The following is a 54460-nucleotide window of genomic DNA, read 5'->3' as shown; positions in this document are numbered from 1 at the left end:
GATCAACCGCGTCGCCAAGCAGCTGAAGAACAAGGACATGGCGATCGAGCTGACCGACCAGGCCAAGAGCCTGCTCGCCAAGCGCGGTTTCGACCCGGTCCTGGGTGCGCGTCCGCTGCGTCGCACGATCCAGCGCGAGATCGAGGACCAGCTGTCGGAGAAGATCCTCTTCGGCGAGATCGGCGCGGGCCAGACCATCGTGGTCGACGTCGAGGGCTGGAACGGCGAGGGCCAGGGCGAGGACGCCAAGTTCACCTTCGCCGGCAAGGCGAAGCTGACCAAGGCTCCCGCGGGCGACGACAAGCCCGAGGTCGTCCTGACCGGCGCTGCCGAGGGCACCGCGCCCGAGGCCGCCGCCTCCGGCGAGTAACCAGCTGAACCGAACGAAGCCCGCTCCTGGATTTCCAGGGGCGGGCTTCGTCGTTCGATCGGTCAGCCGAAATGCTGGAGGAAGCCGGACCCGCGCTCGGCGGCGTATCGGAACACGTGCTCGAGGCCGTCGTAGTGGTGGCGCAGGTAGTGCAGTCCGCTCTCGCCGTCGCGGACCCAGATGTTCGGGTACACCTCCGCCGCGTCCATCGCCGCAGGATCGAAGAACAGGGCCAGCTCGTCGAACGGGTAGCGGCCGAGGACCTTCGCCGTGGCGGACACGTCGTCCGGGTGCCAGGCGAAATAGTTGTCATCGGCCAGCGGACGGCCGGTCTCGATCAGATCGATCCCGATATTCGCCTGGGCCAGCAGGTATTCCAAGCCGGCCCACGCCTTGTCGAGGTAGCCGCTCGGTCCGCCGTCCTGGACCCGCAGGCCGTCGAGAAAATCGTCCGGCCACTCGGTCGTCGTGGCCAGCCGCTCCAGCTCCACGGCACTCACCCTGGTGAACGACATGATCACCCCCATGGAGAACTCCTTTTCCGCCCGGTGATGTCCGCCGAAGCTAGCAGTGGTCACCGACACCGCGCGCACGGTATCGAATCCGGCTGGGCGCCGCGATCTTTCGCTCGGGCCGATTGCTAGGTTCGTCGATGTGTTCGGGTGGGTAAAGGCGCGTGGCGCCGCAGTGATCGTGCGAGCGCGCCGACGCAAGCCGGGTGCTGCGCGCCGCGGCGCCGACGCTGCGCGCCCAGCCGTTCGAGGCGCCCTTCTTCACCTACACCGCCAACAGCCAGCAGTACCTGAACGGCGACGGCATGAAGCTCGACCTGTCCAAGGCGACCGTCACGGTGACCGACGATCCGCAGAATCCGCGCTACATCGTCGGTCTCGTCGTCGAGGCCTACTGGAGCGCCATCTACTGACGCCCGAGCGCGAGGTCGAGGATCGGCGCGAACGCCTCGGCCAGTTCACCGGGGACGATCAGTTCGTCGATTCCGTAGCGCGCGCTGCGGGATTCGAGGATGTCCACAGCCGCCTGGGGATCACTGGGGAGAAGTCCGGCCGCACCCGCGTCGCGGAGCTTGTCCGCGGTGTAGCCGAGGCGGGCGCTGAGCCAGTGCGGCAATCGCTCACCGACACCGACCAATTGGAGGGTGCACCGCACGTCGCGGTCGGTGTGTTCGGCGATCGCGGCGACCATGTCGGCCAGGTCGTCCTCGGTGGCATCCGGGGCGGCGGCCAGCAGAATCCGGTCGGCGTGAGCGGCCGCGGTGGCGAGCATGCGCGGGCCGTTCGCGGCGATCACGAGCGGCGGGGCCGGGTCGACCTGCGCCCGTATCGCGGTCGCGGTGTCGATCAGATGCTGTCGTCGTTCGCTCGCCGAACCCCAGGGCATGCCGAGCCTTTCGGCCTCGCCGCGGGCGTCGGGGCGGCCGGTGCCGAGGCCCAGCTCGAATCGGCCGTCCGAAAGCAGTTGTAGCGCGGTGACTTCCCGCACGGTCGCTCCGATGGTGCGCAAGGGCGCCGCGAGGACGTTGGGCCGCAGTCGCAGCTGCGTCGTCACCGCGGCCGCGGCGGCCAGCGCGGGCAGTGGTGAGGGGGTGTAGAGCGTGTCCGGCAGCAGGACGGTGGCATAGCCCCGCTGCTCGGCGTCGACCACCGCGCGCGTCCACTGGGCCCCGGACCGGGGCGTCAGCACGATCCCGAATCGCATCGCGATCTCCTACTTCTGCTCGCGAGGGCGAGGTTCGCTGAGCACGGCGAGCCTGCTGCGGTACTCGGACTCGCTGATCTCGCCCCGGGCGAACCCGGTGCGTAGCGCCCCGATCCCGCCGCCGCGCCCCGCGCACCGCCTGCGTGCGAAGAACAGCACGGCGATCACGGTGATCCAGAACAGCAGCGGGAAGATCCAGAAGAAGGGCCAGGGATGCCAGCCCCCGGCGTAGTGGTCGGCCAGGAGGGTCAGCGTCGTCGCGCTGTCGAAGGTGTTCATGACTTCAGCCTGCTCGCGACGGCCGCCGCGGGCATCGGCCGCGCGACCCGATCCCGGCTACGTCCACGGGCGTAGTGCCGGGCGCTGTTTCGCGGCCGCACCGGCTCCGAGCTGCCTTGGTACCGTGAATCCGTCGGAGATCCCCCCGGAGGATGTGCACGGTGACGCTGATCGAATCTGGTGCGAGCGGCCTCGACAATGTGCTCGCCGGCCTGCAATGGCGCTTCGCGGGCCGGGACGAATTCGCGCTCACCGCGGGCGGTGGGGAGTTCATCGCCGGTGAGCCGAGCGCGCTCGTGGTGACGGAGGGCCTGGTCCGGGTCGAAGGTCTGGGCACGGCAGAGGATCTGGCCTGCGGTGACTTCCTGTTCGTTCCGCGTGCGGACCGCTTCGCGATCACCGCCCTGTCGGAGGGCACCGTGCTGCGGGTGCGGCTCGCATCGGCCGCGACCAGTGGCGCGATGGACGCGCTGCCGCAGCGGGTGCTGCTCACCGAGTTCGTGCGACACGCGCCACTGGCCGCGACCATGTTCGAGCATCTGGTGCGCGAATGCCCAGATCCGTTCGGTGTGCAGGGCGACCGGGTCGCGACCCTGATCGCGTCGATGGCGATCGAGTCCTGGCATGCGCGCGGGTGCGCGCCCAAGCGCTGGTTGTTGCGGGTGAACGAGCCGGGAGTGGCACGCGCGGTGGCCGCCATGCACGCCGATCCCGGGCAGGAGTGGACGGTCGAGGCGTTGGCGCGGGTCGCGCTGGCCTCGCGGTCCGGGTTCGCGGCGCGGTTCCAGGCGGCCACCGGGCTCACGCCGGGGCGGTATCTGACGAAGCTGCGGGTCGAGCGGGCCCAGGTGTACCTGGCCGAGCACAACGTGTCGGTCGGCGCGGTGGCGCGGCGGCTGGGTTACCGCTCCGAGACCGCGTTCGGCCGGGCCTTCCGCAGGCATACGGGCCACACGCCGTCGCAGTGGCGGCGCGTGGCCCGCTCGGCCTGAGCTAGGACCGCGCGGCGCGGCTGAGCGAGACCCGCACCAGCACGCCGCCGAGCACCGCCGCCAGCGCCGCGAGCCCGTAGGTCGCCGCCAGGCCGATGCTGTCGACCCCGCGTCCGCCGACCGCGGAACCGAGGATGATCGCCAGCTGGAAACCGCCGACCACCAGCCCGCTGCCCGCCTCCATCCGCTCGGGCAGCACCCGCGACACCCACACCTGCACCAGGTTGAGGATGCCGCCGAACGCGCCGCCCCACACCACCACCGCGACATAGCCGAGCACCGGCACCGCGCCGGAGACGACGATCGCCAGCAGCGACAGCCCGATCGCCGTCGGCACCGCGACCAGCAGGACACCGAGCTTGCGGTCGGCCAGCGAGCCGAGCAGGAAATTCCCGAGCAGGCCGCCGACACCGAACAGCGCGAGCAACACCGGAATCGCCGACGGTCCCGCCTCGAGCAATTCGGCCAGCGCGGGCCGGATGTAGGTGAACCCGGCGAAATGCCCGCCGATCACCGCGACCACGCTGACCAGCCCCAACGCGACCCCCGGCGCCCGCAGCGCCGCGCCCATCGCCGCGAACCCGATGCCCTTGCTCGGCGCGATCGGCGGCAACATCACCCGCACCGCCACCGCGGCCACGACGGTCAGTCCCGCCGTCACGACGAACACGGTCCGCCAGCCCGCGTACGTGCTCAGCAGCACGCCCAGCGGCACCCCGGCCACGGTCGCCACGGTGGTGCCCGAGTTCACGATCATCATCGCCTTGCCCAGACGGTGGGCCGGCACCAACTGCGCGGCGATCACCAGCGCCATCGACCAGTACCCGCCGACGGCCACGCCGAGCAGCAGCCGCGCGAGCAGCAGCAGCGCGATATTCGGCGCCACCGCCACCAGCACGTTCGACACCGCGGCGCCGATGGTGAGCACCAGCAGCAGCGTGCGCCGGTCGGCCTTCGGAAACAGCGAGCCCAAACCCAGCGCGGCGAGCAGCGCGGTGAGCGCGGTCGCGCTCACCGAGAGCCCGACCACCCCCTCCGGTACCCGCAGGTCCTCGGCCAGCGCGGTCAGTACTCCCGGTGGCAGGAACTCCGCGGTCACCAGCGTGAAGCTGCCCAGGAACATGGTGAGCAGCGCGGGCCATGCGCGGCGGCCGGTCTCCGGCGCCGCCTCGATGGTCGAAGTCGTCGTCATGCCCGGTGCAACAACGTTTCTCGCCCCCGCTCGCGACCCAAACGCCACGGGAAGCGACTCGAACGCCAGGCTTCACGCGAAGCTCCGCTGTAGCCCTTCGCCTCGCTGTCCAGCGGGCGCCCGGTGAAGAACAGATCGACACCGGCGGGGACCGTCCGCCGTGCCCGCTTCCCGGCCTCCGGCCTGGCACGTAGTGGGGAGGACCCGGGCTATTGCCAGCCCGGGCGGACCAAACCGGATTCGTAGGCGAGGACGACCAGTTGGGTGCGGTCTCGGGCGTCGAGTTTGGTGAGGATGCGGCTGACGTGGGTGCGGGCGGTGGCGGGGCTGAGATAGAGGCGGGCGCCGATCTCGGCGTTGGTGAGGCCCTCGGCGACCAGGGTCATCACCTCGCGTTCGCGGTCGGTGAGGTCGGCGAGGGCGGCGGGCGGGGGTTGTTTGGCGTGGGTGGAGAACTCGGCGAGCAGGCGACGGGTGACGCCGGGGGAGAGCAGGGCGTCGCCCTCGGCGACCACCCGGACCGCGCGCAGCAAGTCGGCGGGTTCGGTGTGTTTGACCAGGAACCCGGCCGCGCCCGCCCGGATCGCCTCGAAGACGTATTCGTCGAGTTCGAAGGTGGTGAGCACGACGACGCGGACCTCGGCGAGCTTGGCGTCGTCGGCGATCATCCTGGTGGCGGCCAGGCCGTCGAGGATGGGCATGCGGATGTCCATGAGCACCACGTCCGGGACGAGCGCGCGGGTCATCCGCACGGCCTGCTCGCCGTTCTCGGCCTCGCCGACGACCTCGATGTCGTCCTGCGCGTCGAGCAGCGCGACGAACCCGCCGCGCACCAGCGCCTGATCGTCGGCGACGAGCACCCGCGTCTTGGCCGCGCCGGACTGTTCACTCATGCGCTCGCCTCCGTGCCGCCGGACGCGGATCCCGCCTGCGCCGACACCGGCCGGGCGGGCAACCTGGCCGCCACCCGGAACCCACCGGACGGCCGCGGCCCGGCGGTCAGCGCGCCGCCGAGCGCGTGCGCCCGTTCCCGCATCCCGATGATCCCGTTCCCGCCTGCCCCGGTGCGCACGGCCGTACCGGTGGGCCGGGTGTTGTCGACGGTGATGTCCACCGATTCGGGCGTGTAGCGCAGGGTGATCAGCGCGGCGGCGCCCGGCGCGTGCCGCACCACATTGGTCAGCGATTCCTGGATGATCCTGGCCGCCGCCACATCGATCACGCTGGGCAGCTTCTTGGGCGGGCCGATGATCTTGGTATCGACGGCGAGACCGGTCGCGCGGGTGCGTTCCAGCAGGGTGTCGAGGTCGTCGAGCGACGGCACCGGCGCGCGCGGGGCCGGCCGCGGCGGCGGGACGGGTGCGACCGGCGGCGGCGAATCGGCCACGGCGGCACCGGTATCGACGGGTTCGGTCACCACAGGCGCGACCGGGGCACCGCTACGAATGGCGTGCAGCAGGGTGTGCACCTCGGCCAGCGCCTCCTTGGAGGTGGTCTTGATGGTGGCCAGCGCCGCCGCGGCCTGCTGCGGTTTGCGGTCGAAGAGTTCCAGCGCCACCGAGGACTGCACATTGATCAGCGAAAGACTGTGCGCGAGGACATCGTGCAGTTCCCTGGCGATGGCCAGCCGCTCCTCGCTGGCGGCCCTGGCCCGCTGCGCCTCGTCGTCGCGGCGCGCTGCCTCGGCCCGCTGCCTGCGCGCGACCACGACGGCGCGCCGCTGCCGCACGCCCTCGGCGATCGCGACCAGGATCCCCATCCAGGCCAGCAGCCCGAAGACCTGCCAGGCGCCGGTCTCGCGCCCGAGCAGCGCGGGTACCGGCCAGACCATCGTCAGGTAGCCGACCACGACCAGAGGATAGGTACGCCAGCGTGATCCGTTGACCGCCGCGCTCACGAACGCGATCACCAACGACAGGAAGATCGGCCCGTACCCGTAGTCGCGCAGCACATACGCCACCGCCGCCAGCAGCGCGACCAGCAGCACCGGCTCGGGCAGCAACCGTCGGAAGCCGAGCGCGATCGGACCGGCGAGCAGCAACAGATACGCGAACGCGTCGAGCGAACGCACGCCGGTCTGATGCGCGTTCGCCCCGGAACTGCCGGCCAGCTGGATCAGCGCGACCACACCAGCCAGGCCCCAGTCCTGAACGACCGAGCCACGCTCCCACTTCGCAGACGCTCCCACCTCTGTCACCCTATTGCGTAGTCGCGCCGCTCGCGTCGGCCTGCGCCCGTAATTCCGGCGCGAACCCCGTCACCACGCCGGATCGGCCGCTCGGGCGCCCGCCGAGGCGAATATTCAGCGGCGCGGACGCCGAGGGTAGGCCGCGCGGCGTAGCGCGGGAGACGCTGCGCGACGGATGCCCGAGGACCCCCGTCGCGCGGATTCTGATTCCCATGAACGATTCGATCGTGGTCACCGACGGGCTGACCAAACGCTATGGCGCCCACCTCGCGGTGGACGCGGTGAGTATGCGGGTCGCCGCGGGGGAGATCTACGGCTTCCTCGGCCCCAACGGCGCGGGCAAGACCACCACCCTGCGCATGCTGGCGGGCCTGATCCGGCCCAGCTCGGGCACCGCCCTGGTGCGCGGCCTGGCCCCGGGCGACCCGGCGGTGCTGCGCCGCATCGGAGTCCTCATCGAGGGCCCCGGCTTCTACCCTTACCTCTCGGGCCGCGACAACCTGCGCGTGCTCGCCCGCTACCGGGGCCATCGCGCCGCCGACGTCGAGCGGGCGCTGGTCCGGGTGGGCCTGGCCGACCGCGCCGACGACCGTTTCCGCACCTACTCGCTCGGCATGAAGCAGCGCCTCGGCGTCGGCGCGGCCCTGCTCGGCGACCCCGATCTGCTGATCCTGGACGAGCCGACCAACGGCCTCGACCCCGCCGGACTGGCCGAAATGCGCACGCTCATCGTCGATCTGGCCGCCGACGGGCACACCGTGCTGCTGTCGAGCCATCAGCTCGCCGAGGTGCAGGAGATCTGCCATCGGGTCGGCGTGATCTCCGGCGGCCGGCTGCTCGCGGAGTCGACCGTGGCCGAATTGCGGGGCAGCGCAACGCTGATCGTGCGCGCCGAACCCGCCGACAGCGCGCTCACGGCGATCCGCGCCGTCGCACCCGCCCGGGCGAGCGTCGACGGGATCAGGGTCGAGACGACGGCCGCGACGGCGCCCGCGGTGGCGCGCGCGGTGGTGGCGGCGGGCGCCGATCTGCTGGAACTGCGGGTCGACGAGAAATCCCTGGAAGAAGTGTTCTTCGAGATGACGGCTGTGGAGGTCGCGAAATGACCGGTGTGACAAGGGATCTGTGGGCGAGCATGCGCGCGGAGGCGGTGCGGCTGGGTCGCTGGCCCGCCTTCTGGATCGTCCTGGGCGTCTGGCTCCTGCTGAACCTGACCTTCGCCTACCTGTTCAACTACCTCGCCTACGCCTCGGGGGAGAGCGGCGCCATGTCCGACGGCCTGCCCCGCGACGTCCTGCTCGGCCAGCTCTTGCCCGCCGCTGTCCCCGAGGTCTTCACCCAGGGTATGGCGATGTTCGGCGGCGCGCTGATGCTGGTGCTCGGTGCGCTCGCGGTCGGCAGCGGCTACGGCTGGGGCACCTGGAAAACCGTCTTCACCCAGGGCCCGAGCCGTCCGGCGGCCATCGGTGGGCTGCTGCTGAGTCTGCTGGTCGTGGTGGTCGCGCTGGTCTGCGCGGCGTTCGCCGTCGACCTCGGTGTCGCCTCGCTCATCGCGGTGAGCGAGGGCCGACCGCTGGTGCTGCCGACGTTGACACGATCCGTGCTCGGCATCGGTTCCGGCGCGGCCATCCTGGGCATGTGGACGCTGGCCGGCGCCCTCGTCGGCGCGATCGCCCGTGGTCCGGCGCTCGCCGTCGGCCTCGGCCTGATCTGGGTGCTCGTCGTCGAGAACCTGCTGCGCGGAGTGGCGGGCGTCTTCGGTCCGATCGAGACGGTCACCGACCTGCTGCCGGGTACGGCCGCGGGTTCGCTGGCGGGCGCGATGCGCACGGTCGGCGGCCCGGCGACCCCCGGTGTCCTCGACATTCTCAGCCGCGGCGAGTCACTGGCCCTGCTCGGCGCGTACGTGCTGGTCTTCGGCGGCGGCACGATCTGGCTGATGACGCGCCGCGACCTGACCTGACGCTCAGGGCCACCCGACCGGGTTCGACACCGACTCGCGGGAGATGCCCGAATCCGTCTCGGGGAATCCACCGTAGAGCTTGTCGTGCAGGTGGGCGAAGAAGTAACACAGCTCCTCGCACTCGGCGTCGGGCACGGCGACCTCCGGGTCGGCGCGCACGGCGTCGTAGTGGTCGCGGCCCATGGCGACGATGAAGCCGCGGGCGTACAGGAAACCGTCGTCGGAGCCGTCGGTGATGGCCTGGATGTCGGCGCGGTCGATCTCGTAGAGCGCCCGCTCGGCGACGCGATCCAGGGCGGTCAGTTCGGCGCTGGTGAAATCGGTGCTCAGCGAGCGCAGGGCATCGATGAACCGGCCGAGGAGGTCGTGGTCGTACTCGCCGTCGAGCAGGGCGCGCCGGGAATCGGCGGAACCAGCGCGCTCCCAGGCGGTTTCGATCAGAGCCCAGAATCGGGCGGCTTCGGTTTCGGTCGGAAGTGTCGTCACCCGCGTGACGGTAGCCGCAAGGACCGACAGTTCAGGGCCGGTCGAGCAGCTTGTGGGCGAGCACGCTCAGCCCGTCGACGATCTGCGCCGCCGACAACCCGCGCTCGCGCTGTTGCAGATAGACCTCGGCGGCCAGCGGTGCGAGGACCGGGTCGACCAGGGAATCCGGGTGGGCTACACCGGCGTCGACCAGCAGCGCCCGGACATGCGCCGACCAGAACCCGTAGGCCCCGGTCGCGAAGCGCGCCCCACCGGTCTCGGCTCCGAGGACGAGATGCGCGTGGGCCGTGAGCAATTCGATCATCGCGGCATAGAACGCCGCGAGCCGCTGCGCCGGCGGCGCGCCCGGGCCCAGCGGCGGGTCGCCACGCAGGAGGTGTTCCTGCAGCGTGCGCTCGTGTTCGTCGAGCAGGGCGACGGCGATGGCGGTGCGGTCGGGGTAGCGGCGATAGAGGGTGCCGCGGCCGACGCCCGCCGCCTTGGCGATGTCGTCCATGGTGACCGTGCGCGGGTCGCGGGTGGCGAAGAGTTCGGCGGCCGCCGCCAGCACCTTGGCCCGGTTGCGGGCCGCGTCGGTGCGCTCGGCGGGCTGCGGTGCGTCCAGCGCCGCGCCGGTGAGCAGGTCGGATCGAGGCTCCATGCGCTCGACTGTAGCCCAGAATCGAATATGTGGACAAGCTGTCCACTTGTGTTCTATGGTCGGGATATCAACAAGCGGACATGATGTCCAGTTCTCGAAAGGCTCGGCCATGACACACCTGCTGCACCTCGACGCCAGCGCTCGTACCCACTCGGTCAGCCGCAGGCTCGGCGCGGAATTCGTCGAGTCCTGGCGGGCCGCGGAGCCGGACGGCCGCTACACCTACCGCGATCTGGCGACCGATCCGGCGCCGTTCATCGGCGAGGGCTGGACCGAGCTCTGTGACGCCGTCCTCGCCGCGGGTAGCACCGACCTCGACCGGCTCCCGGAACTGGCCGTGACACCCGCCGCCCAGGCCGCGTGGCAGATCGTGGAACCGCTGCTCACGCAGGTGCTCGCCGCCGACGTGATCCTCATCGGCACCCCGATGTACAACTACTCGATTCCGGCCGCGCTCAAGGCCTGGCTCGACCAGATCACCTTCCCGCGAATGTCACTGGGGGAGCGCAGGTTCGTGGTGGTCAGCGCGCGCGGCGGCGCCTACTCGCCGGGTGCGCCCAAGGCCGCGTTCGACTATCAGGAGCGCTACCTGCGCGACTTCTTCGCCGGCCACTACGCCGTCACCGACACCGTGTTCGTCCACGCCGAACTCACCAACGCCGTCCAGGATCCGAACCTGGCCCACCTGCGCGACGCGCACGAGTCCTCGCTCGCCGCGGCGCTGACCGACGTTCGCCTGCTCGCCAAGGATTACGTGAAATGAGCTGGGTAGTACTCGGCCTCGCCGGCCTCGTCGAGATCATCTGGTCGCAGACCATCAAACCCACCGAGAACTTCACCAAACTGGGGCCGACGCTGCTGTGCATCGCGCTCGGATCGCTCGCGGTGTATCTGCTCTCGCGGGCCATGCACACCCTGCCCGTGGGCACCGCGTACGCGGTGTTCACCGGGATCGGCGCGCTCGGCGCGATCAGCCTCGGGGTCCTCGTGCACAAGGACCCGCTCAGCGCGGGCCGGATGCTGGCGCTGGCGCTGATCCTGGGCGGGATCGTGCTGGCCCGCGTCACCAATCCCGAGTGACGCTGTCGCGCACCCGATGCGGCGAACGGCCGGTCCGAGCCGGTAAGGTCGGCTGATGGACCAGCCAGTTCGCCCCCCGGATCTGTCTGCGCGACCGCACGAGCTCACGGTCGAGCGCGTGATGAAAGCCTCGCCCAGTCTGCTCTACGCGGCCTGGACCCAGGGCCTGGACCTGTGGCTGGCGGTTCCCGGATCGGTGCTCGGACGGCCCGGCGTCAACGAACCCCTGTACTTCGACACCGGCACGGCCGACAAGCGCAATCCGCACTACGGCCGCATCCTGCTGCTGGAGCAGAACCGCCGGGTCGAGTTCACCTGGGTCACCGCCGCCACCGACGGCGTGGAGACCGTGGTCGCGGCCGAATTCCTGAAGCAGCCCCGCGGTATCCGGCTGCGCCTGCGGCACTCCGGGTTCCCCACCGCCGCTATCCGCGACCTGCACCAGCAGGTGTGGCCGGAGATGCTCGAACGCCTCGACGAAGTCACCGGTACCGTCGCCTGAGGCGCGAACCCGGGCCGGATCGAGCCGGGATCCGAGTAGGTTCGTCATCGGACGCAACACCCAACGAATCGAAAGGATCGGCATGCCGACTCGTAGCGCACGCACCCTCTGGGCAGGCGGACTGCAGGATGGTTCCGGGCAGGTCGAACTGGTCAGCTCCGAGGTGGGCAAGTTCGACGTGACCTTCCCGCGTCGCGTGGCCGACGCCGCCGATGGCACCAGCCCGGAAGAGCTGATCGGCGCCGCGCATTCGTCGTGCTACTCGATGGCGCTGTCGGCCGAGATCGCCAACGCGGGCGGCACGCCGGAGAGCCTGGACGTCACCGCCGATGTGACGCTGGGCCCGGACCCGGCCGGTGGCTTCCGGATCAGCAAGATCAAGCTGACCGTGCGCGCCGTCGCCGCCGGTCTCGACGCCGAGGGCTTCTCCGCCGCCGCGACCGCCGCGAAGAACGGCTGCCCGGTCAGCAAGGCCCTCGCGGGTGTGGCCGAGATCGAGCTGGACGCCGCACTGATCTGATCACCCTGGTGGGCGGCATCTGGGACGCAGATGCCGCCCACCGGCGCGTCCGCGGGGCTAGCGCTGGGTGAACCAGCGGTGCGCCGCCGGCGTGTACATGGCTGGAATCGCGATAACCACCGCCAGGACGTGGACGGTACGGCAGCCGGCCAGCACCGCCGACGACGGCGACAGCCCGGCGAACAGCGCGCCGAAATCGTCGGTGGACAGCAGGACCGCCAGCGGCTCGATGATCAGCGAGACCAGGCCGACCACGCCGATCCCGACGGTGAGCAGCGCCCGCGCGACGCGACTGCCGTGCACCATGTACAGCGCTACCGCCGCGACGACGAGATAGATCGCCAGCCGCGGCAGCAGCCCCGACGCGGTCGCCGCGAACTCACCCCCGCCACGCACGGCGCGCAGCAGTCCTTCGGCGGCGCCGGCGGCGAGCGCGGTGACGAGACCGCCGAACGCGACACTCACCGCGCGCGGCCGGGAGTCGGAAACGGAAACGGAAAAGGCAGTGCCGGTCATGTCACCGACACTGCCTTCACGCGATACCCGCGAGGATCACCCTGCGGTAGCGACCCGCTCTGCTACCGGAGTGCTACGCCGCGAAGCGAATTCGGTCAGCGCGGCGAACGCCAGACCGAGCGAGACCCACAGCGTGGTGGTCTCGGCCAGCGACGCCACCCGGAACCGCCACAGCAGCGTCGCGGGGAAGTCGTCGGCCACCTCGTTCACGCCCGGCAGCAGCACGTAGCCGACCGTGGTGACCAGCACGAACGCGAGCACGCCCGCGATCAGCCGGAGCGTGTCCAGCTGTCCGGCCAGCGCCCGGTACGCGGCGACCGACGCTGCGACGGCGAGCAGGCCGAGCACGACGGCGGCGACCCACAGCCAGGTGCGGTCGTTGATGGTCTCCGGATCGCCCACCGCCGGTGGGTTGGCCGGATACTTGAAGAACGGCACCGCGACGATCGCGGCCCACGCGAATCCCGCCGAGGCCAGCGACAACGCGACTCCCGACAGCGTGGTGAACCGGCGGGCGACGTTGACGGCCGCGGCGAACAACGCGCCGAACGCCATCCCGGCCAGGCCGAGGGCAAGGAACTGACCCGCCTTCTGACCGTTCCGGCTGACCAGCGGTTCTTCCTCGTCGCCGTGCGAATGGCCCTGGGGTTCGGCCGCCTCGTGCGGATGATCGGCCGGGGCGGCGGCAGCTTCTTCGATGGCGATCGCGGCGTCCACCTGGGGCTCGCCGACGAAGTAGCCCACTGTCGCGGCCAGCAGGCCGGCGATCAAGCCGGCCAGCAGGCCACGTAACAGCAGGGTTTTGAGCGATCCGGTCAGTGGCACGGAACACCCAGCAGGTGACGTCCGTCGTGCATCAGCTCGTGCAGGAACATCCCGCTACGCGAGACGGCCCCCTGATCGAAACCGACCAGGTACAGGGCGAGCAGTGCAAGCAGAACGACACCGACCGTGACGAGCACGGTTGCCAGGGTGTCCAGGCCGGTAGACCGGCTGGGTGAATGCGCGATAGCCATTCGGGTCCTCCTCAGGGATACGCGTCCCATGGTCGAAGTGTGGTGCGAAGGTGCCGGTGTCTGGCTCTCCGGCACCGGGGACCCGGTACGTGGATACAGTGGCGCGACCGCTCCGGATTCTCACCGGAATTACCGCGCACCCTCGCGTATGTTCCCTCGCACTGTGACAGTCGCCAGGCGCCCACGTCAATACGCGCATCCGCATGTCCAGCGGAAACGCCGATGTCAGGCCTTCGCGGGGACGTCGAGGACGACCTCGAACTCGAGCAGCGACGCACCGGTCGAGACCGGCTTCGGGCGCTCGCCCTCGCCACCGCTGCCCGCGTGTGCGGCCCGGGCCGGACCGTCGCGCCACGCGGCGAAGGATTCCTCCGAATCCCATTGCGTCACCACGAAATACCGGTTGTCGCCGGCCACCGGGCGCAGCAACTGGAAGCCGAGGAAACCGGGGGAGTTCTCCACCGCGTGCGCGCGGGCGGCGAACCGCTTCTCCAGCTCCGGGCCGGCACCTTCGGGGATCTCGATCGCATTGATCTTCACAACAGCCATGAGCCGACAATACGACCGCGCGGGAAACATCCCGGTCTGGGGCACAATCGGCAGGGTGTTGTACGACGAAGGCGGGACCGGCGTCCCGATCCTGCTGCTGCACGGGCTGATGGGCAGCGCGCGCACCTGGACCGATCAGCTGCCGTGGCTGCGCGAATACGGCCACCTCTACACCGTCGACGCCGCCGGACACGGTCGCGTGCCACCCGCCGAGCTCACCACCGAGGCGTTCGTCGCCGATCTCGCCGAGCTCACGGCCGCGATCACCGAGCCGATGGTGATCGTCGGGCATTCGATGGGCGCGATCCACGGCTGGGTCTTCGCCGCCACCCACCCCGCGCGGGTCCGCGCCCTCGTCGTCGAGGACATCGCCCCCGATTTCACCGGCCGCACCGCCGCGCACTGGGCCGAGCTGATCCACTCCTGGCCGCAGCCCTTCGCCGACGAGCGGGCGGTGCTCGACTACTTCGGGCCGGTCGCGGGCACGTATTTCCTGCGCGCGTTCACCTCGGGACCCGACGGCTATCGGCTGCACGGCGAGGTCGACACCTTCCGCGCCATCTCCGAGGAGTGGGGGACCAGGGACTTCTGGACCGAATGGAAGTCGCTGGAAATTCCCGCGCTGCTGATCGAGGGCGAGCGCACCATCACCCCGCCGGGGCAGATGCGCACGATGGCCGAGGTCCACCCGGACGCGGAGTACGTGGTCGTCGCGGGGGCCGCGCACCTGGTGCACGACGAGCAGCCCGAGGCCTATCGCGACCTCGTCGGCCGCTTCCTGCGCCGCGTCGTGGGCTAGCCCGTCGCCCCGCCTTCGCCGGCCAGCGCGAACAGGCCGTCCTCGGTCTGCTCGATCAGGCCGTCGACCAGCAGCGAATCCAGTGCCCGCGCCCGCTGGCCGGGGTCGCGGGTCCACGCGAGGTCGAGGCGAACCCGCTCCACCGGCCCCGACGCGTCGCGCAGGACATCGAGCAGCCTGCCGCGTGCCTGCCGATCGGTGCCCTCGTACTTCTGCACCTTGCGGGCCACCGCGGCGGCGGGCTTGCCCGCGTCGACCCACGCGCACGCGGGCAGCGGGCAGTTCGCGCAGTCGGGGTTGCGGGCGGTGCAGATCAGCGCGCCCAGCTCCATCAGCGCCGCCGAGAACTTGGCGGCGCGCGGCACGGAGATCGGCAGCAGGGCCGCGGTTTCGGCGAGATCGCGCGAGGACGGATTGCCCGGCTCGCGCCCGTGCACGGCCCGCGCGACCACCCGGCGGACATTGGTGTCGACCACCGGGACGCGCTGACCGTAGGCGAAGCAGGCCACCGCGCGGGCGGTGTAGTCACCGATACCGGGCAGGCTCAGCAGCACCTCGACGTCGGTGGGCACCACGTCGCCGTGCTCGGCGGCCAGCACTCGCGCGCACTCGTGCAGCCGCAGGGCCCGGCGCGGATAGCCCAGCTTGCCCCAGGCCCGCAGCACCTCGGCCTGCGAGGACGCGGCCATCGCCGAGGGCACCGGCCACCGCGCCACCCATTCCCGCCAGATCGGCTCGACCCGCACCACGGGGGTCTGCTGCAGCATGATCTCGCTCATCAGGATGTGCCAGGCGGTTGCCTCCGGCTGGCGCCACGGCAGGTCACGTGCCGTTTCGGTGAACCAATCCACCAAGACTTCCGCGTCGATACTCACTGTTCCCGTTCCGCCTCAGCCAGGCCATCTTTGCCGACGCGTAACGCGGCGGACTCGCTGGTAACCCTCGGCCTGTGCACAATGATCGGTATGCCTGGTTCCAATCCGATAAGCGCCTGGAAGTCGTTGCGCGAAGGCAATGAACGCTTCGTCAACGACACCCTGCTGCATCCTAGCCAGGGCGCCGCCGACCGAGCCAAGCTCGTCAGCGGCCAGCATCCGCACGCCATTCTGTTCGGCTGCGGTGACTCCCGGGTGGCCGCCGAACTGATCTTCGATCAGGGGCTGGGCGACATGTTCGTCGTGCGGACCGCGGGTCATGTGGTGGACAGCTCGGTGCTCGGCTCGATCGAGTACGGCGTCGAGGTGCTCGACGTGCCGCTGATCGTCGTCCTCGGACACGACAGCTGCGGCGCCGTGAAGGCCACCATCGACGCGCTCGACGGTGGCGAGGTCCCCGGCGGATTCATCCGCAGCGTGGTCGAACGCGTCACGCCGTCGATCCTGGTCGGCCGTCGCGAGGGCCTCACCTCGATCGACGAATTCGAGGCCCGCCACGTCGTGGAGACCAGCAGGCTCCTGATGCAGCGGTCGATGATCATCTCCCAGCGCGTCGCCACCGGTCAGTGCGCGATCGCGAGCGTCACCTACAAGCTCGAGGACGGCCGCGTGCACCTGCGTCGCGTCGTCGGGAACATCGGCGAGGTGGTCTGAACCGGGCGATCGGTTCGGTTCACCCCCACGACACGCCGAGGTCATCGAGCGCGGCTCCGCGCGGTGCGCTTACCGTTGAGGCGTGCTGGAACCGAATGGACCGCTGCCACCGGAGATCTACTGGCGTCGCCGCGCACTCGCCATCGGCGTCATCATTGTCGCGCTCGCGATCGTGATCTGGCTCGTCACGATGGTGGCGCGCGGTGGTGACTCGTCCGGCGATACCGCCGCGGCCACGTCGACCACCACCGCGGCGGGCAGTTCGGCGTCGACCAGCAGTTCGGCCGAGTCGAGCAGCGCGACGTCGAGCAGCGCCGCCGCCACTTCCAGCGCCGCGGCGAGCAGTTCCGCGGCGGATCAGCCCGCGGCACAGCCGTGCAGTGATCAGTCGCTGGCCCTGAAGGTGACCGTCGGCCAGCCGACGTACCGGGTGGGTGATCAACCGGGGTTCGGCACGGTCATCACCAATATCTCCTCGGCGCCGTGTTCGCGCGATCTCGGTCCCGGCCCGCAATTCCTGGTCTACACCCTCGACGGGCAGCGCCGTCTGTGGGCGAGCAACGACTGCAACCCGGATGGACCGCCGGAAGTGAAGACGCTCAAGGCAGGCGAGCAGCTGTCCTACAAGGGCACCTGGTTCGGGACGACGTCCCAGCCGAACTGCGCCGGTGATCGCCTCCAGGTGCCCGCGGGCGCCTACATGGTGGTGGCGCAGCTCGGTGCGGTGCGCAGCGCCGCCGAGCCGTTCAACCTCGCGACCTAGCCGTCGGCGCCGGTGCGTGTCCGGCATTGTGCGGGTGCGCTGTAAGTCACATGTTCAAGTCGGGTGGATTTGCAGGCTTCGCATGCTCACCGACTATGTCAATGGTTGTTGGCACGGGAATGGCCGATATCGGCCATATCCCGGGTTTGCCGGAGTTATTCCACGGGGACCGGATCCCGGGGTGCGCGCGATTTGCGGAGCTGCGCCAAGCGCAGCGCCGAGCGGAGATCGCCGACCTCGTGGATACGCATCGAACCGGTCTTGGTTTTCTCCGAACCGGGCGGCACCAGGGCGGTGGTGAAACCGAGTCGCTCGGCCTCGGCGAGCCGCCGGCCCAGCCCGGTGACCTTGCGGACCTCGCCCGCCAGCCCGACCTCACCGAGGATCACCCAGCCCGCCGGCAGCGCGATATCCGCCTCGGCGGAGGCGATGGCCAGCGCGATGGCCAGGTCGGCGGTCGGCTCGATCAGGCGCATGCCGCCGACGGTGGCGGCGTAGACATCGTGTTTGCCGAGAAACACCCGCCCACGGCTCTGCAGGACGGCCAGCACCATGGCGACGCGGTTGTAGTCCAGGCCGCTCACCGCGCGCCGTGGCTGCGGGATCTCGGTCTTGACGGTCAGCCCCTGCACCTCCGCGACCAGCGGGCGTTTACCGTCCATCGCGACGGTCACCGCCGTGCCGGGGACGGTATCGGTGCGGTGGTGCAGGAACAGACCCGACGGATCGTCGACGCAGGCGATGCCGTCCTCGTGCAATTCGAAACAGCCCACTTCGTCGGCGCTGCCGAAACGATTCTTGATGCCGCGGATCATGCGCAGCGTCGAATTCTTGTCGCCCTCGAATTGCAGCACCACGTCGACCAGATGCTCGAGCGTGCGCGGGCCTGCGACATTGCCGTCCTTGGTGACGTGGCCGACCAGCAGCACCGCGATTCCGGTGGCCTTGGCCAGCGAGGTCAGCGCCGCGGTCACCGCGCGGACCTGGGTGACACCGCCGATCACGCCGTCCACCTCGGGCGCCAGCATCGTCTGCACCGAGTCGACCACCAGCAGCGTCGGCCGCACCTGTTCCACGTGCCCGAGCACGATCGACAGGTCCGATTCGGCGGCGAGATACACCCGGTCGTGCACCGCGCCGGTGCGATCGGCGCGCAGCCGCACCTGCCCGGCGGACTCCTCGGCCGTCACGTACAGCGAGGTTTCGTCGCGCTGGGCGGCCCACCGGTGCGCGACCTCGAGTAGCAGGGTCGACTTGCCGACGCCCGGTTCGCCCGAGAGCAGCACCACCGACCCGGGCACCACACCGCCGCCGAGCACCCGATCCAGCTCGCTGACCCCGGTCGAGCGGGCCTGGGTGACCTTGGCGTCGATCTGCGACAGTGGCGCCGCCGCCGTGCTCGGCAGCATCGCCCGCCTGCCCGGCGCCGCGGCGGCCGCGGAGACCGCCACCTCGTTCACCGTCCCCCAGGCGCCGCAATCCGGGCACTTACCCACCCATTTGGACACCTCGTGCGAGCACGCGGTGCACCGGAAGACTGCTTTGGTCTTGGCCACACGCGCACCCTACGGACCGGCTCCGACAAAAAGAAAAGCCGCCGCGGACCACCGCGACGGCTTTCTGTTCGGCCTGGTCTCAGTGACCGGCGCCCTCGGGGGCCGGGCCGGACTTCTCGTTCTCGACGCGGTCGACCTCGGCGGCGTCGACCGGGACCGACACCTGCACGGTGCCCGCGTCCTTGAAGTTGAAGGTGACGTTGTAGGTCAGGCCCGGGTAGATCTGCTTGCTCAGGCCGGTGATCTCGATCGTGCCGGGCTTGGCCTCGGGATCGATCGAGGGGACGTCCTGACCGGTCGCGGACGTGGTCGGGGCCGCGGAGGTGGTCGGGGCCGCGGAGGTGGTCGGCGCGGCGGAGGTGGTCGGGCTGGCGCCGTGGTGATCGTCGCCCTGCGCGTCACCGGTGACCTTGACCGGGCCGGCGACGACGATCTGCTGCGGCTTCAGCACGAACTTGGGGTCGCCCGCCGGGCCGGTGAGCTTGACGGTGCCCAGGTCGGTGGTGACGCTGGTCAGCTCGTCGGTGACGGTCTCGCTGCCGTTGATGATCGACAGCGCGATCACGGCCTTGCCGCCCTTGTCGTGCTCGGCCGGGGAAGCCGGGTAGATGATGTGCACGTTGCGCAGGGAGATCGGGCCCACGTCCGCGTGGTTGCCGTTGATCGCGGCGGCCTGCGACGAGGTCTGGGTGTGCTGGCCGGCACTGCAGCCGCTCAGGGCGATACCCGCGGCAGCGGCGAGCGCGGCAACCGTCGCCATGCGACGTCGCGCCGACGGGGCGGTCACAGCTTTCAGGGCAGTCACGGTTTGTCCTCCATGTCGACCGGGCTCACTCCGTCCACACAGCGGATCGGAGGGTAGTAACTAGGCAGCGTAGTAGTTCGCTTCGCGCGCGTGGCGTCCGGGCTCGCGACGCGCGGGCGCGGAAGTAACAGTTCGGTGTCTCGCGCCGGGTTGCCGGAGTGGTGCCGGGGGAGTGCGACGCGGATACGGCTCGCTGTGCTGGTGGTTAACCCGTTCTGGCGCAACACAATGCACACCAATTCCGCGTTGTCAACCCCTACGATGGCCTCGTTGTGGCCCTGACCTGCACAGTTGATCGCGCCGTTATCGAGTCGCATGTTAAACTGTGAACATCGAAAGGGGCACGGGACACATGATTTTTAAGGTCGGAGACACCGTCGTTTACCCCCACCACGGAGCGGCGCTGATCGAAGCAATCGAGACCCGCACCATCAAGGGTGTGCAGAAAGAGTATCTGGTCCTGAAGGTCGCGCAAGGCGACCTGACCGTTCGGGTTCCCGCGGAGAACGCCGAATATGTCGGCGTCCGTGACGTCGTCGGCCAGGAGGGTCTCGACCGCGTCTTCCAGGTGCTGCGCGCGCCACACACGGAGGAGCCGACCAACTGGTCCCGCCGTTACAAGGCCAACCTCGAGAAGCTCGCCTCGGGCGATGTGAACAAGGTGGCCGAGGTCGTGCGCGACCTGTGGCGTCGTGAGCAGGATCGCGGCCTGTCCGCCGGTGAGAAGCGGATGCTGGCCAAGGCTCGCCAGATCCTCGTCGGTGAGCTCGCGCTCGCCGAGGGCACCGACGACGGCAAGGCCGAATCGCTGCTCGACGAGGTCCTCGCCGCGGCTTCCTAGAGTGCGACCTGTCGTAGCACTGGTCCCTGCCGCCGGTCGTGGCGTGCGCCTGGGTGAATCCACCCCGAAGGCGTTCGTCCCGGTCGGCGGCACACCTATGGTCCGGCTGGCCGTCGACGGGCTGATCGCGTCCGGTGCGGTGCACCGGGTCGTCGTGGTCGTGCCCGCCGAGCTGGTCGAAGCCGCGTCCGCTCTGCTGTCAACCACCTCGCTGACCGGCGGTTCGATGCCCCCTGTGCCGGTGCAGGTCGTCGTTGGCGGCGCCGAGCGCACCGATTCGGTGCGCGCCGGGATCGCGGCCGCGCCCGATGCCGCGTTCTATCTCGTGCACGATGCCGCTCGCGCGCTCACTCCACCGGAGCTGATCGCGCGAGTGGCCGCCGAGCTGCAGGCGGGCAGTCCCGCCGTCGTGCCCGCCCTGCCGGTCGTCGACACCGTGAAATCGGTCGACGACGCGGGCGTGGTCACCGGCACCCCCGAGCGCGCCCACCTGCGGGCTGTCCAGACTCCCCAGGGCTTCGCCGCCGACCTGCTGCGCGAGGCGTACGCCACCGAGGTCGGCGCGACCGACGACGCCGGCCTGGTCGAACGCCTCGGCGTCGCCGTGCGCACCGTCGCAGGCGACCCGCTCGCCTTCAAGATCACCACCCCGCTCGACCTGCGCCTGGCCGACGCGTTGCGCGCCGATCGCGCCGCCGACGTTCCTCGGCCCGCCGAGCAGGCGGTCGCGCGATGAGAGTCGGCATCGGCAGCGATGTGCACCCCATCGAGCTCGGTCGTCCCTGCTGGATGGCCGGTCTGCTGTTCCCCGACGCCGACGGCTGCGCCGGGCACTCCGACGGCGACGTCGCCGCGCACGCGCTCTGCGACGCGCTGCTCTCGGCCGCCGGTCTGGGCGACGTCGGCGCGGTGTTCGGGGTCGGCCGTCCCGAATGGGCCGGGGTCACCGGCGCCGCCATGCTCGCCGAGGTCCGCAGGCTGCTGACCGAGGAGGGCTTCACGGTCGTCAACGCCGCGGTGCAGGTCATCGGCAATCGCCCGAAGATCGGCCCTCGTCGCGCCGAGGCCCAGAAAGTGCTCGGCGAACTGCTCGACGCGCCGGTCTCGGTTTCGGGCACCACCACGGACGGTCTCGGGCTGACCGGCCGCGGCGAGGGCATCGCGGCCATCGCCACCTGCCTGATCACGGCATGTTCGTAGCCCGCACGGGCCTCGAAGATTTCCTGCCGCACCACGCGTTCTCGCCGCTTCGTCCGGCCGTCGGACAATCACGGCGAGCCACGAACCGGCCGGTCATCTCCACCACCATCCCACCGACTAGGATCGAATGCCGTGACCTTGCGCCTTTTTGACACCGACACGCGGACCCTGCGGGAATTCACCCCGCTGGTCCCCGGCCGTGCCTCGGTGTATCTGTGTGGGGCCACCGTGCAGGGTCAGCCCCATATCGGGCACGTGCGCAGCGGCGTCGCGTTCGACGTGCTGCGCCGCTGGCTGCTCGCGCACGACTACGACGTCTGGTTCATCCGCAATGTCACCGATATCGACGACAAGATCCTGAACAAGGCCGCCGAGGCGGGCAGGCCGTGGTGGGAATGGGCCGCCACGCACGAGCGCGCTTTCGACGCGGCCTACGAGGTGCTCGGCGTGCTGCCGCCCTCGGCCGAGCCGCGCGCCACCGGCCACATCACCCAGATGGTCGGGCTGATGGAACGGCTGATCGAGCGCGGTCACGCCTACGCCGCCGACGGCGACGTCTACTTCGACGTGCTGAGCTGGCCGAACTACGGCGAGCTGTCCGGCCACAAACTCGACGACGTGCACCAGGGCGAGACCCCGACCCGCGGCAAGCGCGATCCGCGCGATTTCACGCTGTGGAAGTCGGCCAAGCCGGGCGAGCCGAGCTGGCCGTCGCCGTGGGGCCCCGGCCGTCCCGGCTGGCACCTGGAATGCTCGGCGATGGCCGAGTTCTATCTGGGTCCCGAATTCGATATCCACTGCGGTGGAATGGATTTGATTTTCCCGCACCACGAGAACGAGATCGCTCAGTCCAAGGCGGCCGGTGACGGTTTCGCCCGTTACTGGCTGCACAACGGCTGGGTGACGATGAGCGGGGAGAAGATGTCGAAGTCGCTCGGCAATGTGCTCTCGGTGCCCAATGTGCTCAGCCGGGTCCGGCCGGTGGAATTGCGGTTCTATCTGGGCAGCGCGCATTACCGCTCGATGCTCGAATATTCGGACAAAGCGCTCGACGACGCGGTCGCCTCGTATCAGCGCATCGAGGCATTCGTGCATCGTGTGCTCGATCGGGTCGGCGAGGTCCCGATCGGTAAATGGACCGACGGATTCGCCGCCGCGATCGACGACGATCTGGCGATTCCGAAGGCGCTCGCCGAAATTCACCACGTGGTGCACGAGGGTAATCGCGCGCTGGAAGCGGGCGCGGTGGAGACCGCGGCCGAGCTGGCCGGTCAGGTCCGGGCGATGCTGGGCATCCTCGGCGTCGACCCGCTCGACCCGCATTGGTACACCCCGGCCGACAACTCGGCGGCACTGGACGCGCTCGATGTGCTGGTCCGCTCCGAGCTGGATCGCCGGGCGAGCGCGCGGGCGGAGAAGAACTGGGCAGAAGCCGATGCCGCACGGGATCGGCTCGTCGCAGCGGGTATCGAGGTCACCGATACCCCGCAGGGGCCGGAATGGTCGCTGGGCGCAGCTAGCGGAAAGGCGAACTGATGGCAGGCAATTCACAGCGACGCGGAGCGATCAGGAAGGGCGGCACCAAGAAGGGTGCCGTCGTCGGTTCCGGCGGCAAGCGCCGTCGCGGCCTGGAGGGCCGGGGCGCGACGCCGCCCGCCGAGGCCCGCACCAAGCATCCCGCCGCCAAGCGCGCCGCGGCCGCCGCCAAAGCCAAAGCGGCGCAGTCCCGTCCGACCGGCAAGGGCGGTGTACCCCGCGCGGGCCGCAAGTCCGACGACGGCCCCGAGCTGGTGCTCGGCCGCAACCCGGTGCTCGAGTGTCTGCGTGCCGAGGTGCCCGCGACCGCGCTCTACGTGGCCGTCGGCACCGAGAACGACGACCGGCTCTCCGAGAGCGTGCAGCGTGCCGCCGACATGGGCATCTCGATCCTGGAGGTGCCGCGCACCGATCTGGATCGGCTCAGCGCCAACGGTTTGCATCAGGGCGTGGCCCTGCAGGTGCCGCCGTACCGCTACGCCCACCCCGACGACCTGATGGATCGGGTGAAGGTCTCCGGCGAGCCGGGTCTGCTGGTCGCGCTGGACAACATCTCCGATCCGCGCAATCTCGGCGCGGTCATCCGCTCGGTCGCCGCGTTCGGCGGTCAGGGCGTGGTCATCCCGCAGCGGCGCAGCGCCAGTGTCACCGCGGTGGCGTGGCGGACCAGCGCGGGTGCGGCGGCGCGCCTGCCCGTCGCCAGGGCGACCAACCTGACCCGCACGCTGAAGGACTGGGCGTCGCAGGGATTCCAGATCGTCGGCCTCGACGCCGGCGGTGACACCCCGCTCGACGAGTTCGACGGCAGCGTGCCGACCGTGGTCGTCGTCGGGTCCGAAGGCAAGGGCCTGTCGCGGCTGGTGCGCGAGAACTGCGACTCGATCCTGAGTATCCCGATGGCCGGTCCGGTCGAGTCGCTCAACGCCTCGGTCGCCGCCGGTGTGGTCCTGGCCGACATCGCCAGGCAGCGTCGTATTCTTTGAGCGCTGGCGCGCTCGAGGTCGCGGCCCCTCCTGTCCCGCCGATCAGACACCGGTGCTTGCTCCTTCGTCGCCTACGCACCGGCGCCTGATCGGCGGGACGGCCGCGACGGCCGACTACGTCGGCCTGCCCCTCCTCGAGGTCGGGGCGTGCGGGGCTGGGTTTGTTTCGTGGCTGCGCGCGTAGTGCAGCGTCAGCGGCCCTCGTGCACAGTAGAATTCGGTGCGTGGCGATACCCAACCAGCCGATCGGTGAGACGGTCGAGCACCCGCAGGCCAACCTGATCCTCGTGCTCGGGCTGCTCAGCCCGTTCTGCTGCGGGATCTTCGGGCCGATCGCGTGGGTGCTCGGCAAGCGGGCCCTCAACGAGATCGACGCGTCCTACGGTGCCTTGTCCGGGCGCTCCCAGGTGATGATCGGGTACATCGCGGGCATCATCGGCACCATCTTGATGGTGCTGTTCGCGATGCTCTACCTCGCGGGGTCCTGCAACGGGAACTTCTGAGCCTCAGTCCAGGCTGGGGCGCCCCTCGGGGGCGTCCCAGGCGGGCCACTCGGCGCTGATACTGCCGGTCCACTTGGGCTGACGGCGCTCCTTGAACGCGGCCATCGCCTCGCCGCCGTCGATGCTCTTGGCGACGTGGGCGTTGAGTTCGGATTCGAGCTGCCCGACGACGGCGGGCGTCATGCCGAGGCTCTCCCAGATCAGCCGCTTGGTCAGTGCGACCGGCAGCGGCGCTGGCCCGTTGGCGATGTCGTGGGCGACCGCCATGGCGGTCGGCAGCACCTCGCCCGCGGGCAGGCTGGCATTGGCCAGGCCCATCGACTTGGCCTCGTCACCGTCGAAAGTGCGTCCGGTGAGCATGATGTCGGCGGCGTTGGCCAGCCCGGCCAGCCGCGGCACGGTCCAGTGCGCGTAGCCGTCGGCGAGCACGCCGCGGCGGACCTGGCTGAGCCCGTAGACGGCATCGCGGGCGAAGTAGCGCAGGTCGCACTGCAGGGCCAGGGCCAGCCCGATGCCGACGGCATGGCCGTTGACGGCCGCGATCACCGGCTTGCGGACCTGCCACGGCGGCGGATCCAGCGTCACCTCGCCGTTGACCCGGGCGGACAGATCCGCGCCTGCGCAGAAGGCGGGCGCGGTGCCGGTGATGACGACGGCGCGAATCGAGTCCTCGCTGTCGCACCGGCGCAGGGCCGCGCTGAGCTCGGCGGCCATCGTCGGGGTGACGGCGTTCTGCTGCGCCGGCCGGTTGAGCGTGAGCACGGCGACTCCGGCAGCGACATCGACGAGCAGTTCCGAACTCATGGGATCGAATGGTACTAGCGGCGCGGCGTCGGCGCCGGAAGTGGCGGCTCGCGCAACCACGTCGTCATCGGCCCGGCGCGGGATCGGATTGTGCTTCACTCCCGCAGCAAGTGCTTGCCGATGGCGTACTTGTGGACCTCGGTCGGGCCGTCGTAGAGCCGGAACGCGCGCATGTCCCGGAACAGCATCTCCACCACCGTCTCGTCGCTGATCCCGATCCCGCCGAGCACCTGCACACAGCGGTCGGTGACCTTGAACAGTTCCTCGGAGACATAGGACTTGGCCATCGACGATTCGTGCCTGGCCTGCTGGCCCTGATCCATCAGCCAGCAGCTGTGCCAGATGGTCAGCCTGCACTGGTGCAGTGCCACCTCGTTGTCGGCGAGCATGAACGACACGCCCTCGTGCTCGCCGATCGGCTTGCCGAACGCGGTGCGGGTGCGCGCGTAGTCCAGGGCGATGCTCTGCGCCCGTTCGGCCGCGCCGAGCCAGCGCATGCAGTGGGTGAGCCGGGCGGGCGCCAGCCGCAGCTGGGCGTAGCGCAGGGCCTGGCCGGTGCGGCCGAGCACGGCCGAGGGCGGCAGGGTCAGGTTCTCGAACCGCACGACGGCGTGCCCGCCGACGTAGTTGCGGTCCATGGTGTTCATGATCCGCTCGATGACGATGCCTTCGGTGTCGCCGTCGGCGAGGAACAGCGTCGGCCCGGCGGGCAGGTGCGGGTTCTCGGTGAGGCGCGCCATGATGATCCAGGTCTTGGCCCCGTCGGCGCCGGTGATCAGCCACTTGCGCCCGTTGAGCACGAAGTTCTCGCCGTCGAACACCGCCTCGGTGCGCAGCTGCCCCGGATCGGAGCCCGCGCCGTCGGGTTCGGTCATCGCGAACACCGAGCGCTGCTCGCCGCGGATCATCGGCATCAGGTACTGCTCGACCTGATCGGGGTCGGCGACCTTGCCGAGCAGGAACATATTGCCCTCGTCGGGCGCGGCGCAGTTCATCGCGACCGGGCCGAGCGTCGACCAGCCCGCGGCCTCGTAGACCACCGCCTGCTCGACATGGGTCAGGCCGAGCCCGCCGTATTCCACCGGGGCCTGGACGGTCAGCAGCTTCTCGGCCCTGGACAGGTCGACGAGTTCGGCGCGCAGGTCGTCGGTCGGCCCGTGCGCGGTCAGGCGCGGATCGCGTTCGAACGGCACGATCTGTTCGGCGACGAAGGCGCGGACTCGATCCCGCAGGGCGGCCAGATCTTCCGGGACGGCGAAGTCGATCATGCTGTGTAGTCTGCTCGCCCGTGCCCCGGTTCGGGCAATTTCGGCCCCAAGTGGCACCAAATTTCAGCGAGCGGCGACCGGCCGCCGACTGCGGTGGCCGATGACCCGGCACACCAGATAGATCGTGAACGAGATCCCGGTGACGAAGGTCGACACCGGCACTCCGGGCGCCAGCGACAGCAGCAGCCCGCCCACGGCGGCGACCTCGGCGAACACCAGCGACAACACCGTCGCCCGCAGCGGGCTCGCGGTCAGCTGCGCGGCCGCCGCGGCCGGGGTGATCAGCAGCGCGAGCACCAGCAGCGCGCCGACGATCTGCACGCCGAAGGCGGCGGTGATGCCGAGCAGCACCGCGAACACCACCGACAGCGCCCGCACCGGCACCCCGCGCGCCACCGCGACCTCGGGATCGGAGCTGGCGAACAGCAGCGGCCGATAGATCACCGCGAGCACGGCCAGCACGGCCGCGGTGCAGGTGACCAGCAGCGCGAGCCCGTCGTAGCCGACGCTGGCGACCTGGCCGGTGAGCAGTGAGAACTTCGAGCCCGCGCGGTCCGGGGCGAGCCACAGGAACAGCACCGACAGGCCGAGGCCGAACGAGAGCACCACCGCGATCACCGAATCGCGTTCGCGCGCACGGGAACCGAGCCAGCCGAACAGCACGGCGGCGACCACCGACCCGGCGATCGCGCCGATCCCGACGCCGACCCCGGCCAGCAGCGCCGCCGACGCGCCGGTCAGCGAGAGCTCGCTGGTGCCGTGCACGGCGAACGACATCTGCCTGCTGACGATCAGCGGCCCGATCAGTCCGGCGAGCAGCCCGAGCAGCGCGCTCGCGAGCAGCGCCTGCTGGACGAAGTCGTAGCCGAGCAGGTCGGCGGTGGTGCCGACGTCGAACATCTGGTGCAGAACCTTGTCGAGCTTGTCCATCAGGCGGTACCGCCGAGCGCGTCCATGTCGTCGCCGGTGCCGACGACGACGAGCCGATCGCGCACCCGCAGCACCTCGACCTCGGTGCCGTAGAGCTCCGAGAGCGTCGCCGAGGTCATCACCTCGTCGGGAGTGCCGATCCGGAACTCGCCGTCCACCAGGTAGAGCACTCGGTCGACCATCGGCAGGATCGGGTTGATCTCGTGGGTCACGAACAGCACCGCCGTGTCGTGTTCGCGGCGGCGCTTGTCGACGAGTTCGGCGACCAGCCGCTGATTGGCCAGATCCAGGCTCAGCAGCGGTTCGTCGCAGAGCAGCACCGCCGGGTCGCCGACGAGGGCTTGGGCGACCCGCAGCCGCTGCTGCTCGCCGCCGGAGAGCGTGTCCAGCGGGGCGTGCGCGAAGCGCTGCGCGCCGACCGCGGCCACGGCGGCCTCGATCTTGCGCGCCCGCTCCTTGCGGCCACGCCAGCCCAGGCCCCACCGGTGCCCGTCGACGCCGAGCCCGACCAGATCGCGGCCGCGCAACTGCACCCCGGCGTCGATCGTCTTCTGCTGCGGGACGTAGCCGACGCCCGGATTGCCGGTGCCCGCCGGCTTGCCCGCGACTTCCGCACGGCCCGAACCCAATTCGAGGAGCCCGAGCAGTACTCGCAGCAGCGAGGTCTTGCCCGACCCGTTGGGGCCGAGGACGGCGATGAATTCACCGGGCGCCACGTCGAGATCGAGGTCGCGCCACAGCGTGCGCTCGCCGAACGCCAGCGTCGCCGCGCGCAGACGGATCGCCGGGTCGGTGCTCGCCCGTGGCGCACCCGCCGCGGGCGTGGTGCCGCCCGACGTTGTCGCCGGGTGCGCCGCGGTGACGGTCCCTGCCGCTTCCTCGGTCGTGGACATGGCGATCAGCGCAGCGCCGCGGCGAGCGCCTTGGCGTTCGCGGTCTGCCACTGGACGTAATCCACCCCAGCGGGCAGGGTTTCGGTCACCTCGACGACGGCGACGCCCGCGGTCTGCGCGGTGGCCCGCAGGTCCTGGGTGATCTTGTCCTGGGTCTGGGTGTTGTAGATCAGCGCCTTGACCTGCTTGCCGGTGATCAGGTCGCGGGTGGCGGCCACGGCGGCGGGCGCCGGGTCGGTCTCCTGCTCGATCGCTTCCTGGAACTCGTGCGGGGTCTTGTCCTGCGCGGTCGCGGCCAGCAGCAGGTAGTGCGCGAGCGGCTCGGACTGGGCGACGGGCGCGTTCGGGTGCTGGGTGGCGATGGTGCCGGTGATGGTGCTGACGCCGATCAGCTGGTTCTTGAAGGCGGTCGCGCGCTCGGTGTAGGCAGCGGCGTTGGCGGTGTCGACCTCGCCGAGCTGGGCGGCGATCCGGTCGGCGACCGCGGCGACGGTGGCGACGTCGTACCAGACGTGCTCGTTGTCGTCGCTCTTGTCGGCCCGCTGCTCGAACGCCTCGACGGTCCGCTTGTTCTTGCCCGAGATGGCCTTCTCGATGAACTCGTCGTAGTGCCCGCCGTTGAACACCACGAGATCGGCGTCGCTGATCTCGGCGGTATCGGTGGCCGAGGTCTCGAACGAGTGCGGGTCGGCGGCGGGATCGCTGATGATCGAGGTGACCCGGACATCCGGCCCGGCGACCGCGGTCGCGATGGAGCCCCACACATTGGTGGAGGCCACGATCGACAGACCGTCGGAGTCCTTCGAGCCGCCCCCGCAGGCAGTGAGGACGACCGCAGCCGCCACTCCCGCCGTGAGACCGGCACACATGCGGGCGAATCGACTGTTCACGCGGTACTCCTGGCCGTGCGCGATCAGGCACGGGGTGCTGTGCCCTAGATCATAATGGAAATCGTTACCGTTTTACTTTAGCAGCACTGAGTACCCGGCATGAACCGCATCGACAAGCCGGACTCGAAGTCCGGGCCTGTGCGGAATCAGCGGGCGCGGGTCGGAACGAGTGGTCTGGTTACCGGAACGATGGTCAGCAGCCGGTCCAACCCATGGAAGTCGTCGGGGTTGGTGGTGTACAGCGGAAGCTGCTCGGCGATGGCTATCGAGGCGATCATCAGGTCGGCGATCCGGCGTCGCGGTTTGCGCCCGACGCTGACCACGGCGGCGCACACGCGTCCATAGATTCGCGCGGCTTCGGCTTCGAACGGAATGGGGTCGAACTCGTTCTCTGCTCGCTGGAGTACGTCGAGCCGGTTCGCGCGCTCGATGTGCTCGTCATACTGGTCCTGCTCGTCGTTGCGGCGTACTTCGTGTGGGCCTGCCGACAGTTCTGCCAGTGTGACCGTGCTGATCGCCATGGTGTCGGGCAGGTGCGCCGGGTCGATCCACCGACGCAGGATCATGATGTTGGTGTCGAGCAGGCCGACCTCATGATCACTCGGCATCCGGATCACCTGCGTAGTGGTCGGCAACCTCGTCCTGGTCCGCCCGGAACGCGTCGACCGAGATGTCGGGAGCGGTTCGGGACATCGACGCGAACTCGGCGCGCGAGACGAACCGCCTGCGCCGCCGTAGCGGAATCAGCTCGCCGATCCGGTGACCATCGCGTGTGACTGTGAACGCCTGCCCTCGCTGGACTGCGTCCATGATCTCCTTCGATCGACTACGCAGGTCGCGCTGGGTGATCTCGGGCTGCGGTTGCATACCTCATGGTAGCAAGGTGTGCCACCAGGTGGCACTCCCTGCTGACAATGACTACGGCACCATCACCACACTGATCGACCAGCCCGCCGACCGGATCGACAGGTCCGTGCGCTGAGCGCTTGATCGCTTGCGGATCGAATCGCGCACGGCCGAGATCCTCCAGCCCCTCCTGGCGTCGGCGTCAGTGGTCAGCAGATGTCGCCCTGAAGCGATCCGGGGTTGAACTGGGGTTTCTAGAGGAACTCCCTAACTCTGCCAGGAAGCCGACCATCAAGACCGGCCAACTTCTCAATCGTGAATGAGATCGCCCGGCTGTACCCGGTTCGATATTTCTTCCGAGAAGACCAGGGTGCAGAAACCTGGCTTCTGCCTGTGGAGATTGATGGCCTCGAGAGTGCCGGACACGGTGGTTCCATCCTGCTGGCGGAGTGTGACGCTCTGCCCGATTTCAAATACGCCAACCATCCTGCCGACAATGAAGCGCTTGCCTATGGAGCTCATCCAAAACACGTCTGTAACATGAAATTCGCTAACGGTGGCCTCCGCTCTATTTGTTTCCATGCCTCTGCCAGAATTCCTCGTCCTTCTGGTACGCCTCGTCCTCGAGCTCACGAACTGCGCCGGAGTTGACGCGACCGTCCCTGTACTGCTCGACATGCACGCGCTCGTGAACCAGGTTTCGTACCAGTGCTTCCTCGTCTGCGAAGGCCGCTGGAGTCAATAATATGTCATCCCCGATCGTGCTAGCGCTAGCCTGAGCATAATCGTCGTAATAGCGGATTTCGTCCGGGGAGGTTGCAATGCGAACTTGAACACCCTCGAGGTCGATGCCGTACTTTTCTGCGTACATCTTGATCGTATCCTGGTTTAATGGCAGATGGTCGCCACTCTCCAGTACTTCGCGACTAGTGCGATTTCCGAATCTCGAAAAAAGTCTGCCGTCTTCGACTGCGACTTTAGGGCGACCGGGTCGTAGTCTCGAAGCGAGATTCTTCACGGCCTGCCATGCTTTCTGCATCGCGGCGATCGCGGTCTCACCCAGCCCCTTGAGCTGGGCGAGCTTGCGTGCGCGCCAAGCGGTGACTGCGTTCTTGATCTTCACCGACCAGCGCCGGGCGGACTCCACCGCTTTCGCGCCGGCGATCAACCCGCCGACGCCGGTCACGCAGGTCGCGATAACCGTCACTGCCACGTTGATCGCGGCTTCTTGGATGATTGATTCGATGAAGCCCTTGATCTCTTCTCGAAGTTCCTCGACCGCGGCCTTGTAGTCCAGGCAGGACTTGCTGATCTGTTGGCAGGTGTTGAGCAGTTCGCCGATCGAGGACTCGAGGGTCCTCAGGTCTTCCCGGACCTGGGGCGCGTCGTTCGAGGTCACCTCGTCGAAGAGCGTGACAGCGATGGTGATCTTGTCTTTGGCGTTCGTGTTCTGATACAGCCTGCCGAGGCGATCCCACGCGTCTGCGGCCTTGGCAAGCGTGTCGGTGTCACCGTCAGGGAGCGGGCAGTTGATCGCGTCTAGTACCTCGATCGCTGTCTGCGCCAATCCCTGCGGGGTTCCACCAGCCGCGGACGCTGGCAGCGCGTACGGCCCGAATGTAGCTGTCGATGCCTTGTCCGCGGGCCGTTCGGGCTGCGCCGTCCCCTTCAAAAGGGCGTCGGATTGGCGTGCTCGTGGCCGAGATCGTTGAGTGCGGTTCCGTATGCCCGCAGCGTCTTGTAGGTCTGGCCGTAGAAGGAGACCGCGTCCTGAGCGGACTTGTCGTAGGACGCCGCCCAGGTTCTCCCGTCTTCATCCCTACCCGCCATCATGCCGTAGCCGTGGAGCTCACCGAAAATGTAGGTGAAGGTGTCGAACAGCGCCGCGGCGGCGTCGAAACAATTGATCGCCGCCTGGTAATAGATCTTCGGATCGACTGCGATCGTGGTCGGTGCCGTCATACGCCGAGAATCTTCAAGGTCGCCGAAGCTGCGTTGGTGTAGCCCTGATGGGCGGTCTCGGCGGCGGTTTGCAAGGCCGCCAATCCCTCTTGCATGTCAGTGACTCCGGCCCGCCACTCGGTGTGCGCTTCGCGGTAAGCCGCCGCTGCCTCGCCCGACCAGACGTCGTCCACTTCTTTGGACTTCGCATCCAGTGCGGTCAGCACATCGGACACCGCAGCAAGATATCCGCGCAGGCGTGTCGTCAGCTGTTCGAGTTGGTCGAGGTCGACCTTGAACTCGGGAGGTTCGGTAGTCATCAGACATCGCCCCGGGCTCAGAGATTCAGGGTGTAGGTCGCCGCGGCGTTGGACTCGTCGGCCCCCTGCAAGGTCTCCGCAGTCACACCGAGCTTGTCCGCCAGGTCAAAGAGGGCATCCCACACCTGATCGGCACCCAGATGGAATTCCTCCCACCCGGCTGTGAATACACCGGCATTGTTCCCGGTCCACGCCTCGATGGTCGCCCACATGTCGGTGACCACCGATGCGTACCCAGCCTTGCATTCCGACGCCACCTGATAGGCCAACCGTCCGAACGCCTTGACCACCTCAGGTTCGACCGAGAGCGCCGAAGAATCCGTCGTCGACATCGCGAATTGCCCCCCGGGGTACATGGCCGCTACTCGAGGTGCGACCGCTCTGTGGACCGTATTTGCAGACCGCTCCGTGCGTCAACCGGATGAATCGTCGGTGGCCTGAGGGATGGGAAAGAGGTGAGGCATAGAGCTTGGCCAGAACGCCGACAAGCCGGGCTCGGAGTCCGAGCCCGGCTTGTCTGATGACCTTTACACCAGGACGTCGGCCGGCTGGCTGAGCAGCTGAGCGCAGCGCAGCAGGCCGAGGTGGCTGTAGGCCTGGGGGTGGTTGCCGAGGGAGCGTTCGGCGACCGGGTCGTACTCCTCGCTCAGCAGGCCGGTCGGCCCGGCGGCCGCGACCAGCTGGGCGAACAGCGCCTCGGCGTCCGAGCGCCTGCCGATGAGCAGGTAGGCCTCCACCAGCCAGGCGGCGCACAGGTGGAACCCGCCCTCGCCGCCGGGCAGGCCGTCGTCGTGGTGATAGCGGTAGACCGTCGCACCGCTGCGCAGCTCGGCCTCGGTCGCGACCACCGTGGCGGCGAAACGCGGGTCGGCCGGGTCGATCAGCCCGCTCAGGCCGATGTGCAGCGTCGCGGCGTCGAGGTCGGTGCCGTCGTAGGCGGCGGTGTAGGACTGCACCTCCTCGTTCCAGCCCTTCGCCTTCACCTCCTCGGCGATGACGTCGCGCAGCGCGGCCCACTCGGGATCGACCGGGCGATCGAACCGCGCGGCCAGGGTCAGCGCGCGATCGATCGTGAGCCAGCCCATCACCTTCGAGTACACGTGGTGGCGCGGGTTGCCGCGGATCTCCCAGATGCCGTGGTCGGGCTCGGTCCAGCGCCGCTGTACCGCAGAGACCATGGCGTGCACCAGTTCCCAGTCGGCGTCGGGCAGCGCCTTGACCGCCTCCACCGCGCCCTGGCGTTCGCGCTCGTGCGCCATCGAGGTGATCAGGTCGACGATCGGCCCGAACACATCGAGCTGCACCTGCATGTTCGCCGCGTTGCCGACGCGCACCGGCCGCGAACCGGCGTAGCCGGGCAGCAGGTCGATGACGGCCTCGGGCGGCAGGGTCTCGCCGTAGATCGTGTACAGCGGGTGCAACCGTTCCGGGCCGGGCAGCGTGTCGAGGACCCGGTGCACCCAGCCGAGGAATTCCTCGGCCTCGGTGAGCGAGCCCAGCGTCACCAGCGCCTGCGCGGTCAGCGAGGCGTCGCGCAGCCAGCAGTAGCGGTAGTCCCAGTTGCGCACGCCGCCGATGTCCTCGGGCAGCGAGGTGGTGGCCGCGGCCAGGATCGAGCCGGACGGGCGGTGCACGAGCCCGCGCAGGGTCAACGCGGAGCGCTTCATCAGATCCGGCTTGAGCGGGGGCAGCTGCAGCCCGGCCGCCCACTGCGACCAGTACTGCTCGGCCAGCTGCCTGCGCTGGTGCTCGGGGGTCATCGAGGGCGCCAGATCGGCGGTGCCGCAGCGCAGTTCGAGGATCACCGGCGCGCCGGACGGGTCGACGACCGCGCGCGCCTGCTCATTGGTGCCGTCGGAGCTGATCTCCCACGCCACCCCGGGCGAGCGCAGCACCATCGGATCGTTGGTGCCGCTGACCCGCAGGCCGTTGGGCACCGCCTCGATACGCACCGGCACCTGACCGAATTCCGGTCGCGGCGCGAACGTCACGACGGCCTTCGCGTCGCCGGTGATCACCCGGGTCAGGTCGGTGCGGTCGGGGGCGACGTCGTGCGGCAGGTAGTCGGTGACCTGCAGGCTGGCCCACCGGGTCTGGACGGTCATGGTGCCGTCCACGTACCGCTGCGACAGCGGCAGACCGGATCGCTCCGGCGCCACCGTGAAGTGTCCCGCGCCCGCACCGCCGAGCAGGTGCGCGAACACCGCCGCGGAATCCGGCTCGGGGTGGCAGAACCAGGTGACGGTCGCGTCCGGGGTGAGCAGCGCGACCGAGCGGGGGCTGGCCAGCATGCTCAGCCGTTCGATCCGGGGCGCGCTGGCACCGGCCAGCCAGGTCCGGCGTTCCTCCACCAGGAACGCCAGCGCGCGCGCCACGTCCTCGGTCGAGTCGACGCGCAGCTTGGCCAGGCTCTCGCCGTCGCCGACCTTGATGCCGACATCGGGACCCGACAGCACCCGGAACGCCTTCTCGTCGGTGACGTCGTCGCCGAAGAAGACTGCGGCCGAGGCGCTTTCCTGATGCCGAATGGTGTCGAGGGCGGTGCCCTTGTCGGTGGGGATCACCGCGAGCTCGATCACCGCCTTGCCCTCGGTCACCTGCACGCCGACCCAGCACGCCGGACCCTGGCGCGCGGAATTCAGTGCGCGCCTGCCGATCTCGGGGCTGGCGTTGCGCACGTGCAGCGCGGCGCTGGCCGGCTTCATCTCCACGGTCACGCCGGGATTCTCGGCGGCGATCTGGGTGAACGCGGAGTTGATCTCCGTCAGCAGTTGCTTGGCATCGTTGTCGATCGCGTGCACGAAGCCCACGTCGAACTCCGAACCGTGGCTGCCGATCAGCTGCACCTCGACCGGCAGGCGCGAGAGCGCGGCCAGATCGCGTAGGGCCCGACCGGAAATCACCGCGGCGGTCGTGTTCGCCAACCCCGCCAGCGCGCGTAACGCGCTGACCGATTCCCGTTGGGGAAACGCTTTCGCCGGGTCGGACACGATCGGGGCGATAGTCCCGTCGTAGTCCGAGGCAACCAAGAGCCGTGGCACGCGCGCAACCGACGCCAGTGCACGGCGGACATCCAAGGGCAGATCCTGTGCGCTCACGCATCCAACCTAGTGATCGGAGGAGTTGATCAGGGGGCGCGAAAAACAATACTGCGTCAATTTTGCCGCGCGAGCGGCGCGGCGGGTTGTGCGCTCCGACGGCGCCCGGTTCCTCGCGACCGCGTCGCTAATTCCGGGCCTTTCGCCCATCGAGGCGGACCGGGTTCGCCGAGCTCACGGTGCCCGCGAGCCCGGCGGAGAGGCCCTCGGGCCCGGTAGATGCATGGTTCCGCATATGCGACGTCGGCTATGCATCTTCCCAGGGGAAGGCGCACAGCCGACGTGTGTCAACGGGCATGGGTGATTTGTGGTCTATCCGCGATCGCCCAGCAACAGGTCGACGGTGAGCTCGAGTCGTTCCGTGACGTCGGTCGCCGAAGCGCGGCGGGTGAGCCACGCCACGAGGTTGGACAGCCACACGTCGGAGATGACCCTGGCGATGGCGAGCTGACGCTCGTCGGGTTCGCCGTCGCTCATCGCGCGGGCGAAGACCCGGTCCATCACCTTGCCGACCCGATCGACCTCGGCCGCCGCCGAGGCGTCGGCGAACATGAAGGCGCGGGTCATGGCCTCGGTGAGCAGCGGGTCGCGCTGCATCATCCGGGTGATCTGGGTGAGCAGGCCGTGCATGCGCTCGGACGGGCCGTCACCGGGTAGGGGGCGGCGCTTGCCCTCGAACTGCTCGAATTCCCTGGCCAGCGCGGAGACCAGCAGGTGCACCTTGGACGGGAAGTACCGGTACAGGGTGCCGACGGCGACGTCGGCCCGTTCGGCCACCGCGCGCATCTGGACCGCGTCGTAGCCGCCCTTGGACGCCAGCGACAGGGTGGCGTCGAGGATGCGCTTGCGACGCTCACGCTGTGCGTTGGAGCTCAGCTCGTCCTCGGACAGTGTCGTCACGGTGGGCGTGGGGGCCGGACTGTCCATCGTGGAAACCCTTTCGCTGCGAGCGCCTGAAAACACGGGCCAAGTGTAGGTCTCTTGACTTACACCCGGCCCGGATATTAGAACATGTTCTAGGAGTGGGAGCCACGCCGGAAGGGCGGTTTTTCTTGTGACCATCGCCACCACTGACGAGCATAAAGCCGCCGCGGAGTCGCTGCGGGGCTGGGCGAGTTCGGTCGCGCCGATTGCAACAATGCGGGCCGGCGGTGCCGGTAGCTGGCGCCAGTACTGGCCCGCGCTGACCGAGTTCGGCCTCTTCGAGGTCGCGCTCGACGAGCAGCACGGCGGCCTCGGCGGCACCGTCGCCGATCTGGCCGTGCTGCTGGAACAAACCGCCGACGACCTGGTCGGCGGCCCGGTACTGGCCACCGCGCTGGCCGCGCTGATCACCAGGGGCGCGGTGACCGACGGCGCCCCGTGCGCCATCGCGGTGCCCACCGAGGAGCTCACCGCGAAGGCGGAGCGCACCGATGACGGCTGGATCGTCACCGGCACCTGGGACCACGTCTACGGCGCCGACGCCGACACCCAGGTGCTGCTACCCGCGAACACCGTCGACGGCGTGCGCTGGCTGCTGATCCCGGCGGCCGATGTGACGATCACCACGCTGGCGAACGCCGATCAGACGGTGCCGCTGGCCCGGATCACCGCCGCCGACGTGGCGGTGGCCCAGTCGCACGGCTTCGAGTCCGCGGCCGACGTCACCGATCTGTTCGTCGCCCTCGCGGTCGCCGAGCTGGCCGGCGTCGCGGGCTGGTGCCTGCGCACCGCGGTCGACTACGCCAAGGTCCGCGAGCAGTTCGGCAAGCCGATCGGCAGCTTCCAGTCGATCAAGCACATCTGCGCCTGGATGCTGTGCCGCACCGAGCTGATCCGCGCCGTCGCCGCCGACGCGGCCGCGGCCATCGACGAGGGCGGGGCCGAGCTGCCGATCGCGGCCGCCGTCGCCGCGGCCACCGCACTCGACGCGGCCGTCGACACCGCCAAGGACGCCATCCAGGTGCTGGGCGGCATCGGCTTCACCTGGGAGCACGACGCGCACTTCTACCTGCGCCGGGCCAGTGCGCTGCGGCAGCTGCTCGGCGGCTCCGCGCGCTGGCGGGCCAGGGTCGCCGAGCTCACCAGGGCCGGGCAGCGCCGCACCACCGGTGCCGAGCGCGTGCTCGGTGACGTGGCGGGCGACTCCGCGCTGACCGCCGAGATCGCCGCCATCGGCGCGCTGTCGCCCGAGCAGCGGCAGCGGGCGCTGGTCGAGGGCGGCTTCGTGATGCCGCACTGGCCGAAACCGTATGGGCGCGAAGCCGATCCGATGACCTGCCTGCAGATCGCCGAGCAGCTGCGCCGCGCCGACCTGACGACCCCCGATCTGGCGGTCGCGGGCTGGGCGGTGCCGACGCTGCTGCGCTACGGCACCGAGACGCAGATCGAGCGGTTCGTCTGGCCGACCCTGCACGGCGAGGTCACCTGGTGCCAGCTGTTCAGCGAACCGGGCGCGGGCTCGGATCTCGCCGCGCTGCGCACCACCGCCGAGAAGGTCGACGGCGGCTGGGTGCTGCGCGGCCAGAAGGTGTGGACCTCGCTGGGATCGGAAGCGAACTGGGGCATCTGCCTGGCCCGCACCGATCAGACCGTGGCCAAGCATCGTGGGATCAGCTACTTCCTGGTCGACATGCACGCCGCGGGCGTACAGGTGCGTCCGCTGGTGACGATCACCGGGGAGGCCCGCTTCAGCGAGGTCTTCCTCGACGAGGTCTTCGTTCCCGACGACGGCCTGGTCGGTGCGCTGAACAACGGCTGGAAGATCGCCAGGACCACCCTGTCGGCCGAACGCGTCGCCATGGGCGGCGGCGGCATCGGCGGCGCGCTGGAGGCGCTGCTGGACCGTTTCCCGGTCGGCGGATGGGGAACCGAACTGCGTGAGGACCGTTTCGGGGAGCTGATCGCCGCCTCGATTGCTGGCTCTTTGCTGGAACAGCGAATCGCGGTGGCGACGATGGCGGGCGTCGACGCAGGCGCCCAAGCCAGCGTGCGCAAACTCGTCGGTGTCCGGCATCGGCAGGACCTGGCGGAGTACGCCCTGGAACTTTCTGGCCAAGACGGTTCCCTGGAAGACGAAGCCCTGAAAGAATTCTTGCTCACACGCTGTCTCTCCATCGCGGGCGGTACCGAGCAGATCCTGTTGACCGTGGCCGCCGAGCGGATTCTCGGCCTGCCGCGCGATGCGGACAGTTAGCTCGATGAGGGAGGACGCCGTGGATTTCACCCGCGACGAAAGCGCCGACGCCGTAGCCGAGGTGGTCGTGAGCCTGCTCGAACGTGAGCAGGCCCGAGATATGGAATTGTGGCCGAGCCTGATCGACTCCGGCCTGCTCGCGGTCCCCGTGCCCGAGCAGTTCGGGGGCGACGGCATGGGCCTGCTGGAGGTATCGGCCCTGCTCATGGAGCTGGCCACCGACGCGGTGGCGGTGCCCGCGCTGCCGACCTTCGGGTTCGGCGTGCTGCCGCTGCTGCCGTCGCTGTCGGCGGAGCTGGCCGGCCGCGTGGTCGCCGAGGTCGGCAAGGGCACCGTGCTCACGGCCGCGCTGAGCGAGCCGGGCGCGCCGTTCACCACCGCGCCGACCACCAAGGCGGTCCGCGACGGTGACACCGTGCGGATCACCGGCCGCAAGGTCGGCGTGATCTACGCCGAACAGGCGCGCTGGATCCTGGTGCCCACCGACGCGGGCGTCGCGCTCGTGGAATCGGTCGCGCCGGGGCTCGAGCTCCTGCCGGTCGCCGGCTCGGCCGGCATCCCGGAGGCGACGGTGGTGCTCGACGACGTCGAGATCCCCGCCGATCAGCTGCTGCCCGCCGACGTGCTGCCCCGGCTGCACCGCTACGCGCTGGCCACCATCGGCGCGGTCGCCGACGGGCTGCTCAAGGGCGCGCTCACGCTGACCGCCGAGCATGTGCGCACCCGCGAACAGTTCGGCAGGCCGCTGGCCGAGTTCCAGGCCGTGGCCCAGCAGATCGCCGATCTGTATGTGGTCTCGCGCACGCTGCACGTGGCGGCGGAATCGGCGTGCTGGGCACTGGCCACCGACGACGCATCGCCCGAACACCAGCACCGCGTCGACGAGGACCTCGACGTGCTCGCCTACTGGGCGGCGGCCGAAGTTCCGCGCGCCATGCAGAAATGTCATCACCTGCACGGTGGACTGGGTGTGGATATCACCCACCCGATGCACCGCTACTACTCACAGGCCAAGGATCTCGCCCGTCTGCTCGGTGGCGAGGGCCTGCGCCTCGACCTTCTGGGAGCAAGATGTTCATCGATCTGACCGCCGAACAGCGGCGGTTGCGCGAGGAATTGCGTTCCTATTTCGCCGATCTCGTCACGCCGGCCGAACACGCCGCGATGGCGATCAACCGGCACGGCGACGCCTACCGCGAGGTGGTGCGCCGGATGGGCCGCGACGGCTGGCTCGGCGTCGGCTGGCCGAAGGAATTCGGCGGCCAGGGCTTCGGCCCGATGGAACAGCAGATCTTCTTCAACGAGGCGGTGCGCGCCGATGTGCCGCTGCCCCTGGTGACGCTGCTGACCGTCGGCCCGACGCTGCAGAAGTACGGCACCGACGCGCAGAAGAAGAAGTTCCTGCCCGGAATCCTCTCCGGCGACATCCATTTCGCGATCGGCTACTCCGAGCCCGAAGCGGGTACCGACCTGGCGGCGCTGCGCACCACCGCGGTGCGCGACAGCGACGGCGACTGGATCGTCAACGGGCAGAAGATCTTCACCACCGGCGCGCACGAGGCCGACTACGTCTGGCTGGCCTGCCGCACCGGTTCGGTGGAATCGCGCCACCGCGGCATCACCATCCTGATCGTCGACACCAAGGATCCGGGCTACTCCTGGACCCCGATCATCACCTGCGACGGCGCCCACCACACCAACGCCACCTATTTCGACGATGTCCGGGTGCCGGCGGAGATGCTGGTCGGCGAGGTGGACCGGGGCTGGCGGCTGATCACCACCCAGCTCAACCACGAGCGGGTCAGTCTGGGTCCGTCGGGCAAGATCGAGCAGCTCTACGACCGCCTGCACGATTGGACGGCGCGGCATCAGCTGCTCGGTGAGCCCGAGGTCCGGCGCGCGCTCGGCCGGGTGCGCACCATGGTGCGGCTCAACGAGTTGCTGAACTGGCAGGTCGCGGCCGCGGATCCGGCCGCAGCGCAGAACACCGTGATCGCCGACGCCTCGGCCACCAAGATCTTCTCCACCGAGTCGCTGCAGGAAGCGGGCCGCGTGGTCGAGGAGATCGTCGGCCGTTACGGCGATCCGGCCGAGCCCGGCACCGCCGAGCTGCTCGACTGGCTGGACCGGCGGACCAAGCAGAACCTCGTCGTCACCTTCGGTGGCGGCGTCAACGAGATCATGCGCGAACTGGTCGCCTCCGCGGGCCTGGAACTGCCGCGCGTCCCCCGATGAACTAAGGAGCAGGGCGTGCCGGAAAGCATCACCCCCGAAGACATTCCCGAAGCGCTGGCGAAGCTGGCCGCGGCAGGCGAGTCCGCGCCGCGGGCCGGGCGTGACCCGGTGAACCAGCCGATGATCCACAACTGGGTCGAGGCGATCGGCGACACCAACCCGATCTACGTCGACGAGGCCGCGGCCAAGGCCGCCGGTCACCCCGGCATCGTGGCCCCGCCCGCGATGGCCCAGGTGTGGACGATGAACGGGCTGCACGGCGTGCGCACCGCCGACGATCCGCTCGGCCTGGCCACGCAGCTGCTCGACGACGCGGGCTTCACCTCCGTCGTCGGCACCAACTGCGAGCAGACCTACCACCGCTACCTGCGACCGGGCGAGGAGGTGACCGTCGCCAGCCGGCTCTCGGAGTTCAAGGGCCCCAAGCGCACCGGGCTCGGCGACGGCTGGTTCCTCACCTTCACCACCACCTGGTCGGTCGGTGACGAGGTGGTCACCGAAATGCTGTTCCGCATCCTGAAATTCGTGCCCGCCGCCAAGGAAGCCGCCGCGGCGTCCGACATCGCGGTCGCGCCCGCCGAGCGGGTCGGTCCGGTCATCTCCAAGGACACCGAATTCTTCTGGGCCGGTACCGAAATCGGGGAACTGCGCATCCAGCGCCTGCCCGATGGTTCGCTGCGGCATCCGCCGATTCCCGCCCTGTGGCAGGACAAGGCCGAGACCACCGATTACGTCGTCGCCGCGGGAACCGGCACGGTGTTCAGCTTCGTCGTGCACCACGCGCCGAAGGTGCCCGGCCGCGACCTGCCGTTCGTCGTCGCCCTCGTCGAACTCGACGAAGGGGTGCGCATGCTCGGTGAGCTGCGTGGCATCGAACCGGGCGAGGTCGCCGTCGGCGTGCCCGTCCGGGTCGCCTTCGAAAAGCTAGCCGACGGAACAGTTCTGCCCTACTGGGAGGCCGCGCAGTGACCGCCACGACCGAACCCGCCGCCGTCGCGGTGGGCGACAAGCTACCCGAGCTGGTGATCCACGCCGATCCCACCTTCGTGATCAGCACGGCCCTGGCCACCAGGGATTTCCAGGACGTGCACCACGACCGCGACAAGGCCGTCGAGCGCGGGTCCAGCGACATCTTCGTCAACATCCTCACCGACACCGGCCTGGTGCAGCGCTTCGTCACCGACTGGGCCGGGCCCAGCGCCCTGGTGAAGTCGATCGCGCTGCGCCTGGGGGTGCCGCTGTACGCCGGTGACACACTGACCCTCTCGGGCACCGTCACCGCGGTGTCCGGCGCGCTGGTCACCCTCGATGTGCGTGGCCGCGACAGCCTCGGTGAGCACATCACGGCGACCGCGGTGATCGCCCTTCCCTCTCTGGAGAACTCATGACGGGCCTGTCCGGGCATGCCGCCATCGTCGGCATCGGCGCCACCGATTTCTCGAAGGACTCCGGCCGCAGTGAGCTGCGACTGGCCGCCGAGGCGGTCAGCGCGGCGCTGGCCGACGCGGGTCTGACGCCCGCCGACGTCGACGGCCTGACCACCTTCACGATGGACACCAACACCCAGGCCGCCGTGGCCAGGGCCGTCGGCATCCCGAGCCTGAAGTTCTTCAGCCACATCGGGTACGGCGGCGGCGCGGCCTGCGCGACCGTGCAGCAGGCCGCCATGGCGGTGGCCACCGGAGTCGCCGACGTGGTGGTCGCCTACCGCGCGTTCAACGAGCGCTCGGGCGCCAGGTTCGGGCAGTTCTCGCCCGCGCTGGCGGCCGCGCCGACGTCCTCGGGCATCGACGCGGGCTGGGCCTACCCGCAGGGTCTCGGCACCCCGGCCGCGCAGGTCGCGATGGTCGCGCGCCGGTACATGCACGTCACCGGCGCGACCAGTGCCGACTTCGGCGCGGTCGCGGTGGCCGATCGCAAGCACGCCGCGGTGAACCCGAACGCCTTCTTCTACGGCAAGCCGATCACGTTGGAACAGCACCAGGATTCGCGCTGGATCGCCGAACCGCTGCACCTGCTCGACTGCTGCCAGGAGTCCGACGGCGGCGTGGCCATCGTGGTCACCAGTGCCGAGCGCGCCCGCGACCTGCCGCAGCGTCCCGCGATCATCGCGGCCGCCGCCCAGGGCAGCGGCGCCGACCAGTACGTGATGACCAGCTACTACCGCGACGCGATGACCGGCCTGCCGGAAATGGGCCTCGTCGGTGACCAGTTGTGGGCCCAGAGCGGCCTGAGCGCGGCCGATATGCAGGCCGCGATCCTCTACGACCACTTCACTCCCTTCGTGCTGATGCAGCTCGAGGAGCTGGGTTTCTGTGGACGTGGCGAGGCCAAGGACTTCATCGCCGACGGCGCCATCGAGGTCGGCGGCAGGCTCCCGCTCAACACCCACGGCGGCCAGCTGGGCGAGGCCTACATCCACGGCATGAACGGCATCGCCGAGGCGGTCCGCCAGATCCGTGGCACGTCGGTCAACCAGGTCGCGGACCTGGAGCGCATCCTGGTCACCGCGGGCACCGGCGTTCCCACCTCGGGGCTGGTGCTCACTTCGTAGGCTCGACCGGGTGACCCCACGCCACCTGGTCGACGTCCACCTGCTGCTGATCCGCGACGGCGCGCTCCTGCTGAGCCTGCGCCGCAGCGGTGACGAGTACGACCACCGGTGGCATCTGCCGTCGGGAAAACTGGAGATCGGAGAGTCGGTGACGGCCGCCGCCGCACGGGAAGCCGCGGAGGAGGTCGGGGTCGACATCGACCCCGCCACGCTGCGGCTGATCCATGTCGCCCACGTGACCGCGCCCGGCCGCGACGCGCGGCTCGGGCTGTTCTTTCGCGCCGATCGCTGGCAGGGCGAGCCTTTCAATCGGGAACCCGATAAATGCTATGCGGTGCAGTGGTTTACGCCGCACGAACTCCCCGCTGATCTGATCGAATATTCCGCTCTCGGAATCGCGGCGATGAATTCGAAGGAGCCTTATTCCGAATTCGGTTGGGCAGACGCCTGATCGGATGGGGAAGCGTGCTCGGCCGATTCGGCCACACCGGTCAGGAATATCGACAGGGGGCGGGTGAGTTGCTCGATGCTGTCGGTCGTACCCGCCGGTACCTCGGCGCGCACGCCGGCGACCCGGTCGAAGACGAGACCTTCCAGTAGTGCGAGGAAGTCGCAGGCCGTGTCGCCGGGCCGGGGTGAGCCGAGGGCGGTGAACAGCTCGGTGGCCCGGTCGACGGAGAACAAACTGCCTGCCAGGCGGGCGCGGAGCTCGGGTTCGGAGAGCGTCTCGACGATCAGCGCATGCCGGGCGATCAGCTCGTTGCGGCGCCGGGCGAGCAGCTGATCCAGCCAGGCGGCGACCCCGCGCGCGACCGCCTCCGGTGCCCCTTCCCGGTCGGCGGAGGTGGCCTCCGCTGCGGGTTTGCTGCGCGGACCGGGCCCGCCGCGCGCCGCGGCGAAGTCGGCGCGCGAGCGTGCGGTGATCCCGTCGGCGACCGCCTCGACCAGCGTCTGCCTGGTGCGGAAGTAGTAGGACGTGGAGCCGAGCGGTAATCCCAGCCGGGCATCGAGGGCGCGATGGGTGAGGGCGCGAATCCCGCTGGTCGCGATGAGGTCGATCGCGCCCGTCACGATCCGTGCGCGCCGGTCTGTGGACATCGTCACCTTCCCTGGTCGCCGATTCGCCGATCCTCTACAACTGTAGAGGACGAGGAGGTTGGCATGACATCCGAAGCGGTTGTTCTCGATCCGGCGCAGGTCACGGCTGCCGCGGCGCTGGTCGCGCTGCTCGACCGGCACGGCAGGCCACGCAAGCGGCACCGCGGCGTCTACCTGCACGGCAGGCCGGGCCGGGGCAAGACCATGGTGATGGACCGGTTCTTCGCGGCCGCCGCACCGGAGCGCAAGCGCCGCTACCACTTCCACACCTTCTTCGCCGAATTGCACGCCACCACCCACGCCCTCGGTTCGATCGAACGGGCCGTCACCGCGCTCCTCGGCGAGGCCGACCTGGTGTGTTTCGACGAGTTCCACGTGCACGACATCGGCGACGCCATGCTCATCGCCCGGCTGCTCGACACCCTGTTCGCCGGGCGCCGGACCCTGGTCGTCACCTCGAACTACCCGCCTGCCGAGCTGCTGCCGAATCCGCTGTTCCACGACCGATTCGTGCCGACCATCGAGCGCATCCTCGCCCACCTCGACGTCGTCACCCTCGACGGTCCGCTGGACTACCGCACCATCGGCGCCCATCGGGACAGCGGTTTCCTCGCGGGCCGGTACGTTCTGGACGCCGAAGCGCCGACGGCGCGGGGCCAGGACCTCGACCTGGGTGACGGCCGAACGGTGCGCGCGCTCGCGGTCGCGCCGGACGCCGTCACCTTCGACTTCACGCACCTGTGCGGCGCCCCGACCAGCGCCGCCGACTATCTCCGTCTGACCAGGCGATTCGGCCGGTGGACGCTGCGTGGGGTCCCGCCGCTGCGCGAGGTGCCGCCGGACTGGGCGATGCGTCTGGTCAACCTTGTCGATGTCCTCTACGACGCCGACCTGCCCTGCACCATCCACGCCCGCGAGCCCGCGCCCGAGCTGACCGCGGGCGTGCCGGCGGTTCCCGATCTGGCCAGGACGGCGAGCCGACTGGGGGAGTTGCCGCTGGTCGACGCGGCGATCGTTCGCACCGCGTAACAAGACACGGAATTCGGGGGGACAATAAAAGGGGAGGTCATCCAAACTATCGATTTCCTCCCGAGCGAACCACTCGGCGTGTAACTATGTGGCTGTTTTGTGCAGGCTCTGGGGTTTGGTGGTACAGCTGTGATCGGGGTGAGTCAGCCCATTCCGCGGGCGATCGTCGTGATCGCACTGCTCGTCGCTGCGACGATCGCGTTGCAGGGTTACCTCCCCGGTGCCGGACCCGCCGAATCGAACAGCACGCCCTCGCCACTGTTGGTGGCGGTGATGCCGGTGCTGCTGCTGGTATCCGTGGTGATCCTGGTCGCCGGGGTGATCGCCAGTCAGCATCGCCTCCCGCTGGCGATGCCGCAAGCCGAACGCGAAGCGGCGCCGCGTTTCCGGTGGCGCAGGCTGGCTCTGCTGGGTCCGATCGTCCTCGCCGCGATCGCGTTGGTCTTCGCGGGCGGTGTGACCGCGCTGTTCCTGCTGCCCGGCGCCCGCCCGATGCGCCCGGCCGCCGAGACCCTGCCGGAAGGCTCCGGCCCCGTCCCGACGCCGACCGACGCCCCCGCCCCCGATCCGGGCACCGGCGCCGCCGAACTCACCGGCACCGCGCTCATCATCGCGGCCGTGCTGGCCGTGGTGCTGATCGCGGTGGCGCTGCTCGGGCTCGTCGTGGTCGCGGTCGCCACCCGGCGCGAACCCGCGCCCGCCGCCGCCGTCCAGCCCGAGGTCACGCCCAGCGCGGTCGACTCGCTCACCAGGGCCGCGGAGATGGGCCTGGCCGCGATGAACGCGCCCGGCCAGGACCCGCGCACCGCGATCATCGCCTGCTACGTGGCCATGGAGCGCGGACTGTCCAGCGACCGCGCCGCCCGCCCGCAAGCCTCCGACACCCCCATGGAAGTGCTGGCCCGCGCTTTCGAAAGCGGTGTGCTGCACGATGCTTCGGCGCGCGAGCTGGTCGCGCTGTTCGAGGAGGCGCGGTTCAGCCCGCACTCGATGCTCGAATGGCAGCGCATGCGCGCCGAACAGCTTCTCCGCATCGTCCTGTCGGATCTGCAGCGAAGGTTGGTACCGGCATGAGCGGTCAGCGCCAGGAGTCGGCAGCTCGCGTCACCGCGCGGGGCGCCCGAGCCTGCCGAATGGAGTCAGCATGACATCACCGGAATCCGGTGCGGCGGTGAACCGTTCGGCCGTCATCGTCACCGCGGTCGTGGTGGTGCTGCTGATGGAGGTCGCGCTGGTGCGGTTGGCCCGCGACACCGTGCTGCTCGCCGTCGCTCTGCCGGTGGCGCTCACGCTGGCCACACTGTTGTGGTCGCTGCGGCATCGCGTGGTGCGCGAGGAACCGCTGACCGAGTACATCGACAACGGCCCGGCCGAGATGCTCGGCCGCTGGCACGCGCGCGCGGAGATGCTGACCGCCCGCGCCGACGGCACCCGCGCCGACTGGGACCGCCACCTGCGGCCTCTGCTGGCCAAGGAATTCGAGTTGTCGACCGGCCTGCGGGTCGCCAAGAACCGGCGGGCCACCGAGGTGGCCGGGCAGCTGCAGTTCGGACCCGAACTGTGGCGCTGGGTCGACCCGGCGAATTCCGCACTGCGCGACCAAACCGGTCGCGCGCCGGGAAAAGAGGCGCTGGACGAGATCCTGCGCCGATTGCAGACGATGTGAGGGGTTAGAGGCCACCGATGACCATGCCGTTGAACGTGACCGTCCAGCGCTCCGACGCCGTGCTGCGTGAGCTGGGCCGAGTCGTGGTCGGCAAGCGAGATGAGTTGCAGCTCATCATGATCGCCGTGCTGTCCGGAGGACATGTTCTCATCGAGGACCTGCCAGGTCTCGGTAAGACGCTGATCGCGCGGTCCTTCGCGGCCGCGCTCGGCCTCGATTTCACCCGCGTGCAGTTCACGCCTGATTTACTGCCCGCCGACCTGCTCGGCTCGACGATCTACGACATGTCGTCGGGCCGGTTCAACTTCCGTCGCGGTCCGGTTTTCACGAATGTTCTGCTCGCCGACGAGATCAACCGCACCCCGCCCAAGACGCAGGCGGCGCTGCTGGAGGCCATGGCCGAGGGGCAGGTGAGCATCGACGGCGAAACCTTCCTGCTGCCACAGCCGTTCATCGTGCTGGCCACCGACAACCCGATCGAGTACGAGGGCACCTACCCGCTGCCGGAGGCCCAGCTCGATCGGTTCGCGATCCAGCTGCGTCTGGGCTATCTGTCCGAGCAGGACGAGACGCAGATGATCCGGCGCAGGCTCGAGCGCGGCGCGACGCCGCCGCAGGTCGGCCAGGTCGTCGACGCGCAGGGGCTGATGGAGATGCGGCAGTCGGTCGAATTCGTCACCGTGCATCCCGATGTCGTGAACTACGTGGTGGCGCTCGCCTCGGCCACCCGCAGCCACCCGCAGGTCGAGGTCGGCGCCAGCCCGCGCGCCGAACTCGATCTGGTGCAGATGTCGCGCGCCCGGGCCCTGCTGCTGGGCCGCGATTACGTGATCCCCGAGGATGTGAAGGCGCTGGCGGTGCCCGCGATGGCGCACCGCATCACCCTGCGTCCGGAGATGTGGGTGCGCCGCATCCGGGGTGAGGACGTCATCGCCGAACTGCTGCGCCGGCTACCGGTGCCCCGCGCCACCAGCACATGAAGCACCGCGACGAATCCAGGACGGTCGAGGTCGACCTGCGCTGGCGGCCCGCCCCGCTGGTGTTCATCCTGGCCGGGTGCGCCGCGGCGGCGCTGGTCGTCGCGGTGTTGCGTGGGCAATGGCAGCTGGTGGTCTTCGCCGCCCCGATGCTCGGCGTGCTCGCCACCGCGCCCTGGCAGCAGAACCCGACCAGGATCCAGGTCGACGGCAGCGGCACCGTGCGCTGCTTCGAGGGCGAGGTGGTCGGCTGCAACGCCGCGGCCTTCGTCGAGAGCGGACACGCGCTGCTGCGGATGACACCGATGCCGCTGACCGGCCTCGAACTCGAGATCGAGGAGGCCCACGATTCCGGCGGTGCTCCGGCCGGCCTGGAGCTGGCGCTGTCGGCGGCGCGCTGGGGCCGGTATCCGGTGCAGGTCAAGGTGTCCGCGCTGAGCCCGGCCGGGCTCGCGGTGGCCACCGCCGAGCTGCCCGCCGCCAAGCTGTATGTCTACCCGATCGCCGATCCACATCGAATGCGCCTGCCGCGCACCGAACTTCCCGACCGGATCGGCACCCATCTGACCCGCAAGCACGGTCCCGGTGTCGAATACGCCGACATCCGCGCCTACGCGCCCGGCGACCAGTTGCGCACCGTGAACTGGCCGGTCAGCGCGCGCCGCGGCAGGCTCTACGTCACCGAACGATTTACCAATCGCTCCGCCGACGTGGTCGTCCTGGTCGACACCTCCCAGCAGGCGCCCGGCCCGGCCACCGCCTCGCTGGAGCTGTCGGTGCGCGGCGCGGCGCAGGTGGTGCAGTCCACCCTGCAAGCCGGGGACCGGACCGCGGTGGTGTGCCTGGGGGATTCGCCGCGCTGGCTGCGCCCCGATATCGGCCGCAGGCAGTTCTACCGGATCGTCGATACCGTGCTCGGCGTCGGTGACGAGCACGTCGAGACCACCGGCACGCTGGCCCCGCACGCCGCGGTGCCGATCGGCGCGATCGTGGTCGCGTTCTCCACCCTGCTCGACACCCAGTTCGCGCTCGCGCTGATCGACCTGCGCAAACGCGGTCACGTGGTGATCGCCGTCGACGTGCTGCGCGGCACCCCGTTCGAGGACGGTCTCGACCCGACCATGGCCAAGATGTGGCAGCTGGAGCGGGCCTCGATGTATCGCGACATGGGCACCGTCGGCGTCGACATCATCGCCTGGCCCGCCGACACCAGACTCGACCAGGCCATGCGCCTGCTGCCCGACCATCGCCGAACAGTGCGGGTGCGCCGATGACCAGATTCCTCGCCCTGCTCGCCGGCCTGCTGCTGGTCGCCGCCGTCGCCCTGATCAACCCGTATGCCGGGGTGGCCGCGCTCGCGCTGGTCATCGTGAGCTGGTGGTGGCGGCCCGCCGCCGTCGCCGCGGTGCTGGTGGTGATCGCCGCGCTCGCGTTCGCCGACGTCGGGGTCGTCGCCGCGGCCGCGACGGGCCTGGTCGCCACCACCTACCTGCTCAACGCGGCCGTGCTGCACGCGCCCGAAGGCGTGGTGCCGACGACGATTCCGTCGGTCGGCGGCGCGGTGCTGTTCACCATCGCCGCCGCCACCGCCGCCCTGGTCCCGGTGGAACTGGTGTGGGCGCCGCTGGCCGCGCCCGTCCTCATCGTCCTCATCTACGCACTGCTCGTCGGCGGCCTCACCCAGCGTCCGCCCGCCGGGTAGCCGCGCGCTACCCGATCAGCGCGCCCAGCCAGTGCTCGGGCTCCAGCCAGACCGTGACGTGCTCGCCCAGCTGCTCGTGGGCGAAGACCAGGTACTGCTCGAGGGCGTCGCCGCTCAGATACCGGCCGGCCATCTCGGCTATCTGCGCGGCGGTCGACGGCCGCACATCGGCGACCGCTCCCTCGACCGACACGTACTTCACCTCCGGCGCGACGGTGTCGACCATCAGGCCGAATCGCCCTGCCGCGGTGATCGCTTGCATCTTCGCCGACGTGGGCAGGGTGGTGATCCACGGTCGGCCACCAGGGGTGTAGGCGTACCAGATGGGAACGGTGAGCGTGCCCCGATCGGGGGTAGCTACCGACAGCGCGGCCACATGCGGTCGCGCGAGAAACTCTTGCTTTTCCGAGTGTGTGAGCGCCATCGTCCGATGGTCGCACCGCGCACCGACAACTCCGGTGCGCGAGCGAACGCCCTGGTGACGAGGCCGGCGTGGGCCGGACCGGCACCAGGGCGTCGCCGGATCAGGCGATCGTCAGCGCGATCTCGCCGAGCACCGGCGCGTCCTCGCGCTCGACCACGGTGGCGGCGCCGATCAGCTCGTCGCCCTCGCGCCAGACCTTGATCCGCAGCGTTTCGCCCGGGTACAGCACCCCGGCGAACTTGGCCCGGAAGCCGCCGACCCGGCTCGCGTCACCGTCGAGCAGGCCGTCGGTGAGCGCCTTGCAGACCACGCCGTAGGTGCACAGGCCGTGCAGGATCGGCGCGGGGAACCCGGCGCCCTTGGCGAACTCCGGGTCCGAGTGCAGCGGGTTGCGGTCGCCGCAGAGCCGGTAGAGCAGGGCCTGCTGCGGCAGGGTCGGGGTGACGAGTTCCGCGTCGGGCGCCCGGTCCGGCAGCGCGGCCTTGGCGCTCGGGCCACGCTCGCCACCGAAACCACCCTCGCCCCTGGCGAAGATCGAGGACCGGACCGTCCACAGCGGCTCGCCGTCGGAGCCGACCACGGTGTCCTCCCGCACGATCACCGCGTTGGCGCCCTTGTCCCAGATCTCGCTGATCCGGCCGGTGCTGGTCGCCTTGCCGCTCGCCGGAATCGGCTTGTGCACCACCACTTCCTGGTGTCCGTGCACGACCTTGGCCAGGTCGATCTCGATACCGGGGAAGCTCACCTTCGGCGCCTCGGTCTCGCCGAGGGTCGGGGCCACCGTCGCGAAGGTCGGCAGCACCTGGGGGGCGCGGTCGTCGAGATAGGTCAGCTCGACCGGGTCCGTCGGGTGCGCGCCGGCGCCGAGGCCGAGGTGGTAGAGCTGCACGTCGGTGGGCGTCCAGCTGAACTCCCGCGTCGGTGTCGGCGCACCGAGCGCGGTCTGGAGGTCGATGGGCATGGTGCTTACTCCTGCGTGGTCGGGAACTGTGCGTGCGTCACGCGGTGGCCTTGGCCTTCTCGGCGATGTCGAGCACCGCGAGATAGGCGAAGGTGATCGCGGGTCCGATGGTCGCGCCGGGGCCCGCGTAGGTGTGGCCCATCACCGGGGCGCTGGTGTTGCCCGCGGCGTAGAGGCCCTCGATCACCGAATCGTCTTCGCGCAGTACGCGACCGGCGGTGTCGGTGACCAGGCCGCCCTTGGTGCCGAGGTCGCCGGGAACCATCTTGGCCGCGTAGAACGGGCCCTGCGAGATCTCGGCCAGGCACGGGTTGGGCTTGACGGTGGGGTCGCCGTAGTAGCGGTCGTAGTGGCTGTTGCCGCGACCGAAGTCCTCGTCCTTGCCCGCGGCGGCGAAGCCGTTGAACCGGGTGACGGTGGCGCTCAGGCTCTCGGCGGGCACACCGATGCGCTCGGCCAGCTCCTCGATGGTGTCGGCCTTGACGATGTAGTCGTTCTCCAGCCAGCGCGAGGGGAAGCGCTGACCCGGTTGCAGCCCGGCGAAGATGTAGCGGTTGCGGTAGCGCTGGTCGAACACCAGCCAGGCCGGGATGTTCTCGCCCGGACCAGCGCCCTGGCCGTATTCACCGCCGTACATGGTGTGCACCGCCTCGACATAGGGCGCCGACTCGTTGCCGAACCGCTCGCCGCGGTCGTTGACCATGATGGTGCCGGGCAGATTGCGCTCGGCGAGGGCGAACCAGGGCTTGCCGCCCTTGAAGATGGTCGGACCCCACCAGGCGTCCTCCATGAATCCGACCGTCGCTCCCGCTGCCATGCCCGCGACGATGCCATCGCCGGTGTTGGCCGCGGCGCCCGTAGTCCACTCAGTGGTTATCGGCTGCCGCTGGTACTTGGCGCGCATGTCGGCGTTGTGCTCGAAGCCGCCGCTGCCCAGAACCACGCCGTAGCGCGCGGTGAAGGTGACCGGCTCGCCGTCGACGGTGGCCTTGACCCCGGTCACCTTGCCGTCGGTGACCACCAGGTCGGTGAGCGGGGTGTTGAGCAGCACCGGAACGCCCGCGTCGAGCAGGCCCTTGCGCATGGCGGCGATGATCGCCTGACCCATGCCGAGCAGGTGCTTGCCGGTGAACTTGGCCAGGTAGGTACGGGCGCCGACGCGCAGTGCCCGCATCATGCCCTTGGGGTGACGCTTGATCAGGTTGAGCCGGACGAAGTCGGCCTGCATGACCACCACGTTCAGCGGCGCCTTGGCGTAGGGCGGTTCCAGGTTGGCCAGTTCCGCCCCGAGCACCTTGCCGTTGAACGGCGTCGGCTCGCACGAACGCCCCTGGCCCAGGCCGCCCGGAGCCTCCGGGTAGTAGTCGGAGTAGCCGGGCACCCACTTCATCTTCAGCGGGGTGTGATCGAGGACGAAGTCGAAGGCCTCGGCGCCGCGATCGAGGTAGGTGTCGATCTTCTCCGCGGGCACCACGTCGCCGATGATGCTGTGCAGATAGGTGCGCGCGTCCTCGCGGTCGTCGGGTCGGCCGGAGGCTTTCAGCGCCTTGTTGCCCGGAATCCAGACGCCGCCGCCGGATCGGGCCGTCGACCCGCCGTAGTGCGCGGCCTTCTCCAGCAGCACGACGCTCAGTCCCTTGTGGGCCGCGGCGAGGGCGGCCGTCATCCCGGCGGCGCCGCTACCGACGACCACCACATCGTATTCCCGATCACTCATGTGCAACACGTTATAGAAGCGTTTGGCGGTTTGACAGTCCAAACTGGAACTTGTTCCAGTGGGCTCGGCGTTTCCGCTCCACATACTGGAACGTGTTATAGAAATCACGCACGGTGGCATTGTATTGTCAGGTGAACGGCTGACGATGCTCCGGGAAACCGGTTACAGTTTTGACGTCGTGATCCATCCCGCCCGTGCTGCCTAGGAGGTCCGCGTGCTGCCCGACGCGGTACGAACTCAACTCGCCGACGAACTGGCCCGCGCCGAAGACGATCGTGTCGCCGTGTCGCCGCTCGTCGACCGGTTTCCCGATATCGACGTCGTCGACGCCTACGAGATCCAGCTGCTCAACATTCAGCGTCGGCTGAAGGCGGGTGCCAAGGTCGTCGGCCACAAGGTGGGGCTGTCGTCGAAGGCGATGCAGGAGATGATGGGCGTCGACGAGCCCGACTACGGTCATCTGCTCGCCGAGATGGAGGTCTTCGAGGACGTCCCGGTCGACACCTCGAAGTACCTGCTGCCGCGCGTGGAGGTCGAGGTCGGGTTCGTGCTCGGCGCCGACCTGCCCGGCGAGGACTGCACCGAGGCCGATGTACTGGCCGCGACCGTCGCCTACGCGCCCTCGATCGAGCTGATCGACTCGCGCATCACCGACTGGAAGATCGGCCTGGCCGACACCATCTCCGACAACGCCTCCTCGGCCGGTTTCGTGCTCGGCAAGGAGCGTGTCGCCCCGGGTGACATCGACATCAAGGCCATCGATGCCGTGCTGACCCGCAACGGCGAGGTCATCGCCGAGGGGCGCAGCGACGCCGTCCTCGGTGACCCGGTGATCGCGGTCGCGTGGCTGGCCCGCAAGGTCGCGACCTTCGGGGTGCGGTTGAAGAAGGGCGACATCGTGCTGCCCGGTTCCTGCACCCGCGCCATCGACGCCCGCCCCGGTGACGACTTCCTCGCCGAGTTCACCGGACTCGGTTCCGTCCGTTTGCGTTTCAGCTGAACCAGACTTCCCAAGGAGTACACCGTGACCAGCAAAGTCACCGCCGCGATCGTGGGGTCCGGCAATATCAGCACCGATCTGCTCTACAAGCTGCTGCGCTCGGACAAGATCGAGCCGCGCTGGATGATCGGCATCGACCCGGATTCGGAGGGGCTGAAGCGGGCGCGCGGGCTGGGTCTGGAAACCTCCGCCGAGGGCGCGGACTGGCTGCTGGCTCTCGACGAGAAGCCGGACCTGCTGTTCGAAGCCACCTCCGCCTACGTCCACCGCGCCTACGCACCGAAATACGAAGCCGCCGGCATCCGCGCCGTCGACCTCACCCCCGCCGCGGTCGGACCCGCCGTG

The 54460-nt window shown here is 69.5% G+C and carries 65 protein-coding genes and 1 pseudogene (1 of these 66 cut by a window edge); 33 read left to right on the top strand and 33 right to left on the bottom strand.

What is annotated here, in order from left to right:
* Positions 1-370: the 3' portion of an ATP-dependent Clp protease ATP-binding subunit gene (locus tag V8688_RS11170; RefSeq protein ID WP_218720626.1), read on the top strand. The gene continues 2198 nt to the left of window position 1, outside the view; only the last 370 of its 2568 coding nucleotides appear in the window; its start codon lies off the left edge, out of view; it ends in the stop codon at positions 368-370.
* A gap of 62 nt (positions 371-432) precedes the next feature.
* Here the strand turns inward: V8688_RS11170 and V8688_RS11165 are convergent, their stop codons facing one another.
* Positions 433-948 (bottom strand): YfbM family protein, encoded by a 516-nt coding sequence (locus V8688_RS11165; RefSeq protein ID WP_218720625.1) that lies wholly within the window; start codon positions 946-948, stop codon positions 433-435.
* A 140-nt stretch (positions 949-1088) separates the two neighbouring features.
* Between V8688_RS11165 and V8688_RS11160 the strand changes: the two genes are divergently transcribed.
* Positions 1089-1295, top strand: a complete 207-nt coding sequence (locus V8688_RS11160) for a hypothetical protein (protein ID WP_218720624.1) — start codon at positions 1089-1091, stop codon at positions 1293-1295.
* Here V8688_RS11160 and V8688_RS11155 read toward each other — a convergent pair.
* Together V8688_RS11155 and V8688_RS11150 are read right to left on the bottom strand one after the other, a co-directional pair.
* The gene (locus tag V8688_RS11155) at positions 1289-2086 is read right to left on the bottom strand and encodes an LLM class flavin-dependent oxidoreductase (RefSeq protein WP_342800757.1); all 798 of its coding nucleotides are present in this window, start codon (positions 2084-2086) and stop codon (positions 1289-1291) included. The two genes, V8688_RS11160 and V8688_RS11155, sit on opposite strands and share 7 nt — an antisense overlap.
* A gap of 9 nt (positions 2087-2095) precedes the next feature.
* Positions 2096-2365, bottom strand: a complete 270-nt coding sequence (locus V8688_RS11150) for a hypothetical protein (protein WP_342800756.1) — start codon at positions 2363-2365, stop codon at positions 2096-2098.
* A 152-nt stretch (positions 2366-2517) separates the two neighbouring features.
* On the opposite strand from V8688_RS11150, the gene V8688_RS11145 reads away from it, so the two are divergent.
* Positions 2518-3357, top strand: a complete 840-nt coding sequence (locus tag V8688_RS11145) for an AraC family transcriptional regulator (RefSeq protein WP_218720621.1) — start codon at positions 2518-2520, stop codon at positions 3355-3357.
* A gap of 1 nt (position 3358) precedes the next feature.
* Here V8688_RS11145 and V8688_RS11140 read toward each other — a convergent pair whose 3' ends face one another.
* The 3 genes from V8688_RS11140 to V8688_RS11130 form a co-directional block, all read right to left on the bottom strand.
* Positions 3359-4549: an MFS transporter gene (locus tag V8688_RS11140; protein ID WP_342800755.1), complete on the bottom strand. Its 1191-nt coding sequence runs from the start codon at positions 4547-4549 to the stop codon at positions 3359-3361.
* Between the two features lie 209 nt (positions 4550-4758).
* Entirely contained in the window at positions 4759-5442 is a 684-nt protein-coding gene (locus V8688_RS11135; protein WP_218720619.1) for a response regulator transcription factor, read from the bottom strand.
* Positions 5439-6737, bottom strand: a complete 1299-nt coding sequence (locus tag V8688_RS11130; protein ID WP_342800754.1) for a histidine kinase — start codon at positions 6735-6737, stop codon at positions 5439-5441. The genes V8688_RS11135 and V8688_RS11130 overlap by 4 nt, the downstream gene beginning before the upstream one ends.
* A 212-nt stretch (positions 6738-6949) precedes the next feature.
* Between V8688_RS11130 and V8688_RS11125 the strand changes: the two genes are divergently transcribed.
* Positions 6950-7843 carry an ABC transporter ATP-binding protein gene (locus tag V8688_RS11125; RefSeq protein ID WP_342800753.1) on the top strand — a complete coding sequence of 298 codons (894 nt, stop codon included), beginning with the start codon at positions 6950-6952 and terminating at the stop codon, positions 7841-7843.
* Complete coding sequence (locus V8688_RS11120) at positions 7840-8700, top strand: ABC transporter permease (RefSeq protein WP_342800752.1); 861 nt, start codon at positions 7840-7842, stop codon at positions 8698-8700. The genes V8688_RS11125 and V8688_RS11120 overlap by 4 nt, the downstream gene beginning before the upstream one ends.
* A gap of 3 nt (positions 8701-8703) precedes the next feature.
* On the opposite strand, the gene V8688_RS11115 is transcribed toward V8688_RS11120, so the two are convergent.
* A complete protein-coding gene (locus tag V8688_RS11115) occupies positions 8704-9186 on the bottom strand; it encodes a DUF4240 domain-containing protein (protein WP_218720616.1) in 483 nt (160 codons plus the stop codon).
* 31 nt (positions 9187-9217) lie between these two features.
* Positions 9218-9826, bottom strand: a complete 609-nt coding sequence (locus tag V8688_RS11110) for a TetR/AcrR family transcriptional regulator (RefSeq protein ID WP_218720615.1) — start codon at positions 9824-9826, stop codon at positions 9218-9220.
* A 109-nt stretch (positions 9827-9935) separates the two neighbouring features.
* Between V8688_RS11110 and V8688_RS11105 the strand changes: the two genes are divergently transcribed.
* From V8688_RS11105 to V8688_RS11090, 4 genes are all read left to right on the top strand, one after another.
* Positions 9936-10589, top strand: a complete 654-nt coding sequence (locus tag V8688_RS11105; RefSeq protein WP_342800751.1) for an NAD(P)H-dependent oxidoreductase — start codon at positions 9936-9938, stop codon at positions 10587-10589.
* Positions 10586-10906 carry a multidrug efflux SMR transporter gene (locus V8688_RS11100; protein WP_189029701.1) on the top strand — a complete coding sequence of 107 codons (321 nt, stop codon included), beginning with the start codon at positions 10586-10588 and terminating at the stop codon, positions 10904-10906. Before V8688_RS11105 ends, V8688_RS11100 begins: the two co-directional genes overlap by 4 nt.
* Positions 10907-10961: 55 nt before the next feature.
* Complete coding sequence (locus V8688_RS11095; RefSeq protein ID WP_255588351.1) at positions 10962-11408, top strand: SRPBCC domain-containing protein; 447 nt, start codon at positions 10962-10964, stop codon at positions 11406-11408.
* An 82-nt stretch (positions 11409-11490) separates the two neighbouring features.
* Positions 11491-11928: an OsmC family peroxiredoxin gene (locus tag V8688_RS11090; protein WP_218720613.1), complete on the top strand. Its 438-nt coding sequence runs from the start codon at positions 11491-11493 to the stop codon at positions 11926-11928.
* Between the two features lie 57 nt (positions 11929-11985).
* Here the strand turns inward: V8688_RS11090 and V8688_RS11085 are convergent, their stop codons facing one another.
* The 4 genes from V8688_RS11085 to V8688_RS11070 all read right to left on the bottom strand — a co-directional run bounded on the left by V8688_RS11085 (position 11986) and on the right by V8688_RS11070 (position 14009).
* Entirely contained in the window at positions 11986-12444 is a 459-nt protein-coding gene (locus V8688_RS11085; RefSeq protein ID WP_218720612.1) for a hypothetical protein, read from the bottom strand.
* A gap of 36 nt (positions 12445-12480) precedes the next feature.
* Positions 12481-13269, bottom strand: coding sequence for a CbtA family protein (locus V8688_RS11080; RefSeq protein WP_316573383.1), 789 nt, complete (start codon positions 13267-13269; stop codon positions 12481-12483).
* On the bottom strand, positions 13260-13460 hold the full coding sequence (locus V8688_RS11075; RefSeq protein WP_019044677.1) for a CbtB-domain containing protein: 201 nt from the start codon (positions 13458-13460) through the stop codon (positions 13260-13262). The genes V8688_RS11080 and V8688_RS11075 overlap by 10 nt, the downstream gene beginning before the upstream one ends.
* A 225-nt stretch (positions 13461-13685) precedes the next feature.
* Positions 13686-14009, bottom strand: a complete 324-nt coding sequence (locus V8688_RS11070; RefSeq protein WP_218720610.1) for an antibiotic biosynthesis monooxygenase — start codon at positions 14007-14009, stop codon at positions 13686-13688.
* A gap of 55 nt (positions 14010-14064) precedes the next feature.
* Here V8688_RS11070 and V8688_RS11065 point away from each other — a divergent pair, with 55 nt between their 5' ends.
* A complete protein-coding gene (locus tag V8688_RS11065; protein ID WP_342800750.1) occupies positions 14065-14808 on the top strand; it encodes an alpha/beta hydrolase in 744 nt (247 codons plus the stop codon).
* On the opposite strand, the gene V8688_RS11060 is transcribed toward V8688_RS11065, so the two are convergent.
* Positions 14805-15683: an A/G-specific adenine glycosylase gene (locus V8688_RS11060; RefSeq protein WP_342800749.1), complete on the bottom strand. Its 879-nt coding sequence runs from the start codon at positions 15681-15683 to the stop codon at positions 14805-14807. The genes V8688_RS11065 and V8688_RS11060 overlap by 4 nt on opposite strands.
* Before the next feature lie 90 nt (positions 15684-15773).
* On the opposite strand from V8688_RS11060, the gene V8688_RS11055 reads away from it, so the two are divergent.
* A complete protein-coding gene (locus V8688_RS11055; RefSeq protein ID WP_218720607.1) occupies positions 15774-16397 on the top strand; it encodes a carbonic anhydrase in 624 nt (207 codons plus the stop codon).
* Positions 16398-16479: 82 nt separating this feature from the next.
* Entirely contained in the window at positions 16480-17160 is a 681-nt protein-coding gene (locus V8688_RS11050; RefSeq protein WP_316573385.1) for a hypothetical protein, read from the top strand.
* A 155-nt stretch (positions 17161-17315) separates the two neighbouring features.
* On the opposite strand, the gene radA is transcribed toward V8688_RS11050, so the two are convergent.
* Positions 17316-18716: a DNA repair protein RadA gene (gene radA, locus V8688_RS11045; protein WP_218720605.1), complete on the bottom strand. Its 1401-nt coding sequence runs from the start codon at positions 18714-18716 to the stop codon at positions 17316-17318.
* 79 nt (positions 18717-18795) lie between these two features.
* On the bottom strand, positions 18796-19521 hold the full coding sequence (locus tag V8688_RS11040) for a hypothetical protein (RefSeq protein WP_342800748.1): 726 nt from the start codon (positions 19519-19521) through the stop codon (positions 18796-18798).
* Positions 19522-19873: 352 nt separating this feature from the next.
* On the opposite strand from V8688_RS11040, the gene carD reads away from it, so the two are divergent.
* The 6 genes from carD to V8688_RS11010 all read left to right on the top strand — a co-directional run bounded on the left by carD (position 19874) and on the right by V8688_RS11010 (position 24584).
* Positions 19874-20362 (top strand): RNA polymerase-binding transcription factor CarD, encoded by a 489-nt coding sequence (carD, locus tag V8688_RS11035; RefSeq protein WP_019044685.1) that lies wholly within the window; start codon positions 19874-19876, stop codon positions 20360-20362.
* Between the two features lies 1 nt (position 20363).
* A complete protein-coding gene (gene ispD, locus V8688_RS11030) occupies positions 20364-21098 on the top strand; it encodes a 2-C-methyl-D-erythritol 4-phosphate cytidylyltransferase (protein WP_218720604.1) in 735 nt (244 codons plus the stop codon).
* On the top strand, positions 21095-21562 hold the full coding sequence (gene ispF / locus V8688_RS11025; RefSeq protein WP_342800747.1) for a 2-C-methyl-D-erythritol 2,4-cyclodiphosphate synthase: 468 nt from the start codon (positions 21095-21097) through the stop codon (positions 21560-21562). The genes ispD and ispF overlap by 4 nt, the downstream gene beginning before the upstream one ends.
* Before the next feature lie 132 nt (positions 21563-21694).
* Entirely contained in the window at positions 21695-23098 is a 1404-nt protein-coding gene (cysS, locus tag V8688_RS11020; protein WP_218720602.1) for a cysteine--tRNA ligase, read from the top strand.
* Positions 23098-24081 carry a 23S rRNA (guanosine(2251)-2'-O)-methyltransferase RlmB gene (rlmB, locus tag V8688_RS11015; RefSeq protein WP_342800746.1) on the top strand — a complete coding sequence of 328 codons (984 nt, stop codon included), beginning with the start codon at positions 23098-23100 and terminating at the stop codon, positions 24079-24081. Before cysS ends, rlmB begins: the two co-directional genes overlap by 1 nt.
* 224 nt (positions 24082-24305) lie before the next feature.
* The gene (locus tag V8688_RS11010; protein WP_218720600.1) at positions 24306-24584 is read left to right on the top strand and encodes a DUF4190 domain-containing protein; all 279 of its coding nucleotides are present in this window, start codon (positions 24306-24308) and stop codon (positions 24582-24584) included.
* Between the two features lie 3 nt (positions 24585-24587).
* On the opposite strand, the gene V8688_RS11005 is transcribed toward V8688_RS11010, so the two are convergent.
* The 14 genes from V8688_RS11005 to kstR all read right to left on the bottom strand — a co-directional run bounded on the left by V8688_RS11005 (position 24588) and on the right by kstR (position 36501).
* Positions 24588-25388, bottom strand: coding sequence for an enoyl-CoA hydratase-related protein (locus V8688_RS11005; protein WP_316573388.1), 801 nt, complete (start codon positions 25386-25388; stop codon positions 24588-24590).
* Positions 25389-25483: 95 nt separating this feature from the next.
* Complete coding sequence (locus V8688_RS11000) at positions 25484-26656, bottom strand: acyl-CoA dehydrogenase family protein (RefSeq protein ID WP_342800745.1); 1173 nt, start codon at positions 26654-26656, stop codon at positions 25484-25486.
* Positions 26657-26719: 63 nt separating this feature from the next.
* Positions 26720-27586, bottom strand: a complete 867-nt coding sequence (locus tag V8688_RS10995) for a metal ABC transporter permease (RefSeq protein ID WP_218720597.1) — start codon at positions 27584-27586, stop codon at positions 26720-26722.
* Complete coding sequence (locus V8688_RS10990; RefSeq protein WP_218720596.1) at positions 27586-28479, bottom strand: ATP-binding cassette domain-containing protein; 894 nt, start codon at positions 28477-28479, stop codon at positions 27586-27588. Before V8688_RS10990 ends, V8688_RS10995 begins: the two co-directional genes overlap by 1 nt.
* 5 nt (positions 28480-28484) lie before the next feature.
* A complete protein-coding gene (locus V8688_RS10985; protein ID WP_342800758.1) occupies positions 28485-29348 on the bottom strand; it encodes a zinc ABC transporter substrate-binding protein in 864 nt (287 codons plus the stop codon).
* Between the two features lie 167 nt (positions 29349-29515).
* Positions 29516-29977: a type II toxin-antitoxin system VapC family toxin gene (locus V8688_RS10980; RefSeq protein WP_342800744.1), complete on the bottom strand. Its 462-nt coding sequence runs from the start codon at positions 29975-29977 to the stop codon at positions 29516-29518.
* A complete protein-coding gene (locus V8688_RS10975) occupies positions 29967-30236 on the bottom strand; it encodes a type II toxin-antitoxin system prevent-host-death family antitoxin (protein ID WP_342800743.1) in 270 nt (89 codons plus the stop codon). The genes V8688_RS10980 and V8688_RS10975 overlap by 11 nt, the downstream gene beginning before the upstream one ends.
* A gap of 288 nt (positions 30237-30524) precedes the next feature.
* The gene (locus V8688_RS10970; RefSeq protein ID WP_342800742.1) at positions 30525-30737 is read right to left on the bottom strand and encodes a hypothetical protein; all 213 of its coding nucleotides are present in this window, start codon (positions 30735-30737) and stop codon (positions 30525-30527) included.
* 46 nt (positions 30738-30783) lie between these two features.
* Entirely contained in the window at positions 30784-31782 is a 999-nt protein-coding gene (locus V8688_RS10965; RefSeq protein WP_342800741.1) for a DUF4157 domain-containing protein, read from the bottom strand.
* Between the two features lie 101 nt (positions 31783-31883).
* Positions 31884-32177: a hypothetical protein gene (locus V8688_RS10960; protein ID WP_342800740.1), complete on the bottom strand. Its 294-nt coding sequence runs from the start codon at positions 32175-32177 to the stop codon at positions 31884-31886.
* Positions 32174-32476: a WXG100 family type VII secretion target gene (locus V8688_RS10955; protein WP_342800739.1), complete on the bottom strand. Its 303-nt coding sequence runs from the start codon at positions 32474-32476 to the stop codon at positions 32174-32176. The genes V8688_RS10960 and V8688_RS10955 overlap by 4 nt, the downstream gene beginning before the upstream one ends.
* A 17-nt stretch (positions 32477-32493) precedes the next feature.
* Positions 32494-32808 (bottom strand): type VII secretion target, encoded by a 315-nt coding sequence (locus V8688_RS10950; protein WP_342800738.1) that lies wholly within the window; start codon positions 32806-32808, stop codon positions 32494-32496.
* Positions 32809-33003: 195 nt separating this feature from the next.
* Complete coding sequence (gene otsB / locus V8688_RS10945) at positions 33004-35574, bottom strand: trehalose-phosphatase (protein ID WP_218720592.1); 2571 nt, start codon at positions 35572-35574, stop codon at positions 33004-33006.
* Between the two features lie 312 nt (positions 35575-35886).
* Positions 35887-36501 carry a cholesterol catabolism transcriptional regulator KstR gene (gene kstR / locus V8688_RS10940; RefSeq protein WP_218720591.1) on the bottom strand — a complete coding sequence of 205 codons (615 nt, stop codon included), beginning with the start codon at positions 36499-36501 and terminating at the stop codon, positions 35887-35889.
* Between the two features lie 127 nt (positions 36502-36628).
* Here kstR and V8688_RS10935 point away from each other — a divergent pair, with 127 nt between their 5' ends.
* Genes V8688_RS10935 through V8688_RS10905 form a run of 7 tightly spaced genes read left to right on the top strand, consistent with a single transcriptional unit; the run spans position 36629 to position 43992 of the window.
* Complete coding sequence (locus V8688_RS10935; RefSeq protein ID WP_218720590.1) at positions 36629-38752, top strand: acyl-CoA dehydrogenase; 2124 nt, start codon at positions 36629-36631, stop codon at positions 38750-38752.
* 4 nt (positions 38753-38756) lie between these two features.
* Complete coding sequence (locus V8688_RS10930; RefSeq protein WP_342800737.1) at positions 38757-39839, top strand: acyl-CoA dehydrogenase family protein; 1083 nt, start codon at positions 38757-38759, stop codon at positions 39837-39839.
* Complete coding sequence (locus V8688_RS10925; protein WP_218720588.1) at positions 39824-40987, top strand: acyl-CoA dehydrogenase family protein; 1164 nt, start codon at positions 39824-39826, stop codon at positions 40985-40987. The genes V8688_RS10930 and V8688_RS10925 overlap by 16 nt, the downstream gene beginning before the upstream one ends.
* Before the next feature lie 15 nt (positions 40988-41002).
* Positions 41003-41956, top strand: coding sequence for a MaoC family dehydratase N-terminal domain-containing protein (locus tag V8688_RS10920; protein WP_316573393.1), 954 nt, complete (start codon positions 41003-41005; stop codon positions 41954-41956).
* Complete coding sequence (locus V8688_RS10915) at positions 41953-42375, top strand: MaoC family dehydratase (RefSeq protein ID WP_218720586.1); 423 nt, start codon at positions 41953-41955, stop codon at positions 42373-42375. Before V8688_RS10920 ends, V8688_RS10915 begins: the two co-directional genes overlap by 4 nt.
* The gene (locus V8688_RS10910) at positions 42372-43541 is read left to right on the top strand and encodes a lipid-transfer protein (RefSeq protein ID WP_218720585.1); all 1170 of its coding nucleotides are present in this window, start codon (positions 42372-42374) and stop codon (positions 43539-43541) included. Before V8688_RS10915 ends, V8688_RS10910 begins: the two co-directional genes overlap by 4 nt.
* Before the next feature lie 10 nt (positions 43542-43551).
* Positions 43552-43992, top strand: a complete 441-nt coding sequence (locus tag V8688_RS10905; protein ID WP_218720584.1) for an NUDIX domain-containing protein — start codon at positions 43552-43554, stop codon at positions 43990-43992.
* Here V8688_RS10905 and V8688_RS10900 read toward each other — a convergent pair.
* Complete coding sequence (locus tag V8688_RS10900; RefSeq protein ID WP_218720583.1) at positions 43962-44639, bottom strand: TetR family transcriptional regulator; 678 nt, start codon at positions 44637-44639, stop codon at positions 43962-43964. The genes V8688_RS10905 and V8688_RS10900 overlap by 31 nt on opposite strands.
* 63 nt (positions 44640-44702) lie before the next feature.
* Between V8688_RS10900 and zapE the strand changes: the two genes are divergently transcribed.
* From zapE to V8688_RS10870, 6 genes are all read left to right on the top strand, one after another.
* Positions 44703-45668, top strand: a complete 966-nt coding sequence (gene zapE, locus V8688_RS10895) for a cell division protein ZapE (RefSeq protein WP_218720582.1) — start codon at positions 44703-44705, stop codon at positions 45666-45668.
* A gap of 138 nt (positions 45669-45806) precedes the next feature.
* On the top strand, positions 45807-46742 hold the full coding sequence (locus V8688_RS10890) for a DUF4129 domain-containing protein (RefSeq protein ID WP_308248606.1): 936 nt from the start codon (positions 45807-45809) through the stop codon (positions 46740-46742).
* 70 nt (positions 46743-46812) lie between these two features.
* Entirely contained in the window at positions 46813-47334 is a 522-nt protein-coding gene (locus V8688_RS10885) for a hypothetical protein (RefSeq protein ID WP_218720580.1), read from the top strand.
* Positions 47335-47351: 17 nt separating this feature from the next.
* Positions 47352-48314 carry a MoxR family ATPase gene (locus tag V8688_RS10880; RefSeq protein ID WP_218720579.1) on the top strand — a complete coding sequence of 321 codons (963 nt, stop codon included), beginning with the start codon at positions 47352-47354 and terminating at the stop codon, positions 48312-48314.
* Positions 48311-49585, top strand: coding sequence for a DUF58 domain-containing protein (locus tag V8688_RS10875; RefSeq protein WP_218720578.1), 1275 nt, complete (start codon positions 48311-48313; stop codon positions 49583-49585). The genes V8688_RS10880 and V8688_RS10875 overlap by 4 nt, the downstream gene beginning before the upstream one ends.
* Positions 49582-50013: a hypothetical protein gene (locus V8688_RS10870; RefSeq protein WP_218720577.1), complete on the top strand. Its 432-nt coding sequence runs from the start codon at positions 49582-49584 to the stop codon at positions 50011-50013. The genes V8688_RS10875 and V8688_RS10870 overlap by 4 nt, the downstream gene beginning before the upstream one ends.
* A 7-nt stretch (positions 50014-50020) precedes the next feature.
* On the opposite strand, the gene V8688_RS10865 is transcribed toward V8688_RS10870, so the two are convergent.
* From V8688_RS10865 to kstD, 3 genes are all read right to left on the bottom strand, one after another.
* Positions 50021-50437: a pyridoxamine 5'-phosphate oxidase family protein gene (locus V8688_RS10865; RefSeq protein ID WP_218720576.1), complete on the bottom strand. Its 417-nt coding sequence runs from the start codon at positions 50435-50437 to the stop codon at positions 50021-50023.
* A gap of 100 nt (positions 50438-50537) precedes the next feature.
* Positions 50538-51398, bottom strand: coding sequence for a MaoC/PaaZ C-terminal domain-containing protein (locus tag V8688_RS10860; RefSeq protein ID WP_218720575.1), 861 nt, complete (start codon positions 51396-51398; stop codon positions 50538-50540).
* Positions 51399-51435: 37 nt separating this feature from the next.
* Positions 51436-53115, bottom strand: a complete 1680-nt coding sequence (gene kstD / locus V8688_RS10855; RefSeq protein ID WP_218720574.1) for a 3-oxosteroid 1-dehydrogenase — start codon at positions 53113-53115, stop codon at positions 51436-51438.
* 214 nt (positions 53116-53329) lie between these two features.
* Here kstD and V8688_RS10850 point away from each other — a divergent pair, with 214 nt between their 5' ends.
* Together V8688_RS10850 and V8688_RS10845 are read left to right on the top strand one after the other, a co-directional pair.
* Positions 53330-54115 carry a 2-keto-4-pentenoate hydratase gene (locus V8688_RS10850; RefSeq protein WP_342800736.1) on the top strand — a complete coding sequence of 262 codons (786 nt, stop codon included), beginning with the start codon at positions 53330-53332 and terminating at the stop codon, positions 54113-54115.
* 24 nt (positions 54116-54139) lie between these two features.
* A pseudogene (locus tag V8688_RS10845) lies at positions 54140-54460 on the top strand (acetaldehyde dehydrogenase (acetylating)); the annotation flags it as partial.

The organism is Nocardia sp. No.11 (genome assembly GCF_038752175.1).
GTDB lineage: Bacteria > Actinomycetota > Actinomycetes > Mycobacteriales > Mycobacteriaceae > Nocardia > Nocardia canadensis.
Note: the sequence above shows the minus strand (reverse complement) of the source record. Positions and strands in the feature narration are given on the sequence as shown.

Bases quoted from the DNA above. Each gene is read 5' to 3' on its own strand.
- V8688_RS11155 (WP_342800757.1), bottom strand. From the start codon at position 2,086: ATGCGATTCGGGATCGTGCTGACGCCCCGGTCCGGGGCCCAGTGGACG.
- V8688_RS11150 (WP_342800756.1), bottom strand. From the start codon at position 2,365: ATGAACACCTTCGACAGCGCGACGACGCTGACCCTCCTGGCCGACCAC.
- V8688_RS11145 (WP_218720621.1), top strand. From the start codon at position 2,518: ATGTGCACGGTGACGCTGATCGAATCTGGTGCGAGCGGCCTCGACAAT.
- V8688_RS11140 (WP_342800755.1), bottom strand. From the start codon at position 4,549: ATGACGACGACTTCGACCATCGAGGCGGCGCCGGAGACCGGCCGCCGC.
- V8688_RS11135 (WP_218720619.1), bottom strand. From the start codon at position 5,442: ATGAGTGAACAGTCCGGCGCGGCCAAGACGCGGGTGCTCGTCGCCGAC.
- V8688_RS11125 (WP_342800753.1), top strand. From the start codon at position 6,950: ATGAACGATTCGATCGTGGTCACCGACGGGCTGACCAAACGCTATGGC.
- V8688_RS11120 (WP_342800752.1), top strand. From the start codon at position 7,840: ATGACCGGTGTGACAAGGGATCTGTGGGCGAGCATGCGCGCGGAGGCG.
- V8688_RS11110 (WP_218720615.1), bottom strand. From the start codon at position 9,826: ATGGAGCCTCGATCCGACCTGCTCACCGGCGCGGCGCTGGACGCACCG.
- V8688_RS11105 (WP_342800751.1), top strand. From the start codon at position 9,936: ATGACACACCTGCTGCACCTCGACGCCAGCGCTCGTACCCACTCGGTC.
- V8688_RS11100 (WP_189029701.1), top strand. From the start codon at position 10,586: ATGAGCTGGGTAGTACTCGGCCTCGCCGGCCTCGTCGAGATCATCTGG.
- V8688_RS11095 (WP_255588351.1), top strand. From the start codon at position 10,962: ATGGACCAGCCAGTTCGCCCCCCGGATCTGTCTGCGCGACCGCACGAG.
- V8688_RS11090 (WP_218720613.1), top strand. From the start codon at position 11,491: ATGCCGACTCGTAGCGCACGCACCCTCTGGGCAGGCGGACTGCAGGAT.
- V8688_RS11085 (WP_218720612.1), bottom strand. From the start codon at position 12,444: ATGACCGGCACTGCCTTTTCCGTTTCCGTTTCCGACTCCCGGCCGCGC.
- V8688_RS11075 (WP_019044677.1), bottom strand. From the start codon at position 13,460: ATGGCTATCGCGCATTCACCCAGCCGGTCTACCGGCCTGGACACCCTG.
- V8688_RS11070 (WP_218720610.1), bottom strand. From the start codon at position 14,009: ATGGCTGTTGTGAAGATCAATGCGATCGAGATCCCCGAAGGTGCCGGC.
- V8688_RS11055 (WP_218720607.1), top strand. From the start codon at position 15,774: ATGCCTGGTTCCAATCCGATAAGCGCCTGGAAGTCGTTGCGCGAAGGC.
- carD (WP_019044685.1), top strand. From the start codon at position 19,874: ATGATTTTTAAGGTCGGAGACACCGTCGTTTACCCCCACCACGGAGCG.
- ispF (WP_342800747.1), top strand. From the start codon at position 21,095: ATGAGAGTCGGCATCGGCAGCGATGTGCACCCCATCGAGCTCGGTCGT.
- rlmB (WP_342800746.1), top strand. From the start codon at position 23,098: ATGGCAGGCAATTCACAGCGACGCGGAGCGATCAGGAAGGGCGGCACC.
- V8688_RS11005 (WP_316573388.1), bottom strand. From the start codon at position 25,388: ATGAGTTCGGAACTGCTCGTCGATGTCGCTGCCGGAGTCGCCGTGCTC.
- V8688_RS11000 (WP_342800745.1), bottom strand. From the start codon at position 26,656: ATGATCGACTTCGCCGTCCCGGAAGATCTGGCCGCCCTGCGGGATCGA.
- V8688_RS10995 (WP_218720597.1), bottom strand. From the start codon at position 27,586: ATGGACAAGCTCGACAAGGTTCTGCACCAGATGTTCGACGTCGGCACC.
- V8688_RS10990 (WP_218720596.1), bottom strand. From the start codon at position 28,479: ATGTCCACGACCGAGGAAGCGGCAGGGACCGTCACCGCGGCGCACCCG.
- V8688_RS10985 (WP_342800758.1), bottom strand. From the start codon at position 29,348: ATGTGTGCCGGTCTCACGGCGGGAGTGGCGGCTGCGGTCGTCCTCACT.
- V8688_RS10980 (WP_342800744.1), bottom strand. From the start codon at position 29,977: ATGCCGAGTGATCATGAGGTCGGCCTGCTCGACACCAACATCATGATC.
- V8688_RS10975 (WP_342800743.1), bottom strand. From the start codon at position 30,236: ATGCAACCGCAGCCCGAGATCACCCAGCGCGACCTGCGTAGTCGATCG.
- V8688_RS10970 (WP_342800742.1), bottom strand. From the start codon at position 30,737: ATGAGCTCCATAGGCAAGCGCTTCATTGTCGGCAGGATGGTTGGCGTA.
- V8688_RS10960 (WP_342800740.1), bottom strand. From the start codon at position 32,177: ATGACGGCACCGACCACGATCGCAGTCGATCCGAAGATCTATTACCAG.
- V8688_RS10955 (WP_342800739.1), bottom strand. From the start codon at position 32,476: ATGACTACCGAACCTCCCGAGTTCAAGGTCGACCTCGACCAACTCGAA.
- V8688_RS10950 (WP_342800738.1), bottom strand. From the start codon at position 32,808: ATGTCGACGACGGATTCTTCGGCGCTCTCGGTCGAACCTGAGGTGGTC.
- kstR (WP_218720591.1), bottom strand. From the start codon at position 36,501: ATGGACAGTCCGGCCCCCACGCCCACCGTGACGACACTGTCCGAGGAC.
- V8688_RS10930 (WP_342800737.1), top strand. From the start codon at position 38,757: ATGAGGGAGGACGCCGTGGATTTCACCCGCGACGAAAGCGCCGACGCC.
- V8688_RS10925 (WP_218720588.1), top strand. From the start codon at position 39,824: ATGTTCATCGATCTGACCGCCGAACAGCGGCGGTTGCGCGAGGAATTG.
- V8688_RS10910 (WP_218720585.1), top strand. From the start codon at position 42,372: ATGACGGGCCTGTCCGGGCATGCCGCCATCGTCGGCATCGGCGCCACC.
- V8688_RS10900 (WP_218720583.1), bottom strand. From the start codon at position 44,639: ATGTCCACAGACCGGCGCGCACGGATCGTGACGGGCGCGATCGACCTC.
- zapE (WP_218720582.1), top strand. From the start codon at position 44,703: ATGACATCCGAAGCGGTTGTTCTCGATCCGGCGCAGGTCACGGCTGCC.
- V8688_RS10885 (WP_218720580.1), top strand. From the start codon at position 46,813: ATGACATCACCGGAATCCGGTGCGGCGGTGAACCGTTCGGCCGTCATC.
- V8688_RS10880 (WP_218720579.1), top strand. From the start codon at position 47,352: ATGACCATGCCGTTGAACGTGACCGTCCAGCGCTCCGACGCCGTGCTG.
- V8688_RS10875 (WP_218720578.1), top strand. From the start codon at position 48,311: ATGAAGCACCGCGACGAATCCAGGACGGTCGAGGTCGACCTGCGCTGG.
- V8688_RS10870 (WP_218720577.1), top strand. From the start codon at position 49,582: ATGACCAGATTCCTCGCCCTGCTCGCCGGCCTGCTGCTGGTCGCCGCC.
- V8688_RS10865 (WP_218720576.1), bottom strand. From the start codon at position 50,437: ATGGCGCTCACACACTCGGAAAAGCAAGAGTTTCTCGCGCGACCGCAT.
- V8688_RS10860 (WP_218720575.1), bottom strand. From the start codon at position 51,398: ATGCCCATCGACCTCCAGACCGCGCTCGGTGCGCCGACACCGACGCGG.
- kstD (WP_218720574.1), bottom strand. From the start codon at position 53,115: ATGAGTGATCGGGAATACGATGTGGTGGTCGTCGGTAGCGGCGCCGCC.